Source organism: Mucilaginibacter sp. P4_D1, assembly GCF_056401935.1.
Window position 1 is genome coordinate 1 of sequence record NZ_JBFUIJ010000032.1, and the last position, 57671, is coordinate 57671.

Sequence of the window (57671 nt, forward strand, 5' to 3'; positions counted from 1 at the left end):
AGCACCACATAACACTGCCAAGACCGATAAAATGATTACTTCCAGTAAATTATGCTTCTTATTCCACATAACACTGCCAAGACCGATAAAATGATTACTTCCAGTAAATTATGCTTCTTATTATTGCCCGTGCGTGGATCGGGTATCCATCTGAAATGATCGTGAAGGGATGTGGGCATATTCTTTTTTACAAAGAAAAAAACTTGAAAGCCTTTTTGACAACCGCAACCCTTAAACTTATCACCTCTTTATCAACATTTTGTTGGCAACACCTCCCGTTTTTAACGTTTCTTATGCGTCAGCCCTGATAGTATCAGGGATAGTATCAAGTAGCAAGTATCAAGTATCAAGATTTTGAGCCGCCAGGTGGAGCAATAATTGTATCAAGTAGCAAGTATCAAGTATCAAGATTTTGAACCGCCAGGTGGAGCAATAATTGGATCAAGTCGCTGGTATAAGTGTCAAAATTTTGGTCCGCCAGGGGGGAAAATAATTGTATCAAGTCGCAAGTACTCCACTGCGGCCCGTATAGCTAAATTGGCCTACCAATGGTTTACAACCCGGACTATTAAAGCCAGCTTATTTCGGCCTAACTTGCTCCCGCAGATACAAAATTGAAATACTTATGGAAATCACCTATAAATTTGATATAACCCCTACCGCCGAACAGGTAATTGAACTTTACAAGAACTGTGGCCTCCCCCGCCCTGTCGACGATCTGGATAGGATAAAGCGTATTTACAAGGGGTCAAACCTTATTGTTACTGCCTGGCATAACAATGAACTTGCCGGCGTTGCCCGCTGCATTACCGATGGTGCATGGAGTTGCTACCTTGCCGACCTGGCAGTTACAACCACACTCAAAAAATCGGGCATCGGTAAAAAACTGATCGAATTAACCCAACAACACCTGGGCGACGAGGTGATGATACTCCTGCTATCCGTGCCCGATGCTATGGAATATTACCCTAAGATTGGGTTCAAAACTGTAGATAACGGATTTATGATGGCGAGGAAAAAGTAGCGCATTTCCATCAGGATTGATGGCCACCGCGGATAATAATCTTAGTATAACCGACTTTTTTGCCCAAATTATTTCATCAGTTTAGCACAGTTGCCAACGGCAGGCTAAAGTAAAAAGTAGATCCTTCACCCAATACACTTTCTGACCATACTTTGCCTTTATGCCTTTGAATAATTTCAGCCGATAGGTAAAGGCCCAGTCCAAAACCCGAGATACTTACCGTATTCGGATTTTCGATCCGGTAGTAACGATCAAAAAGCTTTTCCTGTTCCTCGGGGTTAATGCCTATCCCCTCATCTTTAACGCTAACCAGCAGCATATTATCGGCTTGTTGGCAGTACAATTTAATACTGCCACCCTTAGGCGAGTATTTTACCGCATTACTCAAAAAATTATTGATCACCTGGCCTATCTTGTCCCTGTCGGCCCTGATTGAGATAACAGTACCGGGAATTACGCTCACCTGGTGCGTATTGGTTGTTAATAACAGTTCTTCAACAACTTCGTCCAATAAGGTATTCATCTCGAAAGTTTCTTCGTTCAGGTAAATTTTACCTGCTTCAAAACTTGATGCATTTAAAAAACCATTAATCAGCGATGTCATCTTTTTTACCTGGCTATTGGCCTTGGCAAGATAGGTAACTCCAAAATCGTCACTGGCTTTTTTAGCTTTTAAATTTAATAGTTGTACGTATCCCTGTATCGCGGTAAGTGGCGTTTTCAATTCGTGGCTTGCCATGGCAATAAAATCGTTTTTACGGAGCTCATCCAGTTTAAAAACGGTTATATCAAGCAGCAGGCCGGTAAAATAGGTTGGTTTGCCATCATTATCCAATGCCAGGTTGCCAATTCCGCGTACCCAACGCAGCTTTTTGTCGTGAAACCCCAGGAGCGGATATTCCACGTCACATTTAGCACCGGTGCTCATGGCGGTTTCTATTGCATTGGTTACCACATGCCGGTATTTTTCAACAACCTGGGCTATGGCGTCTTCATAACTCATAGCCTCACTTGGGTAAAAGCCAAACATTGTTTTAAGGCGGGCAGACGGGGTAAACCTTCGGGTTTTAATATCTATAGTCCAGGTGCCCATTTCGGTAGAGTCGATGGCCATTCCCAGCATATTGTTACTGATATTTAATTGCTGCTGAATGCCTTTTAATTCGGTGATATCGTTAAAGGTAATAATAGCGCCATTCCGCTTATTATCAGATTGCTGCACGTAAGGCATGGTCATAATCTGGTACCATTTGCCATTGTTGGTTTCAATCTCTTTAGTGATTACGCTGCCATCGTGAAGCACCTTTTTTACATCATCAATAATAGTTTCAAATTTAATATTGGTTGATATATTGCTCAGCGGCCGCCCTATGTCGGTTTCCAACAGGTTAATCTGCTTTACGGTACCCGGCGAAAACTTCATCAGCTCCAGGCTATTATTAATAAACAACTGGCCATTTATGTTACTCCTGAAATAATTGTTCAGGTCGTCGTTGGTTTCCAGCAGCTCTTTATTTTTTAACTGGTAGTCTGAATTGATAGTATGCAGCTCCTCGTTCACCGATTCCATTTCTTCATTGGTACTCTGCATCTCCTCGTTGGCAGATATCAGCTCCTCGTTAAAGGATTGCATATTTTCGTTTGAGGCATCCAGCCTTTCGTAAGCCGAGTTAAGCTTAAACTTCAGCTCCTTTAATTCTTCTTCCAGGTTGGTGGTGTATTTGTCATGATAAATTTTCTCGTCAAATACTTTATCGGTGGTCGTGGCAGTGCTCACCTTAGTATCCTGCATAAAGGTTACCAACAACAAGGGCTGATCACCTTTTTTAGGTATCAGCGGGATAACCGCCAGGTTTACCTTAATTATTTTTTTGCCGTATTTAATTTTAACACCGCTAATACTAACCTTCTCGTTTGTTTTTAGGGCATCAATTTTTAACGCGTTGAATGCAATGGCAAGTGGTTTGGGCAATAACTCGGCAAGGTTTAAATTAAAGTTTTGCTGTAGCAAAAACCTGGAAGTATCCCCATATGATTTTACCACATTATTGGCCTCATTAATACAAACGGCCAGGTAGCCCATATCTTTGGCAAGCAGGGTGTGCATATGCTCAGATAACGCGTTATTGGCATTGCCGGTATCTTCGGGCAAAAATTTTGCAGGTGTGCGTTTGATATCCAGTAACTCGGGCAGCGAAAACGCGTCGAAACTGACGCCCCGTTTGGCCTTCAGGTTTTTGTATATCTTCCATTTTTTATTTACCACTTCCAGGTCCTTAATAATAGGCATTGGGCTCTCGCTCGATCCTAAAAACAGGTACCCATTAATTTTTAGCCCGAACAGCAGCATCGTATATATTTTCTTTTGCAGTACCGGCGTCATGTAAATGAGGAGGTTGCGGCAGGTAATCAGGTGCATATTGCAATACGGCGGGTTTTTCACCAGGTCGTGCTGGGCAAAAATCACCATCTTACGAATAGCCGGTGTAACCCGGTAGCCTGTTTTTTCTTTAATAAAATAGTTTTGCAGCCGCTCTGCCGATACATCTTTCTTTATAGCATGGTTGTAAACTCCCTTAGCAGCGTGGGCCATGGCAACACCGTCGATATCGGTGGCAAACAGTTTTACTGCTACGTTTGCAAAATTGCCGTTGAGGTGTTCGGCAATTAAAATGGCTATCGAATAAACCTCTTCGCCTGTGGCGCAGCCGGCTATCCACATTTTTAATTCTTCGCCTGCGGTAAGCTTTCCCAGCAAATCGGGCAATATGTCGCTCTTGATAAATTCAAACGCCTCTTTATCCCTGAAAAACGAAGTTACACTGATCAGGAAATCCTTACCCAGGGCTTCTACCTCATCGGGCGATGTTTTTAAAAAATCAAGATAGCTGGCAAGCGACGAGTAGTTTTTATTGGATGCGCGCCTTTTGGTACGCCTGAGGATGGTACTCAGTTTATAATCCGAAAAATCAAGCGGCGATTTTTCTTTTATCAACGCTATAATTTCGGCGATGTTTTTTTCGTCCTCCTCTTCATCTGCTAATAGCTCCTGTTCATGTTTTACGTATTCTTCAATTGCGGCCGGCATAAGTTCGGGCTCTAAAATAAAATCGACCATGCCGGTAGCGATAGCGTGCGATGGCATACTACCAAAAGCTGTAGTTTCGGGGTTGCGGGCCATCACCATTCCGCCGCCTTTTTTAATAGCTTTAACGCCCTCTGTCCCATCGCGCCCCAGGCCCGAAAGTATTACCCCTATGGCTTTGGTGCCGCTATTATCGGCCAGCGAGTTAAAAAAAAGATCAATAGTGAGGTGCGGGCCGGGATGCTTTGCTTTTTCTGTTAACACCAGTGTGCCATCATGAATGGTCATAAACTGATCATGTGGTATCAGGTACACCTCATTACTTTTTACGGTAACGCCATTTTGGGCCTCTTTTACCACCAGCTTGCTATGCCTGGCCAATAACTCAACCATCCGGCTTTTAAAATCGGGCGATAGGTGCTGGATAATTACGTACGATACCCCATCTAAAGGGGTATGGTCAAAAAACGAGTTAATTTCATCCATACCGCCGGCAGATGCGCCAATGGCAATAATATGATGGGGATCCGCTGTGAGCATAAAATGAAATTAAAGAGCCTTAGGATTTATAAAAAAATCTTGTGAGGAGGGTGTGAAAGTATGATGAAAGTTACGATTAAATTTAGCATTTGCAAGCCTTTTGAAGTTTAATGCGAAAAGGAGTTACCTAATAAGAAATATGGTGGGCCATTTAGTATCAAGTAGCGAGTATCAAGTATCAAGACCGCTGCAATTGTATCCTTGAATCCGAAAGTCAAAAATCTTGATACGCACTACTTGATACTACTTAATACTACTCATCACTTTTTGGAAGAAAAGGAACTGGTAAGCTACGGCGTTGCTCCAGTAGGGCCATTCGTGTTTGCCGGGGCGTTCGGTGTATTCGTGGGGCGTTCCGTTGGCTAATAACAGTTGGTGCAGTTCGCGGTTGGGTTTAATCATGATGTCGTCAAACCCGCAATCAAAAATCAGCTTCACATCGTTGGCTTTCATTTTATCGGCCAGCCCCACGGCAGAGTATTCGCGGTACGGGTTCGCGGCATCTTTGGGCGGGCCAAGCAAATGTTCAAAGTTTTTATTGCGCAATTGGGCAAATTCGGCCGGCACTGTCCAGGTGGCGGTGTTAATGTTCATTACGCCGCTCATACTGCCGGCAGCACAATATAATTCGGGGTGGCGCGCCGATAAATACATAGCACCGTGGCCACCCATTGATAGGCCGGCTATAACCCTTCCCTTCCTGTCTTTTATGGTGTGGTAAGTGCCATCTATTTTTGCTATTAGTTCTTTGGTTATAAAAGTTTCGTATTGGCTGCCTTTATCCAGGGGGCTATCAAAGTAATAGCTCATCAGCCCGGCATCGGGCGTAACAATGATAAAATTATACTGGTCGGCAAGTTTGTGCAGCAGCAGCCTATCGTCGGTTTTTGATAGCCAGTCGCGGTAGTTGCCCTGCCCACCGTGCAGCAGGTAAATCACGGGGTAGTTTTGTTGCGTGCTTTTGTATGATTGGGGTAGCACTACAGCGGCTTTAATCGTTTTTTGCATTACCTGGCTATTAACATCCAGGGTATCTACTCCGGCGGCAAAACTGTTAAAACAGCAAAACATAACGCAAACAAACATAACGGAAAACAACACATATTTTTTCATAGCTGAACCTGTTAAAGGTTGATTTTTCGGTAATTTGGAACAAGCCTCCTTCCTGCTGTTCCCGGTTATATTGGTTTACCGGCCCCTTTTGCCCGGTGCGTAAATATAACCAAATACCATTTACATTTAGCAACATGCCGCCGCTTAGGCGCTATTGAAAGGCTGGATTATTTTATAAGTATAAGGCGTTAAAATAAATTGCCGGCGAAAGCACAGTTTTAATTAAATTAGTCAGCAGCAAACCATGCTTATTGGTTTCTGTAAACTTTACCAACTTGAAAAGATCGCTACTCCTGTTTGCCGCTTTGTTATGCCTTTGCCTGGGTGCATTTGCCCAGCCAAAAAACACATATGTAAAAATAGAAACGCCACAGGGATGGTGTATTGTAAAACTGTACAACCAAACGCCGGTGCACCGCGATAATTTCATAAAACTGGTTAAAAGCCATTATTTTGATGCCACCACCTTTAACCGGATACTGAAAGGTTTTGTGATACAAGGCGGCGACCCGGATTCGTTATATGACAAAGGGCGCACCTTAAAGCCCGAAATGAAATGGATAGCGCCTGAGTTTGTAGCCGATTTATACCATCGCCGGGGAGTAATGGCCATGGGCCGGGATGCCAACAAAACCGAATCATCATACACCACCCAGTTTTATATTGTAGACGGCCGCACCTGGACCAACGACCAACTGGATGCTATCGAAAAAAAGTACAACACCCACTTTACCGAAACTCAGCGCAATACTTACCGCACTGTTGGCGGAACGCCTTTTCTTGATGGGCACTATACCGTTTTTGGCGAAATTGTAAAAGGCATTGAACTGATAGACCAGGTAACCGTGGTAACCGTTGACAAGAACGGCAACCCCGCCACACCCGTTTGGATGAAACTGACTTTACTTACGCCGCAAGAGGTTGCTAAATCTTTAAAATAGGATTAGCGAAGTTACCAAGCGGCAATTTTTGTTACTATTATTACTATTCATCAGCTTCGTCGTCATCATCCGAAGAGAACCACTTTGCGTTCATTTGTATCAAAAAGTCCCTGTCGGTTACCGGAAACCCCGATGCTGAACCTATCACTGTATCCATTGCGCATAACGGGCACCATGCTGTCTCTCCTGCTGAATTTCCTTGATCAGTCCATTCCAGTATTCCATCGGGATAAAAAATCCCAAGGCAATAAAAACATCCGCAAATATCACTCTGCACTATTTGGGTTTTATGAAAAATAGAAGCCCGGTGTGCTTGCTCCAAATATTCAGGGTCATAGATAACCATCGACATCGGTTTTAATTTTTATGATGTGAACATTAAAAATTGGGTTCGGAGAAAGATGACAGAATATAACTAATTAACTTATTTATAATGAATTAATTTAATCACTCTAGCGTCTTTAGCAGCCATAATTATAACAAATGTGCCGCCGACATATCCCTCGGGCAAGGTTCCTGTCAACACCCAGTAGCCATCAACAGAATTAACTTTGTAGGGCTTTTCGCCCAATATCTCATCCTTGCCATAAACTTTAAATAAAATAGGCTCTGCAACAACAACAGCCGTGGCAGAATCCGGGATAACCATATCAACTACCCGTTGATTTTTTTTATTGGCAAGTGCTTTTTTTATTTCTGTTCTCCAAAACGCAGTCACTTCTTTATCCTTTTGTTGAGCAAAAGAAAATATGGGAACGAATAGAAAGCATATAAGCAGATATTTCATACCCAAATATAAACTAAAAAAGGTGCCATGCCTAAGCATAACACCTCTTATCTTTAACCCTCCGTTCCCTCCTGCAAAACACAAATTTCCGTAAACTTTCCCGGAATATAATGATACCCTTAATTTCACGCTAAACAGTAATTTAACCAATGCATTCATTAGTCTTTTGGTGTAAGTTCGAATATTTTTCTTGCAAATCCTTAATTACTATGTTATTTTTGGATTACAATCCAAATTCACTATGTATTTTATAAATTACAGGCCAAGATGATTAAACGTACACTGCAAGCCATTATTGAACAACGGCTATTCAAAGGAAAAGCTATATTGCTTTTTGGACCGCGCCAATCCGGTAAATCCACACTTATTGAACAAGTTTTAATAAACAAGGATTACATGTACCTTAACGGCGATGATGCAGATGTTCGGGATATATTGACCAACACCACGGCGACAAAATTGAAGGCAGTGGTTGGCAATAAAAAAATCCTGTTTATCGACGAGGCCCAACGCATTCCCAATATCGGACTTACCTTGAAATTGTTTACCGATCAGATTAAAGAGGTACAGGTTATCGCAACAGGTTCATCGGCCTTTGAGCTATCGAGCCAGGTTAACGAGCCATTAACCGGCAGAAAATATGAGTTTATGCTCTATCCGCTAAGTTTTTCGGAATTGGCAGACCAGATAGGATTGATACAGGAAAAACGATTGATAGAACACCGGATGATTTATGGCTATTACCCCGAGATCGTTACTAAGCAAGGAGAAGAAGCCGAATTGTTGAAATTACTGGCTAACAGTTACCTTTACAAAGACTTACTGATGCTGGAACAGGTGAAAAAACCACTTCTTCTGGAAAAATTACTGAAAGCCCTCGCGCTACAGGTTGGAAGTGAAGTTAGCTATCACGAACTGGCTCAAACCACCGGCAGTGATAGCAAAACCATCGATAAATATATCGACTTGCTTGAGAAAACATATGTGGTGTTTCGCTTACCAGCCTTTAGCCGCAATGTTCGCAATGAAATCAAAAAAGGCAAAAAAGTTTATTTTTTTGATTGCGGCATTCGTAATGCCATCATTAATAATTTTAAGCCACTCTCTTCCAGAACCGATACCGGGGCATTGTGGGAAAACTACGTAATTGCCGAGCGTATGAAATTTTTGCGCTACCACAATCTGGATGTAGCACAATATTTCTGGCGCACCAATCAACAACAGGAAATTGACCTGATAGAAGATGATGGAGAGCAGTTGACAGCCTTTGAATTCAAGTGGTCTGCAAAAGGCAATATACGTTTCCCACAAACATTCACTGAAAATTATAAAGGATCAAAAACATTTGGCATTACACCTGATAACCTCGAAGATTTTTTATTGACCGCCCAATAATAAGGAATACTAAAAAAGGTGCCATGCCTAAGCATAACACCTTCAAAAAATCTTACTACTTGATACTAACTACTTGATACTATYCAATCTAAGCCGATATCGCGTTTATAATATCATACTGCGTAATAATCTCAATTTTACCGTCTTCGCTTTCAACCAGTACGGCAATGTTATCCTTATTGATCATACCCGAGATACGGTCGATAGAGGTATTCAGATCAACAAACGGGAATGGTGCAGTGGTAATATTTTTAACCGGCTGCGATTTGATGGATGGGTTCTCTAACAGTGAGTTCAGGATATCACTTTCGGTGATCTTGCCAATCACCATACCTTTTTGGGTAACCGGGATTTGCGAGATATTCAGCGATTTGATAGTATTGATAGCTTCCAGCACCGATTTTTCGCAGTCGATGGTGATAATTTCCTGTACATCTTTTTTGCTGATGATGTCGCGGGCGGTAAGTTTGCCATCTTTCAGGAAACCGCGGTCGCGCAGCCAGTCGTCGTTATACATTTTACCCAGGTAGCGGGTACCATGGTCGGGGAAAATGATCACCACTACATCGCCTCCTTTAAACATATCCTTCATCTGAATCACCCCGGCCACGGCCGATCCGGTGGAGTTACCTGCAAAGATGCCTTCTTTGCGGGCAACCTCGCGGGTCATCAGGGCGGCGTCTTTATCGGTTACTTTTTCAAAGTGGTCTATCAGGCTAAAATCAACGTTTTGCGGTAAAAAATCTTCGCCAATGCCTTCGGTGATGTAAGGGTAAATTTCGTTTTTGTCAAAATCACCGGTCTCCTTGTATTTTTTAAATACCGATCCGTAGGTATCAATGCCCAGCACCTTGATGTTGGGGTTCATTTCTTTAAGGTAACGCGCTGTGCCGGATATGGTACCTCCTGTGCCTACACCAGCCACCAGGTGCGTGATTTTGCCCTCGGTTTGCTCCCAAATTTCGGGGCCGGTTTGTTCGTAGTGCGCCTGCGAGTTGCTCAGGTTATCGTACTGGTTGGGCTTCCAGGAATTAGGCACCTCGCGCTCTAAACGGGACGATACCGAGTAGTACGATCGCGGATCTTCGGGCTCCACATTGGTTGGGCAAACAATCACCTCGGCGCCAAAGGCACGCAGGGCGTCAAATTTTTCTTTTGATTGTTTATCCGTGCTGGTAAAAATGCACTTGTAGCCTTTTATCACCGCCGCAATAGCCAGGCCCATACCTGTATTGCCCGATGTACCTTCAATGATGGTACCGCCGGGTTTAAGCTTGCCACTTTTTTCGGCATCCTCAATCATTTTAAGGGCCATACGGTCCTTAATGGAATTACCGGGATTGGTTGTTTCAATTTTGGCCAAAACCGTTGCAGGAATGTCCTTTGTTACTTTATTTAACCTCACCAGCGGCGTGTTGCCAATGGTATCTAATATATTATTATGCCACATAAATTTAATATCTACTAATCCGGTGTACTAAGCGGGATTACGCCTCAAAAATAGTTTTTATAAACTGAACTTTCTTTATGGAAAAGTAAATAGATGTGCATCTTGTGGGAGTAGTGAGTTTTGAGTTCTGAGTGGCGAGTTAAAAAAGTTAGTTTATTCACTTTAGACTTAGGACTCAATACTTCCGGCTTAAAACTTTAGACTTTAATTTCACCACTATGTTATCGCTTTATAAAAAAACCTTATTGCTTATCCTGATCACAGTTTTTTTTACAGGCCATTTATTTGCGCAAAAGCTGCTTACACCCAGCAGGCAAAGCAGTTTTTATACCTACATCTACAAAATTGCACCGGCCGATGTGCTGATGTTTTATAAATACCCGGATAAAGATCCCGATGAAAAAATATTGCAGCACCCGGTAGATTCGTTTAAAACCGACGACAACTGGAAAAATAACCTTCTGCCGGGTAACTATTTAAAGGTTTATGCCGAAAAAAATCAGCTAAAGTATAAGCTGATTGAAATGCATTCGGCTTATTTGAAGGTAATAAAAAACAACCAGGACCTAAGCTTCTCCCTTACCGATAAGCTTGGTAATGCAATCACTAACGCTGTTGTTAGCACGCATGGCAGTAGCATCAGCCTTGATCAAAAAACCAATCTTTATCATACTAAACTAAAAAATTCCGTTTTGATAAAAGCCGAATATGGCGACGTAACCAATTATTATCAGCTTAAACAAAACCGTAACAGTATTACTTTTTTAAGCAAGCGATGGTTTGATGCTAAGTGGTACAGGTTAAAAAKATGGCTTAAAAAAGATGAAAGCGACCGCGATTACAGGTTTGAGAACCGCTTTTACGAAAACAAAAAATATACCGGCTTTATAGCTTTTAATAAGCCGATGTATAAACCTTTGGATACCGTAAAACTAAAAGCATTTATAATCGACCGGAAATCAAGAGCTGCAATTGATGATAAGCGCCTGCTGGTACGAATACAAAAACATGCTGACGATAATGGTAAAATATTGGGCTATGTTGACTGCTACCGAAAAGGCGCCTTTGAATATAGTTTTGTTTTGAAAGATAGCCTGGACCTTAGCCTTGACCAGGAATATTACATAACCCTCGACGATCCATCAAGCGCCAAATACGACCTGGATAAATATGATGACGATGACGACCGCAAATTATGGGCAATGCGTAATACATTTATTGCGGGCAAGTTTAATTACGAGGAATACGAGCTAAAATCAACCACATTTAACATTCGTACAGATAAAAAAGAGCATGAACCGGGCAGCCCGGTTTCTGTTTACCTAAAGGCGACAGATGAAAACGACCTGCCCCTACCCGACGGGCGTGTGGCATTGACACTGGTAACCAACGGCGTAACACAATTTAAAGCAGGAAAAATATTTGTACCCGATACCCTTTGGACACACCAGGTAACGCTTGATGCCATTGGCGAAACAAAGGTAACCATACCCGATTCTATCTTCCAGAAGGCCGACATTAACTATACGATGCAGGCTGTGCTGTTAAACTCAGACAATGAGCGCCATTATGAAACAGAATATCTTTATTTTAAGTACAAAAACTATAAACTAAAATACGAGTATGTGAATGATTCGTTAAAGATAACGCCATTATTTAAGGGCAAAACAATCAGTTTGCCCGCCCGCATAAAGGCGATAAATTTTAATGGCGATACCATTTCGCGGTTGAATGTTACCTTACCGACAGCTGTTATTGTTAACCCAAACAACCGGAGCTACTTTGTTGAAGCCGATAGTGCCGCCATTGAAATAGGCGTGCAGCAGTTGCAAAGCGATGTTAGTTTCACAGGCTACCAAACCGCCGATTCGTTATTTGTAAAGGTGAGCAACCCGCACCATATTCACTTTTGGTATTGGCTGCTTAACAATAACAAGCAGGTTGATGCCGGCGATGCCTACAACCTTGTTTATAAAAAGAGATATACCAATAAAGACCCGGTAGTTTTTGTTTTAAGCTACATTTGGGGCGGCGAAAACCGGTACACCGGCCTGGCTATTCCTTACAAAGACAAATTGCTGGATATTAAAGTTAAACAGCCCATAACCGTATACCCCGGCCAGCAGGTAAAAACCGAGATTGAAGTTAAGGATGTATTGGGCAAAGCCGTGGCCGGCGTAGATATCACAGCGTGGGCGCTCACCCGCAAATTCCCTAACTATGCTGCGCCCTTTGTGCCTTACCTGGGCAAGGCTTATAAAAGCGCGGTTACCAAACCCTTTGCCAATTTGCAACTGATGGAGAAAGACGGTTTGTTACCCCTTAACTGGCAGCGCTGGAGTAAAGATATGGGGTTAGATAGTATTACCTATTTTCAGTTCACCCACCCCGCAACAACCTATAAAATTCAAGAGCCGGCGCCCGACAGCGTTACCCAAATAGCTCCGTTTGTAGTAAAAAACGGCGCTATAGTTCCTGTACATATCCTGTATATTGACGGCATCCCAGTTTATTTTAGCCAGGCACAACAACTACAGCGTTATAGCTTCGCGGTAATTCCGGGTAACCATACCCTACGGTTCCGGACGTTTGATAATGTGATCAGGCTTAGTGATGTTGTTGTTGGCAAAGGCAAAAAAATGATATTAAGCGTAAATGCCGATACCGTGATTAATAAAAACGCCGAGTTTGAAAAGGCCACGGATACCTTGTCGACCTACGAAGCCATGGTATTAAACAAGCACATGATAAGGGTGGTGAATAACTTTCAGCAAAAAATGGCAACCATTGAACAGGACGGCCAAATCATGCTGCTAAATCCATCCTTTAATAATACCGATGGTAACGAAATATTGGTAGGGCCTTTGGCAAACAATAACGCCAACTTTAAAATCAAGGACGAAATTACCCGCTCATTTATTGCCGAACCAGGTTACTCCTACCTTTTTGAGCCCGGCCTTTTAAAGCAAAAGAGTATCGGCACCAGGTACCCCTTTAATACGCAAACGTTTAAAGGCTTCACTACCGAAGATTACACACAATATGCCCTTACCAGGGCCGAAACCGAAAAACTCTGGTCGCGTTATCTTGATCTGCGGAGCCAAACCACGCGGCTTTTTAATAACGATGCGCCGGTTGGCGAAAAACAGGGTTTATTATTGATAAGCATTGCTCAAAAAAACAAGCTAATACCATTTATAAAAAACGTGATCATTTACAAAGATGGCGAACCCGATTTCATGAACGTTTATGAGGGCAACACAACCAATTTTGGACGATTGGCCTCCGGTAAGTACCGCATGTTTTTCCTCCTTGAAAAAAACACCTACTATATCAAAAGCAACATCGAAGTAAAGCCATACGGCCGTAACTTTTACCAGGTAGATATAGCTGCCCAAAAGCAAGATTCGGTAAGTATCCAGATCAACAATGTAATCAACAGCCGTACGGGAGCTTACAGTCGCAAAGATTATAGCATCGATAATGATGCTTTGAAGTTAAAGGAAGCATTTAACAGCAGGTATGTGGACGATAGCAATTTTAAAAATGTAATGTACGGACGGGTGATAGCCAAAGATGATGGCTTGCCGGTATTGGGTTGTTCTGTCAGAGTAAAAGGCATGCGAACAGGAGTACAAACTGATATTAATGGAAAGTTCATCATCAAAGTACCAAACACAGGTACATTATTGTTTAACTACATTGGCTATCAGCCTTTAGAAATGACCATACACCCGGCAACTGTTGTAGAGGCCGTATTGCTTACCAACAACTCGCAACTCAACGAGGTAGTGGTAATTGGCTATGGCACGCAACGCAGAGAAAGTGTTACAGGTTCGGTGTCTGTTGTATCCTCATCGGCTTTGCGCGAAATCAGTATCAGGGGCATCGCAACCGCAGATAATGGTAAACCATTAATTGTTATTGATGGTGTTATTGTTGATAACATGGATAATGTTGACCCTAACAGTATTGGGAACATGAGCGTATTAAAATCTGCTGCCGCCACAGCTATATATGGCGCGCGCGCAGCAAACGGCGTAATTGTAATAACCACCAAAAAGAAAACCGACAATGCCAACGCGGATGGTACGCAGCAAGCCGCGGAACAAACGCTGCGTAAAAACTTCTCCGACTACGCCTACTGGCAGCCCAAATTAACAACCGACGCGCAGGGCAAAGCGAGTTTTACCGCTACATTCCCGGATGATATTACCAGTTGGCGCACATTTGTTGTTGGTATAAACAACCAGCAGCAATCCGGCTATGCCGATGGTCAGATCAAATCATTCAAACCCATCAGCGCCAATTTCATTGCCCCGCAATTTGCTGTAGCCGGCGACGAGATGAAACTGATATGTAAAGTGATGAATTACAATACCGATGCTGTTAACCTTACCCGCACCTTTACTTATAACGGGCAACAGGTAAAACAGGATGCCATAACGGTTACCAACGCTAAAATAGATACGCTGGGCATAACTGCTTCAGCTACCGATAGCCTGAATTTTGAATACACCATTAAACGCAATAACGGTTATTTTGATGGCGAACGCCGCAAGGTGCCTGTTATAAAACAAGGGGTTGAAGAAACCAAAGGCGTATTTGAGGCACTGAACAGCGATACCACCGTAAACCTAAAATTCGACCCGGCCATGGGGCTGGTTACCTTCAGGGCCGAGGCATCGGTATTACCTACCCTTTCCGAGGAAACCCGCAAGCTGCGCGATTATAAGTATCTGTGCAATGAGCAGCTGGCCTCAAAACTAAAAGGTTTGTTAGCAGAAAAACGGATCAGAAAATTCCTGGGTGAAGATTTTAAATACGAGAAAAACATTAAAGATGTAATTAAAAAACTGCAGGAAAACCGCCGGGCAAATGGCACCTGGGGCTGGTGGAAAGATACCGATGAGGAACTTTGGATAAGCCTGCATGCGGTAGAGGCTTTGCTCGATGCCCAAAAGGAAGGCTATGTAATTCAGCTGGATAAGCAAAAACTAACCGACTACCTGGTTTATCAATTGGAAAGCTATCGCGGTGCGGATAAGCTCACCTGCCTGGAGCTGCTCCACAAGCTGGAAGCAAAAGCAGACTATCAAAAATATGTGGATGTTGTTGAAAAGGAAAACAAAGCTTTCAAGCTAAAAACCGGCTTCCCGCTATCTGCTTATGATAAATTAAGGCTGATGCTGGTGAAACAGGAAACTGGCTTACCTGTTAAACTGGATAGTTTGTATGCCCGCGAGCACCGCACTTTATTTGGCAATATTTACTGGGGCGATGACAGTTACCGTTTCTTCGATAATTCCATCCAGCTGAGTATACTGGCTTACCATATCATTAAAGCCGAGGGCAAACACCCCGAATTGCTGCGCAGGATACAAGGTTATTTTTTAGAACAGCGCAGCAACGGCGAATGGCGCAACACCTACGAATCGGCTTTGATACTGGAAACCATCCTTCCCGATCTTTTAGTTACTGATAAGCAGGTAAAACCTTCGGCCATCACTATAAAAGAAACAAGCACGCAAACAATTACGGCATTCCCCTACTCGGCCACGTTCAATCCGCAGGATATCAGCGTTAGCAAAACCGGCAGTTTACCTGTATACATTACCGGCTCGCAAAAATTCTGGAACAGCAAGCCCGAAAAGGTAAACAAGGAGTTTACTGTAGATACCTGGTTTGAGCGCCAGGAAAAGAAATTGACCAACCTGAGAGGCGGCGAAGTTGTACAATTAAAAGCCGAAGTTACCGCCCAGGGCGATGCCGATTTTGTAATGATAGAAATCCCCATCCCGGCAGGTTGCTCTTACGAAAGCAAGGACCAGCCCTGGAGCAATAATGAAGTTCACAGAGAATACTTTAAGGAGAAGGTGAGCGTATTTTGCCGCAAGCTTAAACAAGGCAAATATACTTTCACCGTAAACCTCATCCCCCGTTATGATGGTAAATACACGCTAAACCCGGCTAAAGCCGAGATGATGTATTTCCCGGTGTTTTATGGAAGGGAGGGGATGAAACAGGTAGTTGTGGGGTCATTGAATCATTAGGTCATTGTTGAACGATGACACAGCGACACCTATTTTCCCGCCATGTCATTGCGAGGTACGAAGCAATCTCGTCGCCAAAGCATAAACTATATGCAAAGCTACGAGGTTGCCGCGCTGCGCTCGCAATGACATGGGTTATTGGCACCAGACTTGGCCGCCGGAAAAGACCAATGAACTAATGAACAAGTGAACTAATGAACCAAATTAAAATTTTAGGTGCTTAACCGTTAACCCATTATTGATTAACTGCTTTAACGATTCGATACCAATTTTCAGATGCGTTTCTACGTATTGTTCGCTTACCACAGAATCGCTTTCGGCTGTTTTTACACCTTCGGGGATCATTGGTTGGTCTGATACCAGCAGCAGTGCTCCAGTAGGGATCTTGTTGGCAAAGCCGGTGGTAAAAATGGTGGCAGTTTCCATATCTACGGCCATGGCGCGTAAATCTTTCAAGTATTTTTTGAATACTTTATCGTGCTCCCAAACGCGTCGGTTGGTGGTGTAGCAGGTACCTGTCCAGTAATCGCGGCTAAAATCACGAATGGTGGTTGATATGGCTTTTTGCAGGGCAAATGATGGCAATGCAGGCACTTCGGCAGGCATATAGTCGTTAGATGTACCCTCGCCCCTGATTGCTGCTATGGGTAGTATAAGCTCGCCTACAGCGATCCTCTTTTTTAAACCTCCACACTTTCCTAAAAATATCACCGCTTTGGGGTGTATGGCTGTTAAAAGATCCATTACTGTTGCCGCTACCGAGCTGCCCATGCCAAAGTTAATAATGGTAATGCCATTGGCAGTAACACTTTGCATGGGTTTCTCAAGGCCCATTATCGGCGCATCATCGTTCCACTGGCTAAATAGTTGGATATATTTTGAGAAATTGGTAAGGATAATGTAATCACCAAAAGCCTCCAGCGGGCGACCGGTGTAACGTGGTAACCAGTTGGCCACAATGGCCTCCTTTGTCTTCAGTCCCGATTTTACGGGCGATTGCACTTCTTTCACTACCGGTGCATCGGTAGGGTTCTTTTTTGCATTTAATTCTTCGTTCATATTAAATAATTTTTTGTTTTAACCAGCAATGGCAGCCTGTTGGGGCTGCCTTATTAGTTTGCAGTTATCTGTTTGCAGTGGGCAGTTGCCTGTTTTCAGTTTTGAGTGTACAGTCCTTTTTTACTGCAAACTGCCGACTCAAAATTGCCAACTACCTGATACAACAAACCCCGGCGTTTCACCAGGGTCTGTGTTATTTAAGTAAAGATAGCTTCGGGGTTTTACCGGGAGGTTAAGCTACTTTTAATTTTTTCAGATCCGATTTTTCAAATTTCTCGTGGGCGTAATCCAGCGTGATATGCAGGCGTTTCACATCTTTTTTTGATGGGAACTCAAACATCGCATCTATCATAATCGCTTCACAAATTGAGCGCAAGCCCCTTGCCCCCAACTTAAATTCCATCGCCTTATCAACAATAAATTCCAGCACTTCATCTTCAAAGTCCAGCTTTACACCTTCGTATTCAAACAGTTTTTTGTACTGTTTTAATAACGAGTTTTTAGGCTCGGTGAGTATATTGCGCAAGGCTCCCCTGTCAAGCGGGTTCAGGTAAGTTAATATAGGCAAACGGCCAATTAATTCGGGTATCAAGCCAAATGATTTCAAATCTTGCGGGGTGATGTACTTGTACAGATTTTTCATATCTATCTCGCCATCATCGCGCTTTAATTTATAACCAACTGTTTGGGTACGCAGACGGTTGGCTATCTTCCGGTCTATACCGTCAAATGCGCCACCACATATAAACAGGATATTGCTTGTATTCACCGTAATCATTTTTTGATCAGGATGTTTACGCCCACCCTGGGGTGGTACGTTAACCATGGTACCTTCCAGTATCTTCAACAAGGCCTGCTGCACACCTTCGCCAGATACATCGCGGGTTATCGAAGCGTTATCGCTCTTACGGGCAATTTTATCAACCTCGTCAATGTATACAATGCCTTTTTCGGCAAGGGTTACATCATAATCGGCAGCCTGTAATAAACGGGTCAGAATGCTTTCCACATCCTCGCCCACGTAACCGGCTTCGGTTAGTACCGTAGCATCGCAAATACAAAACGGAACGTTTAATATTTTTGCCATGGTTTTAGCAAGCAATGTTTTACCTGTACCTGTTTCGCCAACCATAATGATGTTTGATTTTTCAATCTCAACCTCATCCTTATCGATACGCTGGTTAAGGCGTTTGTAATGGTTATATACGGCTACTGATAATATCTTTTTGGCATCATCCTGACCAATTACATATTGATCGAGGTGAGTTTTGATTTCGTACGGTTTAAGCAAGGCAGGCGCCAGCGGCGACGACTTTACTTTACGCACCTTTAACTCCTCAGCTAATATTTCATTAGCCTGGTTAACGCACTTATCACAGATATGAGCGTCGAGCCCCGCAATCAACATCAGGGAATCCTGTTTACCGGCACCACAAAATGAGCACCTGATTTCCTTACTGTTTTTATTCATCTGATTCGTTTACTTAATCAAAATTAGTTATTTAGAGCGAGATTTCAAAGTGATTGAAGTCTTGAGTCTGAAATCTTAAGTCCGAAGTCCTTATTTTAAATTACTTAGAACTCCCGACTTAAGACTTTTGACTTAGAACTTATTTCCCTTTATTTCCTCTTAAAATTTCATCTACCATACCAAATTCTTTGGCTTCTTCGGCAATCATCCAGTAATCACGGTCTGATGCATCCCAAACTTTTTCGAATGAGGCGCCGCTATGATCGGCAATTATCTGGTACAATTCTTTTTTCAGTTTAGTGATCTCATGGTAAGTGATCTCAATATCTGATTGCTGGCCCTGCGCACCACCAGATGGCTGGTGAATCATTACCCTTGCGTGTGGTAACGCTGCCCTTTTACCTTCGGTACCGGCTACTAATAATACAGCGCCCATTGAAGCGGCCATACCTGTACAAATAGTTGCTACATCATTTGAAATGAACTGCATGGTATCATAAATCCCTAGGCCAGCGTAAACCGAACCACCAGGTGAATTGATATAAATCTGGATATCGCGTTTAGCATCGGCCGATTGCAGGAATAGCAATTGAGCCTGAATAATGTTTGCAATATTTTCATAAATCGCATCGCCAAGGAAAATGATACGGTCCATCATCAAACGCGAGAATACGTCCATCTGGGCAACGTTAAGCTGGCGTTCTTCAATAATGTACGGCGTCATGCCGGTTGGTACCGTGGTAGCAATGCCCTGCGGCATGCGGCGGCTATCAAAATTTCCAAGATATTTATCTACAAAGAGGCTGTTAATACGGTGGTGTTTAACAGCGTATTTTCTGAATTCGTTTTTATCGATATTATTACTCATGGTGTTTGTGTATGTTTTATTTTTAGGATGCAGGCATTTTACCTGCGTATAAATATAGTTTTTAGTTGAATACAATTTCAGGAAGATAGTTTGTACAAAGTAAAAATTATTTAGCGGTGAAGGAGTCGGAAAAGTCCGGAAGACCAAAAGTATCGGGTTTTGTAGCACGCTTGCATTTATTCGCCCGCCGGATTTTGCTGATTTCCGGACTTTCCGACTTTACTGACTTCCGGACTTTTTAACTTCCAACCCTACCTATACAACAAAAGCAACCTTGTGAGTTGCTTTTGGTAAAATATATTTCAAAATTGTGTTCCTTATTTTTCAGAAACCAATTTGTTAAAATCAGTAAACAGGATGTCTTGTTTATCTAAAGTGATTACACTTTTAATATAATCAAACACCTTTAATGCTTTTACTTCTTCAAATATTTTGTTAGCATTCTCTTTATTTTGCAGGTATTGTACGGTGTATTGTGCCAACTGATCTTCAGGGATAGCCTGTGGGCTGTACATCCTGAATTGCTGATCTAACCTAACTTTTGCAAGCGCGAAAACCTCATCGTATTTGATTTCGATTTTGTTATCGGTAATTATTTTGTTCTCAATCAAAGTCCATTTAAGGTTTTGAGCAAAATCATTATAACCGCCTTCCAGCTCTTCTGTGGTCAGTTTTTCGTTGGTAGCTTTTAACCAACGTTTCAAGAAATCGTCAGGTAAATTAAAGTCAACTTTAGCAATGCTTGCTTTGTAGATATCGTCCTGCAATTTGCGTTCGCTATCCTGCACCATCATTGTTTCAAGCTCTTCGGTAATTTTAGCTGTAAATTCCGCTTCGGTTGTTACTACACCTTCACCAAATAATTTGTCAAAGAACTCCTGATTTAAATCGCCTTCTTCTAACCGGTTAACGTTTTTAACAGTTAGCTGAAAGTTTGATTGTAAATCGGCCGCTTCGTCTTCTTCTATCTTTAATAAGCCGGCAACCTTGGCTGCGTCGTTATCGTAAGCTTTTTGAATATCAAACGTCAATACATCGCCCTTTTTTAAACCAATTAATGAAGCTTTAATGGCTTCGTCTTTAATTTGGTCTAAACGTACAGATGCTGTATTGCTTATTCCACCCTCAAAAACACTACCATCCGGAGAAAGCTGGACTAATTCGCTGTAAAGAACGTCATCGTCTGCCGATACGTCAGGATTTGTCATTTTGCCATAGCTACGGCGAATATTTTTGATACGTGAAGCTAATGTTTCGTCATCAACTTTAATTACGTATTGGGTAACTTTATCTTTTGATGAAAAGTCAATATTGAATTCCGGAGCTAAACCCAGTTCATAATTAAACTCAAAATTATCGGCAAAATCCCAGTTGTACTCTTTTTCGTTATCAGTTTTTGGCAAAGGCTGGCCTAATACGCGCAGGTCCTGCTCTTCAATATATTTGGTTAAGGTATCCTGTAGCAGGTTATTGATCTCGTCAACCAAAATACTTTTGCCGTACATTTTTTTTATATGTGATGCTGGCACCATGCCCGGGCGAAAACCTGGTAATTTTGCTTTTTTCGCGTTTTCTTTTATCGCTTTATCAACACGTGGCTGATAATCGGCAGGATCGATATTGATCTTAACAACTGCATTCAGGGCATCTACTTTTTCCTGTGTAATATTCATCTTTTTACCGGGTATTTTAATTGATCCATTGAAATGTAGACCGAAAATAACTTGCGGACTATACAAATTTCGAGGCGCAAAAGTATGAATTTATTTTTAATTAAAACTCTTGCATACATAAAGCTTTTGTTCGCCACTAACGATTTTTCGTCTGCCTTATTTTATTTACCCGGACTACAATATACGTATACCACCGCACAAAAACCCGTACGTGGCAAGGCGTTTCAGCCTGAATCCGTTGCGCAACTTTACTTCTCATCTCCTCTTACTTCGCTACAAATTTCACAAACTGGTTTTTAACAGGTTTAATGGTTTTAACATAGGCATAAATAGCTTCCAGGTCGCTTGTTTTTAAGCCGGCGTATTTATACCATGGCATAATAGATTGGTATTCATGCAATTTAACACCCGCCGGCCCTTTGGTGGTGTCGGCATAAACCTTAAAGCGGTTTACAAATTGCGCTTTTGTCCAGCTGCCCAGCCCGGTTTCTTTATCGGATGTAATATTTGACGATTTTACGGCACCATAACCTGGTATTACAAATTCGCGGCCACCGGCATATTCCATACCCGGTATTATTTTACCTTTATCTACCTGGCTGTGGCATTCCATACAGGCAGCCGAGGTAACCAGGTATTCGCCGTACTTCAGCGTATCCTTTTCATCCGGGCGTGTGCCTAAACTTGCCTTTTTCGGCATGGTATGTACCAAAATATTCAACGGAAAATCGAGTGTACTTTTGGGGTAATCTGTTTTTATTGGCTTAAGCGAGCGGATATAGGCTATAATACTGTAAAGATCTTCACGATCCATTTTGGAGTAATATGGCCAGGGCATCAGCGGAAAAATGGCCGAACCATCTTTTTTTACGCCGGTGGTGATTGCCCGAAACAGTTCGCCATCCGTCCACCGGCCTAAATTATACGGGGTGATGTTGGGCACTTCTACATTGCCGGGAAAACCGTCCGCCGCCGTAAACTTTTCGCCGCCCTTACCCTCGGTGCCCTCCAGCATGGGGCCGGCAAATTTTGTCCAGTCGCGGGTAGAGTGACAATCCATACACAGGGTTACATGATTTGCCAGGTATTTACCACGTTCAATACGTTGTGGCGTGGCTTCTACTTTAATATCTTCGGGTTTACCCACATCAGGTAAAGCAAGCGTAATGTATGATACGCCTGCTACAATAATCAAGATAACAGCAATTACAACGTAAGCTGCATATTTTAAAAACTTTTTCATGATAAGATAGTGGTAGGTATTTCAATTTAACGTTGGTATCAATCAACTTTTTTTATGCTTGATGCGCCAGATTTATCGTTATTTACGGTTGCAGGCGAACCTTTATATTCAATTTCGGCTGCGCCGCTGGAGTGCACATTCAACGTTTTTAATACATTGATTTTGCAGTTGCTCACACCCGAAGTATTAATTTCATAATCGCCTACAACAAAATCAAATCCGTTAATCTTGGTGGCACCGCTTGATTCTACGTTATGCGATGCTGCTTGCCCTTTTAGGTTTAATTCGCTCATGCCGCTGCCCTCGGTTTTTACGTTGGCTGCATTCAGGTCAAGGTTAACCTTCGTGGCACCCGATAAGTCGAACTTAAAATCGCCGGCATTTATTTTTCCGTCTGATGATACTTCAACCGCGCCGGATGCGCCTATTTCTTTCAGGTTATGCACGCCAACGGTGATCTCGATATGATCGTCGCAAAAAGATTTTCTCGACTTGATGTGTAACTCGCCGTTTTCAACAGAGGTTGATACGTATTTAAGCAGGTTATCATCGCCGGTGATACTGATTTTTAGCGAACTATCCTGTTTTAAAATTACTTTAAAAGCGCCTGCAATATTCACCTTGGTAAATTCTTCGGCCTGGCGATTCTCGGTGGTCATGTTACCAGAACCACGTACGCAATGAAAGCGACATGAMGAAAATATACTTACAGATACAATAGCAATTAAAGCGGCAATATTCAGGTTAAATTTTTTCATAGTGTTTTGATTTTTTTGACGTTGGTTTCGATTGAGATGTTACATCAAAATTAAAAAAAGCTACCATATTTTAAATGATAGCTTTTCAGAATATATGATGGACTTTTGCAAAAGTTACTGATGCTTATATAATTACAAACCTGCCAGCTCGTTTTCGTTTTTGGCAGATGAGATACCTGTTAATTTATCGGTATAAGTACCGGCGATAAAATTATTATTATTAACGCTTGATTGCAGGTTGTGGTTAAGGGTATAAACCTGTGTTGTGCCTGCAAGTTCAATTTTAGCATTGTTGTTAACATTTACGTTGGTGTTGTAGGTATCCAAATCTAATTTAGCAGTAGCGTTGTTGCTTAGGGTAACATCCAGGTCGATGGCAGATAACTTGCCAAATGATTTTACTTCGGCGTTATCGTAGGCGCTGATGGCGCGCAGGTCATTTGCAGTAACCCAAACCACTAATTTTTCTTTCGTATATGATGCTATGCGCAATACACCTTTTGAGCTTTGTACCAATGCACCTGATGCATAGTATTTGTTGTAAACCTTAACCTGATCGGCAGTACCGGCAGATACATAAAGCTCAACATTTCCGCGAACTTCAATTTTATTGATGTTGCTTACATCGGTTAATACGGTAGCAACATTTTGGGTATTTTTTGTAGACGCAAAAGTTGTGTTTGATAAACCAGCTACTAAAACTAATGAAGCGGCGATGGTTAATAATGTAGTTTTCATGATATTAATATTTTGATTGTCAAGTAATTGTATTGTGTTATTTTTAAATACACCAATAAGACGCCCCCGTTTTTAAAACGTTACAGCAGTTTTGGCTGATTTAGATGTACACCCGGTTTTTATCGGCGAACGCTGTGAAATCATCGGTGAACGGAGGGTGCATGGTATCAAGTAGTAAGTATCAAGTAGTAAGATTTTTTGACTTTTGGATTAACCAGGGTTTGTAGCGGTCTTGATACTTAAGACTATTTTGCAGCGGTCTTATACTTGCTACTTGATACTTGAGACTATTCTACAGCGGTCTTGATACTTGATACTAACTACTTGAGACTATTTTGCAGCAGTCTTGATACTTACTACTAACTACTTGATACTATACTTCAATACACCAACACTACATACCCCGATCGTACCGCGCTGCCGTCTTTCAAATCAATAATATAATAATAGGTACCGGCAGGCAGGCGCTTGTTTTTATAGGTGCCATCCCATGGGCGGGCGTAGCCGGTGGATGTGAAAAGTTTTTGCCCGTAGCGGTTAAATATATTTACCGTACAGGTAGCAAACTGATCAAGGTGCTGAATATTCCACACGTCGTTTACACCATCATGATTGGGGCTGATAGCATTGGGGATCAGCACATCAAGCGGCAACACTTTTATAATAACGCTATCGGTAGCCGTGCAGGTGCTTTGGTTTTGCACAAGCAAGGTGTATTTGGTGGTTTGGGTTGGCGTGGCTATCGGCTTAAGTATGCCGGGGTTATCAAGCCCGGTAGCCGGGCTCCATTGCGTGCTCAATATATCGCCGCTTGCGGTGGCTTTTAACTGGGTGGCATCGCCCTGGTGAATGGTTACGTTGGGGCCTGCATCAACTACGGGTTGCGGTAACAGCGTTGCTGTAAGTGCATTGCTTGTTGCTGTGGGTATGGTAAGGCACAGGTTGTGTGGGGTTACCCGGCAGGTTACTATATCGCCGGTTGTAAGGCTCCTGGTAGTAAAGGTGAAGCTATCTGTACCTACATCGGCACCATTTAACTGCCATTGAAGTGTAGGCCCATTGCCCCCGTTAAGCACGCTTGCGGTAAATGTGACCGGATTACCCTGGCAAACGTTGCCGGTTAACTGGCTGATACTTATTGACGGCACCACCGGCGTAGTAAAGCTTACGTTGATGCTGCCACCGTTGCAACTGGCCACCCCATTAGTGGCCATAACGGTGTAAGTTGTTGGCTGCGATGGTGCAATGGTAATAGATGGCGCGGTTTCGCCTGTAGACCATTTTAGTGCGACAGGCGTTTTCTCCACGGTGGCGCCGATGATGAACAGGCGCTGGCCGTTACCGCCATGGTCATTCACTACAATACTATCTATCCGGGTTGGCGCGGGCATCTTGATACGCACATTATCAAGCCGGTTTTGCCCGTTGGGCGATAGCCAGGCGTTGGTTGTGGTGGTGTTATTAATTTGGTTGGTAAACTGGGCGGCGTTAAAGTCGCGGATGTCCTGGTCGCCTATCAGATCTTTTTTGTACACTTCGGCACCATTGGCCCAAAAGCTTACGCTTACGTACGACGACGGGCCGGGTACGCCGAAATAGGTATTGGCCAGCAGGTTGATAGCCACAGCACCATCCTCATTAACAGGGATAAACAGTTTACGCGGATCGGGGCCGGTAGCGTTGCTTGCATTCCAGCCGGTAAACATATCACTCCAGGGGTACAGGATATACGGAACACCGTTGAAAGTGACATTGCCGGTAGGGCAATTAACAAACTGATGCCCGAAAGTATTGGTTGAGATGTTGAAATTGAATTGGTTCGAAAAATCGACTGGTTTAAATTTGGCATAGGCTGCGCCGGAAACATCGGCCTGGAGCACCATAGTACTGCCCGGGCAAATAGCGGTATCATGCTGCACAATAGTGGGCGGCGACAGGATGGTCATGGTAAGCGCGTTACTATTGGTAGTACTAACGGTACCGTTTGGGCCGGGCGTAGTAACACGACATTGCACCACATCGCCATTAACAAGCGCGCTACTGGTAAATTTATTTTGGTTGGCACCCACGTTAACCCCATTTACCTGCCATTGGTAGGCCGGTGCCGCGCTCAGATTAGCTGCCACCGCGGTAAAGGCAATAGGCTGCCCAACGCAGCCGCTTGTTGGCTGCGAGCCGATGGTAACAAGTTGCGCGCTACTTTTTTGGGCAAACGCCAATTGGAATATACAAAATAAAACCAACCAAAGGCAATGCTTTGCACGTAACCGTTTAGCTAATAATAGGGTTGATAATAAAGGGCTCATTGTTGGCTGGCCGAAAGATACAGCATAGATATGAGATTTGGGATATGAGATTTGAGACGAAAGATTGCTTAGGAATTCCCGGGCTTTAAGAAAAATAAGCAAATAGGTTGCTTGGGCAGCAAGGTTGGGCAAAAAAAAGATCCAGCCAAATGACCGGATCTTTTCAAAATATCTAAAAAGTTGCAAGCTTATTTTGCTACCGTAAACTTATATAGCGACTGGGTTTTATACGTTTGGCCTGGTTTAAGCTCGGTTGACGGAAACTGCGGCTGGTTTGGCGAATCAGGGTAGTGCTGGGTTTCCATAGCAAATGAGGTACGGAATTCATCTTTAATGCCGCGTTTCATAGCGTTTTTAGCTTGCATAAAGTTGCCACTGTAAAACTGCATCGCTGGTTCTTCGGTGTAAACTTCCATTTTAATGCCGCTTTTATCACCAATTACAGTTGCAATCGGGGTGCTTAAATCATGTTTGTTAAGCACAAAGTTATGGTCATAACCTTTACCATTTTTTAGTTGCAGATTATCGTCGTTAATGCGTTTGCCAATGGTTTCTGGTTTGGTAAAATCAAACGGTGTACCTTTTACGGGCTCAATTTTACCTGTAGGGATTAAACCGGCATCAACAGGAGTATAATTATCAGCGTCAATTTGCATTAAATGATTAAGTATGGTGCCGCTGCCTTCGCCGTTCAGGTTAAAAAATGCGTGGTTGGTTAAGTTTACCACGGTTGTTTTATCGGTGTGGGCTTCATAAACGCATTTAAATTCGTTATTGTCGGTAAGGCTGTAAATCACCTTTACCGTAAGGTTGCCTGGGAAACCTTCTTCCATATCTTTTGACAGGTAGGTAAGCTCCAATGTGGTCGAATCAATTTGTTTGGCGTCCCAAACAACGCTTTGGTAACCGTTTTTACCACCATGCAGGGTATTTGGCGGATTGTTGATTGACGATTGGTAATCTTTACCATCAATTTTAAAATGCCCTTTGGCAATACGGTTACCAAAACGGCCGATAGTAGCGCCATAATAAGGCTCGGTTGATTTTTCGAAACCTTCTACACTTTCATAGCCTAAAACCACATCGGTAAGCTTACCATCCTTATTGGGCACCAGCAGGCTTACTATGCGGCCGCCATAATTGGTAAAAGTAGCGGTAATGCCGTTTTTGTTTTTAAGGGTGTAAAGATGAGTTTGTTTACCATTGATGGTTGATTCAAATGCAGCAGCGAATGATTTGGTGCTATCCGTTTTGGTGCTATCTGTCATACTGGTTTTCTGTTGGGTTGATGGTTGATTACAAGCCGCCAAAGATAGGCAGGCCGGTATCATAATTAATGATAGATTTTTAAATAAATGATTCATAAATAGGTTTATATTAGTTGGTTTAAAAGTAGCTTTTTTTACCTACCCTTTCACTTTATAGTGAATTTCGCTTAACCCACGCAGTTTTTCGGCTGCATATTCGGCCGTTATATCGCGTTGAGGGTTGGCCAGCATCTCGTACCCAACCATAAACTTTTTAACCGTTGCCGAGCGCAGCAGCGGCGGGTAAAAGTGCATGTGCCAGTGCCAGTAAGGGTGCTCGCCCATGTTAACGGGCGATTGGTGCATTCCTGCCGAGTACGGGAACGAGGTTTCGAACATATTATCGTATCTCACCGTAAGCCTTTTAATAGCATCGGCAAGGGCATCTTTTTCATCATCGGTAAAATACAAAATGCTGGTAACGTGCCTTTTGCTAATAATCATGGTTTCATAAGGCCAAACCGCCCAAAACGGTACCAATACCGCAAAATGATCGTTCTCGAAAATAACACGCTCACCGCGCTTAAGCTCAAGCGCCAGATAATCGCCAAGCAAACTGCGGCCTTTTTGCTCAAAGTGCGCTTTTTGCTGCTGGGTTTCTTTGGCTACCTCAACGGGAATACTATTTTGCGCCCATATCTGGCCATGTGGATGCGGGTTACTGCACCCCATAATATCGCCTTTATTTTCAAATATCTGTATGTGTTTTATCCACGGATATGATGCAAGGTTTTCAAATTCAGATTGCCAAACATCTACCACTTTACGAATTTCAGCGGTTTCCATTTGTGGCAAAGTAAGGTCATGCCGGGGCGAAAAGCTAATAACACGGCAAATACCCTTTTGGCTGTTGGCTACCAGCAGCTCATCGTCATTGAGGCCGCCGTCGGGCGTATTTAATAGCAACGACGAGTAATCATTGGTAAAAACGAAGCTGCCTTTATAATCGGGGTTCTCGCTGCCATCTGCCCGTTTGTTAGTTGGGCAAAGGTAACATTGCGGGTCGTAAGCCGGGCGGTCGTTTGCCTGAGTGGCTTCCACTTTACCTTGCCACGGCCGTTTGGTTCGGTGTGGCGATACCAGGATCCAATCGCCGGTTAAAATATTTAAACGACTGTGCGGATGCTCTTTAAGATCGAAATTATTAGTCTCCATTGTGTAATTTGAACAGGTTTTATTGGCTTATGGCAATTGGTAATTGCTTTTGTTTTTTCAAAAGTAGAAAAATAAATGTAAACCATACATTTAAAATAAAAAAGATTAACTGCCTATTACCCGGCTAACAAAAGGATAGGCTTTAAACCCGCCATTAAAACGTGTTACACAAAAAAAGCGATGACCTGTAAGGCGCATCGCTTTCAAACTAATATTAAAGAAATTATTTAGCTGCTACGGCTTTCTTCTTTACGGTTGTAGCTGCCTTTGCTGTTTTAGTTGCGGCTGTTTTTTTAGCGCTGGTAACGGCCTCGTTAGCTTTGGCAGTAATGTTTTTCGCTTTTGTTTCAGCCTTGGCTTTTACATCGGCAGCTTCTTTTTTGGCAACAGCGGTTTCAGTTTTTGCTTTGGCAGTAATGTTTTTTGCTTTTTCACTCGCCTGAGCTTTTACTTTGGCTACCACAGTCTTAGCCTTGTCGGCGGCTTCTGTAGCTTTTTTTGTTACAGCAGCTTTTGCTGCGACAGTCTTTTTAGTGGTGGTGACTTTTTTTGTGGCTACCTTTTCTTTAATATCTTCCAGTTTATCCGCTGCGGCTTCTTTTACGTCTTCGGCTGTATCTTTGGTACCTTCCCACAAATGTTCAATTGTTTCTTTAACCTTCTCAAAAAATCCCTTTTCTTCAGGTTCGGTTTTGTTAGTGCTCATGTTGTTTTTACAGTTAGATTGTTGATTAACATTAAAACAAATACTATTCCATCGTTAATCTATCTAAGCAACTGGCCTTATTTTAAGTTTATTGTACTTTTTTAAGGCCATCTTACAACATCATTTGACTATCTGTTTACCACCGTGCACATATAGTTGTTATTTAAAAAACTGATGACAGGCATGTTATCATTATTATAAACCGTATTTTTGCCGGCTATATTTAAAATATGAAGTTTCCGAAATTTGCCGACCTGATACTATTTGAAAACGACGATGTGATTGTGGTTAACAAACCTCCTTTTTTAAGCTCGCTTGATGAGCGCGAAGGCGGCGAGGTAAATTTACTACGACTGGCCAAAGGATATTGGGAAGATGCACAAATTTGCCATCGCCTGGATAAAGAAACTTCGGGGGCGCTTATTATTGCCAAAAACCCGGAAGCTTACCGGATGGTATCTATGCAGTTTGAAAAACGGCAGGTAAAAAAGGTGTACCACGCCATTATTGACGGCACCCATACTTTTGATAACTTACTGATTGACCTGCCGATATTAAATGTAGGCAAAGGGAACGTAACCATTAGCAGGCAGGAAGGCAAACGAGCCGAAACCTGGTTTCAGTCGTTAAAATACTTTAAGCATTATACTTTGGTTGAGTGCCGCCCTGTTACCGGTCGTATGCACCAGATAAGGATTCACCTGGCTACCCAAAGGGCCTCAATAGCCGGTGATGAAATGTACAAAGGCGAGCCAGTGTTTTTATCTAAAATAAAAAGAAAGTATCATTTAGGAAAAGACCAGGAGGAGCTGCCCATCATGAAGCGCTTCGCGTTACACGCTTACGAGGTTACCTTCAAAATAAACCTTGAGACAGAAGTCACTATACATGCCCCCTATCCCAAGGATTTTGAAACGCTGTTAAAACTGTTAGAAAAATTTGATAGTTAATTTCTCTGTTTTATCAGCGAACGACTTAGCCATTATTTCTTTTGAGTAGTAGTATCTTTGGCAGCAACTAACCTTTGTGTAGTTGTGTCTTTTTTACTGCTAATAGCCAATTCTTTTTTGGTTGTGCTTTTAGACGACACAGGAGCCGCGTTTTCTTTTTTACAGGAGAAATAGCCTGTGGCAACAATTACCAAACATAAAAACGTAATTTTTTTCATAATTTCAAAACAAGTGGACAATAATAGTCAAAATAAATATGCCGATCAAATAATTATACAAAACAGTATCACGTATGGCTGATCTTAATTCACCAGATTGCAATATTTCATTATAGTTAACCTAATAATCACCTCCCTCCTGATTTTAAGCGAAATACGTAACAATACTTGTTATTATATATTTCCTCATAAACAAATCATTATACGTTACCCCCCACACAAAGGTTTAAACATTACGATAAATTCATGATTATAACTCTTTTGATTGACTTACAAGTTTAATTTTATTTTTAGCAAGCGTATTTTTATCCTAAATTACCTGCACTTTGAAAACACTCCGCTTTACAATATTAATTTTATTGATGTGCTCATTAAAAGCGAGTTCCGCGCAAACCAGCGTAAAAAAGGATAGCCTGGTTGATTACGTTTTGCTAAAAGATCAGCAAAAGCGTGAAGACAAAGTAATCAGATATATCAAGGGATTTTTTCAGAATGCGCCATTAAGCCAGCTTGTTGCCAAAAAGAAGGCCATCACCGATACTTTTGTAAGGTATAATTTGGAACAGCGGGAGTCCATTTTATATTTCATGGAAAGCATATATCAAAGACGGCTTGAGAATCTCCAGGAGTCACAAAATGCCTTGGTGAAGGCTATTGACGAAGCGCACAAAAGCAGCGACCATTTGCTTCTTTTTGATTATTTCACCCATCTTGCGTTTGTACAAACCGACGAAGGAAACGCCATTGGAGCAGTATCCAGTTACGGATTAGCCAAAAACGAGGTGAAAAATTTAAACGATCCGTATTTAGAGGCGGTGCTAAATGTTAATATATCTGACATATATTATAAAAGCGGCTTATATAGCCAATCGCTATCTTACCTTAACCAGGCCCAGCGGCTAATGGATGATAATAAGATCAACCGTTTAAATATCTTAAGCTTGATTACGTATAATAAAGCCGAAAATTACTTCAGGACCCAAAACTACGATTCATTAAAGGTTTGCCACCAGAAACTCTTCGGCCCAAAAAACCGGACCTACAAGTTACACACTTTCCAAAAACGTACCGGGTATTATCTCACTTTATTAAAACATGACTACAAGGGCGCTATAAAGCAAATTAATGACCTGTTAAAAGATAGCCTTTATGTAAAAGGCGATCTGGAGGGGCAAATGCTTGCCGACGCCTATTTTAGCAACGGCCAAACTGACTCGGCCCGTTACATGCTTCAGAAACAACTTAACCTGCCATCTCAAAAAAACCACCCCGAAATACGATATCATCTATATGAAGTACTTGGAAAAATAGCGGAACGCAACAATGATGAAAAACTTGCTGCCGAAAATTTCAAACTGGCGCTGGGCGAGTTAAAACAAAACATTGATAATCTTTTGCAGGTAGGTGATAAATCATCGCAATTAAAAATAAACGAAGTACAAAGCTTGTACTACGTAAACTTATTAAAGTATGAACGCGAGCGTTTATGGATGATATTTGCCATAGCGCTTGCTGTTTTAGCCGTTATTGTTGTAGCTATTTTTTACCGTAGCAGCAGGCAAAAACGTCATTACGAACAGCTATTGTTTGCAGCCAAAAAGCAAGAACTGGCCACAATAAACTCGCACGAAGTACGCAAGCACTTATCGAACATATTGGGCCTGCTTGACCTGGTTAAGGACATTGAAACCAAAGAAGAACTACTTAAAATACGCAAACATTTACTGTACTCGGCCGAGGAATTGGATAAAAACGTAAAAAACGTTTCAGAAAAGCTAAGCGAAATGGATTGATCGTCCGAATGGGTTGACACAATTAAAGTTTTTTTAKTTATTTCTGTTTACAAACCTACTCTATTTTGCATTTTTATTAAAATACATTGTGGTTACGAGTTTAAAAATGCAAAATTATCAAAAACGCCACTGATTAGGTTAATTATTATGCATTTACAGTTAAAACAAGGTATTTGTTGAAAAAAATTATAAAATTTTCACAAAATCATGGTGTTTTTTGTAAAAATAATTTAAATTCGCCTTGTTAATTGGCGAGATTAATACAAAAACTATAAATAGAACCCCAACTTTACAAATTAATTAAAAAATGGCAACTAAACTCGAGTACATTTGGCTTGATGGGTACAAACCAACACAAAGCCTGCGTAGCAAAACAAAAATCGTTAAAGATTTCAGCGGTAAAGTAGAAGATCTGGATAACTGGAGCTTTGACGGCTCATCAACTGAACAAGCACCAGGTGGTTCATCAGATTGTATCTTAAAACCAGTTTTTGTATGCCCTGATCCGCAAAGAAAAGAAGCATTCCTGGTAATGTGCGAAGTTTTAGATTCAAAAGGTCAGCCTCACGAGTCAAACGGTCGTGCACTTATACAGGATGATGATAATGATTTCTGGTTTGGTTTTGAGCAGGAATACTTTTTATGGGATCCTAAAACCAACAAACCACTTGGCTTCCCGGCTGGCGGTTACCCAGGTCCACAAGGTCCATATTATTGCTCTGTAGGCGCAAACAATGCTTACGGTCGCGAAATTGTTGAAGAGCACTTAGACGTATGTTTAGATGCAGGTTTAAATGTTGAAGGTATCAATGCCGAAGTAGCAGCAGGTCAGTGGGAATTCCAGATCTTCGCCAAAGGCGCTAAAGAAGCTGGTGACCAAATCTGGGTTGCACGTTATTTATTAGAAAGAATTGGCGAGAGCTACGGTGTTGCAATCAACTGGCATTGTAAACCGCTTGGTCAGTTAGACTGGAACGGTTCTGGTATGCACGCTAACTTCTCAAACACTTTATTGCGTACTGCAAACAGCGAAGAGAAATTCAAAGCAGTTTGTGAAGCTTTCCGTCCGGCGGTTGCTGAGTGTATCGCTGTATACGGTGCTGATAACGATCAACGCTTAACCGGTAAACACGAAACGGCTTCAATCACCGATTTTAGCTATGGTGTATCAGATCGTGGTGCTTCCATCCGTATCCCTCTGTACGCTGTTGATCACAACTGGAGTGGTTACTTAGAAGATCGTCGTCCTAACTCGGCTGCTGATCCATACAAAGTAGCTGCGGTAATTATCAAAACTGTAAAAACAGCGAAAGTTTAATCCCCCGCATATTATAGTAAAGTCCCCTGGTTTGAAAAGATCAGGGGATTTTTTTTGCGTGCTTATTGTTTTTGAGGCCGATGTAGTACATATAGTCTCCACCTTGTACTTCTGGCAAATTATCGGTTGACCAGTTATAAATATACACCCAACAAACAACCGGGCCTTGTTCAGCATCAATTTCAATCAATTCGCGGGTATATTCATGTGGTTTTGGTTCGCGGGCACCTATACCCTCGTACTCATCAATTACCGATAGTATCTTTTCGGCATCATCCATCAGGTAAATACTGCCATAAACATACCGGCCCGCTGTGGTATCAATGGTAGCACCCGGATATTTGCCAATATCGTAAAGTTTGCCGCCAAATTTGCCCCCTCCTATTAATGTGCAATGCAGCTGCAGGTATTGCGCGTATGTATTGCCTTGCTCAAGCAATGTACCATAAACAAAAAGGTATTGGTTAATTGTAATCATTATATAAACTACCGTAAACAAAGGTAACAGCAAAAACGTATGAATACTTGTAAACACCAATCGCATTTTTTTATGTTTACATCGTAATGGCTATCTTGCTTAATTTGAAACCAGCCTTATACTTACACCATGAATACCGAACAGATAAAAACCTACATAGAAGAAAATAACATCCAGAAAATAAAATTTGCCTTTGCCGATATTGATGGCGTTTTGCGCGGGAAGGTAATTCACCCAAAAAAATTCATTGAAGGCTTGCAAAGCGGCTACGGTTTTTGCGATGTGGTTTTTGGATGGGATAGTAATGATGTTTGTTATGATAATGTGAAACTTACAGGCTGGCATACCGGTTACCCCGATAAGCTTTGCCGTATTGATTTGAATACCTTGCGTAACGTACCCTGGCAAGATAACATCCCCTTCTTTTTGGCCGATTATAGCGACCCAAATGGTACAGCCCTGCCTGCCTGCCCACGCAGCCTTTTAAAAAAAATAGTTAAAGAATGCCAGGACATGGGCTATCACGCCGAGTTTGCCCAGGAATTTGAATGGTTCAATTTCAGGGAAACACCTCAATCTATTAATGATAAAGGCTTTACCAATATCAATACCCTAACACCGGGAATGTTTGGGTACTCCATACTCCGTACATCGCAAAACAGCGATTTTTATTACGACCTGTTTAACTTACTTACCCAATTTAATATACCCATAGAAGGCCTACATACCGAAACCGGCCCCGGCGTATACGAAGCCGCCATAGCTCATGACGAAGTTTTGGCTGCCGCTGATAAAGCTGTATTATTTAAAACAGCCGTTAAAGAAATTGCTTACAAACACGGTATTATGGCTTCATTTATGGCCAAGTGGAACCAGGACCTGCCCGGTTGCAGCGGCCATATCCACCAAAGCTTATGGAGCAAGGATAAAAGTGATAACCTGTTTTACAGCGGCGATGATGTTAACAAAATGAGCGATTTGCATAAGCATTACCTAGCGGGGCAATTGCACTGCATGCCACACCTGTTACCAATGTATGCCCCCACTATTAACAGCTATAAACGCCTTGTTGAAGGGGCCTGGGCGCCAACTACCATAACCTGGGGCCTTGATAACCGCACCACGGCCCTCCGCGTCATCAATACCACACCGGGCTACACCCGGTTAGAAACCCGCATACCAGGTTCAGACACCAACCCATATTTGGCCATAGCGGCGGCATTGGCTTCGGGTTTATACGGTATTAAACACAAATTGCCATTAACTATAGCACCCACGGCTGGTAACGGTTACGAAGATAAACGCAACGGTATACTGGCCAAAAACTTGTTTGACGCCGCTACCGATATGCAAAACTCGCCACTGGCCAAAGAGCTTTTTGGCGAAGGCTTTGTTGAGCATTTTACCCAAACCCGCCTATGGGAGCATCGTCAGTATGCTAAACATGTTACCGATTGGGAGTTGAATAGGTATTTTGAGGTGATATAGGTGCTTTCTGAACCGGAATTAAACGAATTTATAGAATTAACAGAATGGCAGGGTACTTTTCAGAATTCTGTTAATTCTTCAATTCCACAAATTCCGGTTCAGACAAAGAACCTGTTTATTCCATGACCGATAAAACATTATGCAAATCATATTTCTTATTCCATTTTATTGTCTAATCTTTGTAGCCTAAATTATGTAAATGGACTTTTCTTTAATTGTTAAAAAAGCATGGGAAGGGTACGACGCGTCCAAAACGATTAAACTTATCGAGGACATTAGCGCCATGGTATCTACCAACCATGTGTACCGTATTACTTTTGATGACGACGATATCATTATAGCCAAGCTATCCTATTTCGGTAAGTTTGAGCATTTTAAAGAGGATCACCGCATCATCCAAACCTTAGCCAATAACCTGCTTTACCCTTTTGAAAATTTGCTTGCGCGCTCGCTACTTAAAAATAACAGGGTATATATTTATCATTATAAACATGGCAAAACAGATGCATGGGTAGTATTTTATAACCCAACGCGCATATTAAACCGCCTGCCCCGTCGCCTGGAAGACAGCCATATTAAAAAACTTGGCCAGCAAGTGGGTAAGTTTCATAAAGCATGTTCAAGGGTTAAAAATGTACTCCCAAAATCGTCAAAAACATTGCGTACCGATATTTCGTCGTTGATGCACCAGCTGGAAACTAACGAAAAACAGTTCGGCACCGCTATGCAGGCCGATTTTTTGAAATACCATTGCGAAACCTTTATGAAAAACCGGTCGAAATACAACATGAGCTCTTTCGAGATCATCCCGGTTTTTATCGATTGGAACATCGGCAACTTTTCGGTAACGCCAAGCCTTGAATTATATTCCCGCTGGGATTATGATTGGTTCAGGATGAGTTATCGCGTGCTTGATTTTTACTTTTTCAGCCGCGTAGTATCGGACATTGGCGACCGTACGGTATTTAGCTATGTGATTAACACCATGATGGAGGATAGATTTATCTTATTCCTGAAAGAATATCATAAAGTTAACCCGCTTACCGCCGACGAAATAAGGTTTATGAAAGAAGCATACCGCTTTTTTATCCTGAACTATGTAATTAAGGATGGTAAGTACTTTTTTAGCGAACAATATGCGCAAAAATTGCAAACCGAGGCATTCAATGTTTATTTACCATCGGTAGACAGGGATTTTGATGCCGAAAAAATCATAGAGGCACTTAAATTAAAATAGGCTTTGAGTTAATATTTGAGCATATTGCAGCTTAATTAAAGCAAACGCAGGCATGAACAGGATAGACAACTTTAAATCTATAATAGACAGGTACAAAGTTGTTTTTTTTGACGCTTTTGGGGTTCTGAAAAATTATAAAGGGCTGCTGCCGGGCATCGAAAACACGTTTGCCTACCTGGATCAGCAAAAAAAGGATTACTATATTGTTACCAACGATGCATCGCGCAGCCCGGCACAACTGGCGGAATCATATAATAACAAAGGCCTGCTTGCCATAACACCGGATAAGATCATTTCATCGGGCATGCTTACCAAAGAGTACCTTGACCTGAAAGTGAATGATGGTATTGTGGCTTACCTGGGTACGCCAGATTCTGCGCATTATATCGATAGTTCGGGGCTGCACACCCTGCCGGTAAGCCAGATAGATGCCTCGAATATTGATAAAGTAAATGCCCTGGTGTTTTTGGATGATGAAGGTTTTGATTGGTTTGAGGATTTGAATAAAGCCGTAAATATACTGCGCAAACGCACCATCCCTGCAATTGTTGCCAATACAGATCATGCTTATCCACTTAGCAAACACGATGTATCAATAGCCATTGGCGGGATTGCCCACATGATTGAAAAAATTGTGGGCAAGGAGTTTATCCGCTTTGGCAAGCCCGATTCGCAGATGTTTATGTTTGCTTATGATTTGCTGCGCGATCAGGGGCCAATCAGCAAAAAAGATATTGTAATGGTCGGTGATACCCTGCAAACCGACATTTTGGGCGGCAATAAGTTTGGCCTTGATACTGTACTGGTATTATCCGGCAACACCCAGGCAGTTGATGCCGAAAACCGTATAAACGCAACAGGTATTGTTCCCACCTACGTTTGCGATTCGGCAGTTATCGAGCATGGAGAATTAGCATTTTAAGTTTCACTTCCCTTTGCCAAGCACAGGCAGCAAAAAAAATTCGAGATATTACCAATCAACAAGGTGTCCCTTTGGATATTACAGGATGTGGCCCGATGCTCCTGTAATTAATAAAATGAGCTGTCGCTATCAATAGCCCCCCGGCAGGCACAATAATGCCTTCCATTCGTCCGCTTAAAAAAACATGCCCGAGTATAATGATTGCAAAGCCTGTTACCAATAAAATTACCGGCATTGGCCGCCTGTGAACGCGCAGGTAGGATAAACCTATCGAGTATAAGCCTATCATCAGCGCAAAAACAATCATCCCCCACTCCACCAGTGGTAACGCTAAAAAGCCCAGGCCAATAAGCGGCAGGCTTGTAAATATAAGCGGTACCACCGCGCAATGAACGGCGCATAACGTAGATGCTGTAATACCAATCCTATCTATCCGTGCCGTAGTTTTATGATGACCCATGTTGCAAATATAAAATTAACGCAACAATATTGCATTTAAATTTATATTATATTTGGCAATAACTTTAACATTGGTGTAACATATTATTAATAACCGCGTCAATAATTACCTTTGCAAATCATTTCCCTGATAAAATTTTGACCCAGATTACCCTATATAGAATAAAACTTAACTGGCAAACCGCGTTTAATACAAACTTAAAKCGGGTAAGGCTCATTATTGGCACCATGCTTATTGTGGCGATAATTAATACAATGCCTTCTTTTTTTAAAGCTATTGAACAAAGGCATGGGGTAGTACTGCATGATTGGGTACTGGCAAATTTGCCGGCGGTTGACGTATCAATACCAATTTTTGCAATAATATGGGGAATGGGTATCCTCATGATAATCAGGACACTTTACAAGCCAGATTTGGGCATAACCTACCTTTGGACTATCATTTTTGTATGTATAGCCCGCTTTATAACACTAACGTTGGTAAAACTTGATCCACCGGCCGGGCTTGTACCCTTGATTGACCCGCTTACCGGGTACTTTTACGGGCATGCTTCAATCACTAAAGACCTTTTCTTTTCGGGCCACACATCAACCCTCTTTTTAATTTACTTAAACCTCGAACGTAAAAACGATAAACGCATTGCCCTCGCCGCCACTATCATTTTAATGTTCCTGCTGCTCATTCAGCATATCCACTACACTATGGATGTACTGGCAGCTCCGGTTATTGTTTATTGCTGCCATCGTTTTACAAAAGCATTGGGTTTTAAATAACAGTGTGATCATTTCAATTTCATTTTATCAGAAAACACTATTGCAACTTTAATGCTTTACGTTTAATTTTTTAGATTCCCAGGTTATTAAACAGGTGCATGGTATCCTTTAAATCGAGGTAAAGCTTTTTAAAAACAACGAAGGATTTGTTATACAATTCATGATTTTGCTGGTTATAAGCAATAACGGTTTCACCGTTTACATGGGTTAGCTCCTCATAGCTTGCGGGATGCATTACCTGCATGGCAAGATAAACAGCACCCACAGCAGATGCGTCTTCGGGTTGCAGCACTACCAGTTTTTTGCCGGTAATATCGGCCAGTATCTGCGTCCAGGTGCCGGAACTTACAAAACCACCACTTATATTAACCTGTGTAATAGCAACCGAGGCATCCTCTACCGTTTTTAGCACATTATACAAAGCAAAACAAACCCCTTCAAGCGCAGCCCTTAAAAAATGGGCCTGGGTATGGGTCGGTTTAATATTTAAATAAGCACCGCTGGTTTTTGTATCCCAAAGCGGCGCACGCTCGCCGTATAAATAGGGTAAAAATAAAAGGCCGTCGCTGCCCGCTGGTACGGTTTCAATGGTGTTGAATAAAGCGTCATAATCGGAACCGGTAAGATTCTCCTTTTGTAAAAAATTTTTCAGCAGCCAGTTTATGGCAATCCCGCCGTTATTTACAGCTCCACCGCATACATAAGTATTTTGGTTAAGCAGGTAGTTAAAGGTCATACCCTGGTAATTATAAACCGGTACAGGGCTGGTAATACGTACCGCCCCGCTTGTACCAATAGTAAGCGCGGCAACACCTGGCCCTGTAGTATGGCTGCCCAGGTTTGCACAGCAGCCATCGCTTGCACCTATAATAAATTTGGCATCAGAGGCTATGCCCAGCAGGTTTGCCGTAGCAGCGTGAAGGCTATCCCTATAATAAGTGGTATTTACAGGTTCTGATAATCTATCGGCAGTTATACCGGCAAGCTGGCAGGCATCATTGCTCCATTGCAATTTTAAAATATCAAAAAGCCCTGTGGCCGAGGCGATAGAATAATCAATTTGGAAAATATTAAACAGTTTAAACCACATAAACTCTTTTATCGATATAAACATATCTGCCTGCGCAAACAGGCCGGGCTTATTTGCTTTTAGCCAAATGAGCTTGCATAAAGGCGACATCGCATGGATCGGTGTTCCTGTTATTCGGTATATCTCCTCCCCTTTTGGCGAATTCCTTAAATCCTGGGCGATATTTTCGGCACGGGCATCGGCCCAGGTAATCATGGGCGCTAATGGCGTACCTGTTTTATCAACAGGGATAATACTGTGCATAGCACTGCTAAAGCTAAGTGCCTGCGGCGCATAGCCTATCTTTACAATTATTTCCTGCACGCATTTTACAAAAGCATCCCAAATAATTAACGGGTTCTGTTCGCTATAACCGGGTTGGGGAATATCAATACCGTAATGCTGCTGGGTTACACCCAAAGCCTTGCCGGTTAAACCAACAGCTACAGCCTTTGTGCTGCCGGTACCAATATCAATACCTAATATATATTCCTGCATCATGTATCAGCCAAAATAGGATTTATCTTTGGGATGGCGGAAATAAAATGCAGGCTACCATATTTCTCATAAATTTGCCCTAATTTTCTACCGAAAAATGAATTACAATCCACCACAACTCCGCACCATTAAGGTGATCCGCTATGTTACGCCATTGCGCGAAGGCGGATCGCTGCCGGCTATTGCCGAAGGCGACGACGAGTTTTTATATGTACTTAAGTTCCGCGGGGCCGGCCAGGGCGTAAAGGCGCTGATAGCCGAGCTTATTGGCGGCGAATTAGCCCGCCTGCTGGGCCTTAAAGTGCCCGAACTGGTGTTTGCTAATCTTGATGAAGCCTTCGGCCGTTCTGAGGCCGACGAGGAGATACAGGACCTGCTCAAATTCAGCGTCGGGCTTAATCTTGCATTGCATTATTTGTCGGGTGCAATAACGTACGACCCGGTTGTTAATACTTTGGATGCTAAACTGGCATCCAAAATAGTTTGGCTTGATTGCCTGCTAACCAACGTTGACCGTACCCCCCGCAACACCAACATGCTGATGTGGCACAAAGAGCTGTGGCTCATTGACCATGGCGCAGCCTTGTATTTTCACCACTCGTGGCATAACTGGCAGGAATCGGCAAAACGGCCCTTTGTGCAGGTAAAAGACCATGTCCTGCTTCCGCAGGCATCTGAATTGGATGAGGTGGATGCCGAATTTAAATCCATTTTAACCTCCGAACACATTTATAACATTGTGAATTTAATCCCGGATGATTGGCTTACCGATGAATCAGGAAACGGAACACCGGCAGAGCGCAGGGAAGTTTACGCGCAATTTTTATTAACCCGTATTGCATCATCGGCAATATTTGTAACCGAAGCTAAAAATGCCCGATCAGCTGTTTGAGTACGCCGTAGTACGCGTTGTACCCAGGGTAGAGCGCGAGGAGTTTGTAAATATTGGCGTGATACTTTATTGCCCGAAACAGAAGTTTTTAAAAGCAATTGTATCGATAGATGAAGCCAGGATAGCGGCTTTTGCACCCGGCCTGGATATAGATTGCCTTAAAGACAACGTTAAATCGTTTGAAAAAATAGCCCATGGCGCTCCCGATGCCGGCCCCATAGCCAAACTGGATATAGCTTCGCGCTTTAGATGGCTTACTGCTACACGTAGTACCGTGGTGCAATCATCAAAGGTGCATCCGGGTTTGTGCAAAGATGCAGAATTGACTTTAAGGCGGTTATTTATCCAGTTAGTTGGGTAATAATAATCATAACGCAGAGAGCAAAACATTGCCCTCTGCGCACGTTAAAATTATTTAGCCGCAACCTTATCTTTCACCACAACCCAGGGATAGTTAAAAGTATAATCGCCTGATCCTAATTGTACTGTTGTACCGTTTACATCGCCACTGGCACCCGTTAGCGGTTTACCATCCTGTTTTACATCTTCGGCATGTGCCTGTGGCAGTGTTAGTCCTGCTGTGGTATTGGCCGGGATTTTAACATGTATGCGCATAGTGCCATCTTTAACCTCCCACTCAGAAAGCAGCTGGCCATACATGGTTTCAAAAGTTGCTTTGGCAAAGGTAAACTGGCGGCCGGGCTCGGGTTTCAATACTATATTTTTATAGCCCGGTTTACCAATTTGCAGGCCGGCAACATGTTGGTACATCCAATCGCCCACGGCACCGTACGAGTAGTGGTTAAAGGAGTTCATGCCTTTATCCTGGAAAGTACTGTCGGTTTTAATACCATCCCAACGCTCCCAAATGGTGGTAGCGCCCATTTTTACAGGGTATAGCCATGATGGATACGTTTTTTGCAATAACAGGTCATAAGCCACATTGGTATACCCATTTTGCGATAACACCTGGCACAGGTAAGGCGTACCTAAAAACCCGGTTGAAAGGTGGTTGTTCCGGCTGCGTACATCCTCAACAAGGTAAGCCGCTGCCCTGCTTTTTAAACTATCGGGTACCAGGTTAAATTTCAATGCCAGTACATAGCCTGTTTGCGAGTCTGCGAAAATCCGACCTGTAGGGGTCATATAATTATGAATGAATGCCTTTTTTACCCCCTCAAACACGTCATTGTATTTCTTCTCGTCGGCGGTGTTGCCTATAGCGCCCGCGGCCTGGCTAAGCAGTTTTGCCGAATATGCATAAAAAGCGGTAGCAATCATATCGGGATTGGTATAACCATTCGGCTCCGAAAAGTCATAGATGCCCGGACGGTAAAACAACCAATCGCCAAAAACACTGCCCCCGCGCCAAATGTAGCTATCCCCTGCCTTGTTGATGATTTTATCAACGTAAGCTTTCATGCTGGGATATTGGGTTTGTAAAATGCGCTTATCGGCATAAACCTGGTACATCGTCCACGGAACAATAACAGCTACATCGCCCCAGCCTGCCGATGTGGCGCGGTTGGTTTGTAAAACATCGGGCACCACAAAAGGCACCCCGCCATCCGGAAACTGGTCGGCTGCTACATCCTTCATCCATTTGGCAAAAAACGGACCTACGTTCATGTTAAATGCCGCCGTGCGCGAAAAAACCTGCGCGTCGCCTGTCCAGCCCAATCGTTCATCGCGCTGCGGGCAATCTGTAGGAATATCTAAAAAATTACCTTTTTGCCCCCACTGAATATTGTGTTGTAGCTTGTTAATCATGGTATCTGAACAGGTAAACTGCCCGGTAACCGCCATATCCGAGTGTATTACAACAGCCGTAAAATCCCCAGGCTTAATCTCGCCCGGGAAACCCTCTACAGCAATATACCTGAAACCCATAAAAGTAAAGTGCGGCTCAAATGTTTCCACGCCATCGCCCTTCAGGGTATAATTAATGGTTGCGGTGGCATTGCGCAGGTTGGCTGTGTAAAACTCACCAAATTTATCCAACACTTCGGCATGCCTTATGGTAACGGTTTTTCCGGCCTGCCCACTCACTTTCATTCTTATCCAGCCCGTCATGTCCTGTCCAAAATCAATAATTTGGGTTCCTTTGGGGCTTTTAAAAATCGCTATGGGCTTCAGTTCGGCAATTTGGTGTACCGGCACACTTTGTACCCCAACCAATGTGTTTTTTGTGATGTTGTTGGCTACATCAACCGGCAACCAGGCAACATCATCAAACCCTTTCTTATTCCAGCCGGTTATTTCTTTACGGGCATCATAATTTTCACCATCGTAAATGCCGTTAAGCGTTACCGGACCGTTTTGGGTACCTTTCCATGAGCCATCTGAGTTTACGTTTTCGATAGTGCCATCGGCATAAGTTATTTGTAGCTGGCATAACAGGGCAAGGTTTTTACCCCAGAAACCCCAGTTGTTCATATAAGCCAGTGTGCCTTTAAACCAGCCGTCGCCAATCATGGCGCCAATTACGTTATCGCCGGGTTGTAGCATAGCGGTAACATCATAAACCTGGTATTGCAGGCGTTTTTTATACTCCGTCCAACCGGGTGTAAGCACCTGGTTACCTATTTTGCCGCCGTTGAGGTATAGCTCATACACGCCATGGGCGGTAGCATAAACCCGGGCCGATACCACTTTTTTAGTTGCCGAAAATTGTTTGCGTAACATTACTGCAGGCATTTTGCGCGAGCTGTCCTGTTTGGGTTGTACCCAACTGGCCGTCCAGTCGGCGGTGTTGAACAGCCCCGTTTCAAAATAAGCAGGTTTGCTCCAGGCAGATGCATTGCCATGGTTATCCCATACTTTTACCCGCCAATAGTAGCGTGTTGCCGATTTTAGCGCAACGCCATTATAAGTAACAAACACAGATGAATCGGACGCTACCTTACCTGTATTCCAAACGGTTTTGGACGACGAAAGGGAAGCATCAGTAGCAACAACAATAGTATAGGCTTGCTGTAAAGTATTCCTTTGCGTGGTACTAATTTTCCAGCTCAGGCGGGGATGGCTAATATCAATACCAACCGGGTTGGTTAAGTATTCGGCCGTCAGGCTTTCGGCAACTGGTTTTTGCGCCATGCAAATTGCCGGCAAAACAGCAAATAAAAAAAGTAAAATATGTTTCATGGTTTAAGATTGGATACCAATGTTATTGATTGCTGGCTACAGCGGCAACCCTATCTGTCTTTTGCCTATAAACCATACCACCCAAACACGCCTGTTAATTTATCCGCTTAACAGCATCAAGCGCGTCCTGAAAGGTAAGCACTTCTATTTCGTCGGGGTGTTGCTTTAGGTAAAGCAATAATTGCTTGTGCGCGGCTGCAGGTGTAGTTATATAATCGCCTCCTATGCCATGAAACATAAACACGCCCAACCCGCCGCTTTGCTGTGTCTTTTTTACAAAAGCAATCAATTCATCGCCGGTAACGCCGCCGTGTACGCCCCAGGCCGGAACCTGCATGGGGTCAATCTTTTTAAAATCGGTTATAACCGCATCGGGGCCGCCGCCAATGCGCGCGTACTTGATAATACCGGCTGCGCTCAGCGAATCGGCGTATTTTACACCACCAACAGCTATCTCGGTGCAAGGGTAAGCGTAAGTACGTGTGCCGGTTTTTCCGTCGACGGCATACAGCAGGTTATTCATTTCGGCAACTTCACGCTTGATCATAAATACCGAATAGTTGGCCGAATTATTTGCAGGATTGGCTTTTACCGAACTGGTTAAACAGGGATGATAAAGCGAATGATTAGCTAATTCGTGTCCCTTTAAAGCAACCTGTCGCCAGCGCGGAATAGTTACATGGGTTATATATCCCGTCAGAAAAAACGTACCCTTAAACCCCAAAGAATCCAGTTGCGGCAGCGCCACATCCAACTGCGATGGCAAGGCATCATCATAGGTAAGTACGATAATCGCTTTTTTATGCGACTGGGCGAACGCGGTAAAATTAAGAAGCAATAAGAGTAAGGTTATTTTTTTCATAAACGCAGGTTTAAAGCCTGTACTAATATAGACTAACGCCGGATTTTTTGGCGATGGCAAACGAATAAAATAAATTAAACTTTATTAAATGCTGTTGACATAGGGCTGTCACAAGCGGGTTGTTACTTTGAATTATAAATCAAAAACAAAAACGCTATGAATATTATCCCAATGTTTTTAAAGGAGTTGGAACAGGAAGCCCAAACCACCCGCAAAATGCTCGAGATTGTACCAACCGACAAATTTAAATGGCAGCCGCACCCAAAAAGCATGACCATTGCAGACCTTACCGTGCACATTGTTGATTTGCCAAACTGGCTTGCGCTGGCCGTGTACACCGATGGATTAAATTTTGCCACCGAACCTTATAATCCCCCAACAGCCGAAAGCGCCCAAGGCTTATTAGATTTGCTGGAACAATCAGTTGCCAAGGGCAAAGAAGCCCTGCAACACATCAGCGAAGAAGACCTGCTGAAACCCTGGACACTAAGCAATGGCGATGTTATATTACAGAACTATAACAAGGCCGAAGTAATCAGGGTTGCCTTTTGCCAGCTTGTACATCATCGCGCCCAGTTAGGTGTTTACCTGCGCCTGCTAAACATCCCGATACCCGGCAGCTACGGCCCCAGCGCCGATGAACTGAGCGGAGAATATCAACGCGAAGTAGAATTTAGTATCAAGTAGTTAGTATCAAGACTGCTGTAGTCTGGTATCAAGTAGTTAGTATCAAGTATCAAGACTGCTGCGGTCTGGTATCAAGTAGCGAGTATCAAGTATCAAGACAGCTGCAAAAATTGGTTAGTCTGAAAGTCAAAAAATCTTGATACTTGATACTAACTACTTGATACTAAAAGACGATTGTCCTTTATTTAGAACAATCGTCTTTTACATGTCTTGCTGTGTGGATACTAATTTCTATACTTTGATAATTTCCCTTCGTTTATTTCTTCAAGGAAACCATTCTCGTTAATTGCGTACCGGGCATAGGTTGTATCGGTGTCAATTTTATATTTTGTAACAGAATTTGATTTTTTGCGTGTTTTAGAGCGCAAAATGAACATAACAACTGTGAAACAGATTACAGCAAGCAGTGCAGCGATTTGGAAAAATATAAAAGGCATAACGTTGAAAATAAATTGTTTAATACGCACATCTAAAACTGTGATAAAAACTTAAGCAGTATTTAATTTTAGCTGTAATCGTTACCGGTATATAGCTAAATATGTGCCAATAATTTATGAACGCTTATACCTAAGGGAATGTTACAATATGAGGACAAAAAAAGGCGTTTTACGCCTGTGCACAGGAACTTACAAAGTTTTGGAAACTTCGTAAGTTTATTAAGAAGGGGGCGAAAAATCAACCGGGTAAACGCATCTAACACTTAGCGGCTATGATCTGTCATTTAATAATAACTGGCGGAACAAAGCTTATAGGCATCAAACGATACCTTGTGTTTACTTCACAACCTTGTAAAAAGATCCAGGGCGCTTAGGCACCTGCTTTTGCTAAAAACAGGCGCAAATATTGGGATGCGCTTAAATTGCACAAGCATGTGTTCAGTGTTAACCATGATTATTTACAAAACATTAATAATCAAATATTTATAATATTTTTTCTCAAAATATGTTAAGTTATGTTAACCCAGTTTAGTTGAGTTTTCACTGAAAAAATCAGTCCGGATATTGATATCACCCTTACAAGCTATAAAACGAAATAGCGTTGCCTCCCCAAAATTGTTCCTGCTCGGTGGCAGATAACTTAGCAACATAGTTTTGCGTTACCTGCATGGTACCCTCGTAACCGCCTGCCAGCAGGCAAACCGGCCAATCCGATCCAAACATGACACGGGCCGGCCCAAATGCGTTGAATATTATATCGAGGTATGGGGTAAAATCATCAACCTTCCAGTTGCCCCAATCAGCTTCGGTTAGCATTCCCGAAATTTTACAGGATACATTTTCATGTTTGGCCAGCACCTCAATATCTTTTTGCCAGCCGCTTATTTTTTTATCCCTGATGTGTGGCTTGGCCAAATGATCGACCACAAATTGCTGATTGGGAAAATTGCCAACCAGTTGATTAGCAAAAGGCAGATGCTGAGGAAATATCAGGATATCATAGGTATAGCCATACTTCCCGAGCGTGGCTATACCTTTTTGAAATGCTGGTTGCAGCATGTATTCATCATCAGGCTCTGATTGCAAAACATGCCGGAAACCTTTTAGCTTATCGTGATTTTCATATTGCACCAATTGGTTTTCAAGGTCATCAGCTTGCAGGTTTACCCAGCCTACTACCCCCTTAACAAACGGGTTTGCAGCAGCATGATCCAGCAAAAACATGGTTTCATCATCGGTTTGACTTGCCTGTACAGATACACAACCATCTATGCCGTGTTGTTGTAAAACGGGCAACAAATCAACCGGCGGGAAATCACGTTTTATAGCCAGCATTTGGTCGTTAATCCAACTATCCCTCACAGGGTCGAAGATCCAGAAATGCTGGTGCGAATCTATTTTAAGCATATGCTACTACATTTTGTTTTTGTTCGCCAAGGCCATCAATACCCAATTCAATAACATCGCCGGGTTTAAGGTAAACAGGCGGTTTCATACCCAGGCCAACACCCGCCGGGGTACCTGTTGATATAATATCGCCCGGTAACAAGGTCATGAACTGGCTGGTATAAGATATAACCTGCGGCAGGGTAAATATAAAGTTTGATGTGGTACCGTACTGCATAATTTCGCCATTCACTTTTAACCAAAGGTGCAGGTTGTGCGGATCTTCAATCTCATCGGCAGTTGCCAAAAACGGACCAAGCGGCGCAAAGGTATCACAGCCTTTACCCTTATCCCAGGTGCCGTTACGCTCCAGCTGAAACTCCCGTTCAGATACGTCATTGTGCAAAACATAACCGGCAACATAATCCATCGCGTCGGCCTCATCAACATAGGATGCTTTTTTGCCGATAACTACGGCAAGCTCAACCTCCCAATCGGTTTTTACCGAATTTTTAGGCACCACAACATTATCATTTGGGCCTACAATAGCCGATGTAGCTTTCATAAAAATTACCGGCTCGGGCGGCAGCGGTGCATTGGTTTCATGCGCATGGTCGGCATAATTTAGGCCGATGCAGATGATTTTTGACGGGCGCGCAAAGGGGCTGCCCAAACGTACATCATCGGCAACCTGGGGCAATTCAGCATCTTTTACAAAGGCGGCTAAACGTGCAAGGCCGTCGGTTTCAAAAAACTGCTCGGTATAATCTTCGCCAAAAGCCGAAGTATCGTATTTTTTATTGTTAAGGATAATACCTGTTTTTTCTTTGCCGGGTTCGCCAAATCTAATAAGCTTCATTGTATCTTGTTGTTATGGTTTTGTTTAATTATTAAGGGTGATAAAGCCGCCATCGATAGGGTAATCGGTACCTGTGATAAACCCGGCCTCGTCTGAACATAAATAGAGCGCCAATGCTGCCACTTCTTCTGATTTGCCCATCCGGCCAATCGGCTGGCTTTTGGAGAGCTTTTCAAAAATCTCGGCTTCCTGCCCCGCATAATTTTTGGCGATAAAGCCATCCACAAAGGGTGTATGGATGCGTGCCGGCGAAATGCAGTTACAGCGGATGTTATCGTGAAGATAATCGCGCGCTACAGACAGTGTCATGGCGTGTATAGCACCTTTGCTCATGGAGTAAGCAAACCTATCGGTAATACCAACGCTGGCCGCTATCGAAGCTGTATTGAGGATAACCCCGCCCCCGTTTGCCTTTAGCATAGGTATAACGGCGTACAGGCAATTATAAGCACCTTTTACATTTACGTTAAATACTTTTTCAAAATCGGCAGTGCTGGTGGTATCAGCGCGGCCAATGTGGGCAATGCCTGCGTTATTTATCAAAATATCAATAACACCAATACTTGTAAAAGTATCCACTACTTGTTGCTGGTTACTTACATCGCAGGCATAGCCTTTGGCTTTGCCGCCGGCCGCTTCTATTTCGGCAACGGTATCGGCCGCCGCTTGATCATTTAATTCGATGATGTGCACAGCAGCGCCTTGCTGCGCAAAAAGTATCGACATTGCCCTGCCTATCCCGCTGCCACCGCCGGTTATTACTGCTGATTTATTGGTTAATTTGAACATATTGCCCCCTCTAAATCTCCCCCTGAAGGGGGAGACTTTTTGTTTTATCTTATTTTTAATTATTGTTTACCAAAATTGAAACTATTAGCCTATCCTTCTCTCCTTTAAAGTATTCTTTTTAAAGTCTCCCCCTTCAGGGGGAGATTTAGAGGGGGCTTTGGGCTCTTTACAACGACACTCCCCTTTTCCACGGTATAAAATCGTCCTGGCCAAGCTTTACCGATTTTGGTTCAACTTCGCCATTGGCTACCTGTATCACATAGTTCAGGATTCGCTCGCCGGCCTGCCGGATAGTTTCGTCGCCCTCGATGATAGTGCCGCAGTTAATATCGATAATATCGGGCATACGCTCAAACATTACCGTATTGGTTGATAGTTTAATCACCGGGGTAATGGGGTTACCTGTAGGCGTACCCAAACCCGTAGTAAACAATACAATATTTGCGCCCGATCCAACTTCGGCCGTAGTACTTTCCACATCGCTGCCGGGAGTGCACAGCAGGTTTAAGCCTGGCCTGGTTACCTTTTCGGGATAATCCAACACGGCTGTTACCGGCGATGTGCCGCCTTTTTTGGCTGCGCCGGCCGATTTAATAGCATCAGTGATTAAACCGTCGCGGATATTGCCTGGCGATGGATTGGCGTAAAAGCCCGACCCATCGGCCTCGGCACGGGCGTTGTAGGTGGTCATTAACTGCATAAAGCGGTTGGCAGTTTCCACGTCGGCACAACGATCACTCAATTCCTGTTCTACCCCGCAAAGCTCCGGAAATTCGGCCAGGATTACCGAGCCGCCCATGGTCACCAGCAAATCTGATACATAACCCAAAGCCGGGTTTGCCGAAATGCCCGAGAAACCATCAGAGCCACCACACTCCATACCGATGCACAGCTTTGATAGCGGTGCAGGCTGGCGTTGAGTTTGGTTAGCCTGTACCAGGCCGGCAAAAGTTTGTTTTAGGGCTTGTTTCAGCAATTCGCTTTCGGTGCCCACTTTTTGCTGCTCTAATACCACCATTGGTTTATTAAAAGCCGGATCGCGTTTGACAATCTCGGCCTGCAAAATACTTACCTGTGCATGCTGGCAGCCCAGGCTCAACACCGTGGCACCGGCAACGTTTGGATGGGTAATATAGCCGGCAATCAATCCGCACAAAGCGTCCGAATCATCTTTGGTACCACCGCAGCCCATACTATGGTTAAGGAACTTGATACCATCAATATTTTTAAACAAACGTTTTGAATTGGGTTTATCAGCACTTAACTGAATATCAGCATTCAAAATCTCTTCAACAGATTTACCGGCCTGGTAAAGCTCCATGAGCTGCTCTACATCGCCCTCGTAGCTTTTGGCTTTTTTATAGCCAAGCTTATCAACCAAAGCCTCTTTTAAAACCTGGATATTCCGGTTTTCGCAAAATACCAGTGGTACTACTATCCAGTAATTTGCAGTACCTACCGATCCATCGGCACGGTGATAACCGTTAAATGTTTTGCCTGCAAAATTTGAGGTATCCGGCTGGTGCCAGCTCAGCTTGCGCTCGCCTAAGTGAAAGCCCTCCGATGCGTGGTGCACATTGGCCGTAGTAAGCAAGCCACCTTTTGGTATAGTTACCGTAGCCTTACCTACCAATACGCCATACATATAAATTTCGGCGCCCTGCACCAATTCATTAATCGCAAATTTGTGTTTGGCCGCCACACGGTCAACCAACGGGAAGCTCTCGCCCTCAAAATTAATTAGGGTACCCAACTCCAGGTTTTGCAGCGCAACCAACACATTATCATGCAGGTGTATTCTTAAAAATGTTTCTTTTTGCGACATTATATCGTATTTGTATTTTTATAAGATCAGACGATGGTCTATGGACCATGGACTAACCAATGCTAATTAAGCGATAACTCAATAACTGGTATCTCATACGGCGGTTTAGCCGGCATGGTAACCTCCAGATCATCAGATCCTGATGTTTTATATAACAACTCCGAGTGATCGTTTAAAAACTGTGCGTATTTAATCTTTCCGGCGTAACCAGGCAGTATCAGCTTGCCCTTGGGGTAATCAAACAATTGCACATATAGTTTTTTAGTAGCCTTATTGTAAGTAAGCTTTGATCCCTCGGGTATTTTATAAGTATCGGGAGCATAGGTACAATTGTAAATTGATTTATCGTTAGCATGCATCCAGTGTGCCAAACTATCCAGCGCGTTTGTGGCGCGGTAATCAAATTCGCCACGGGCGGTGGGGCCTACGTTAAGGATAAGGTTACCACCATTACTTACTGATGTTATCAGCAAATCCAGTAACTGGCGGTGGGTTTTCCATGTATTTTCATCGCGATAATATCCCCATGAACCCGAAAATGTTTGGCAGGTTTCCCAGGTTTTACCACGGTATTTGGCCAGTTCGGCTGTGCCTACCTGTTCCGGCGTTTCAAAGTCGGCACCATCTTTATATTCTTCCAGGTTAAGGCGGTTATCTACAATGATACCCGGCTGTAATTTCCTGATTAGTTTTAACAGCTCAACAGATCCCCACTCGTCTTTACCCTTGCCATGTCCATCGCCGCGGGGAAAAGAAAAATCGAGCCAAAGGATATCAATTTTACCATAGTTAGTTAGCAACTCGGTTATCTGGTTGCGCATGTACTGACGGTATTTGGCCATATCGCGGTTTTTATTCAGCCTGGCATAGCTGGCGTCGCTTTTATCTTTTGGCGATTGCGGATGAATTTCATCAATCGTGTAATCAGGGTGGTGCCAGTCTAACAATGAATAGTAAAAACCTACTTTAAGCCCCTGCCCACGGAAAGCGTTTACATACTCGCGTACCAAATCGCGTTTGGCCTGGGTGTTAGGCGCTTTATAATCGGTATATTTTGAATCAAAGAGGCAAAAACCTTCATGGTGTTTAGTGGTGAGTACCGCGTACTTCATACCGGCAGCCTTCGCCTGTTTGGCCCACTTCTGCGGATCAAAATAATCGGGGTTAAACTGTTCGAAATATTTCTGGTAGCCGGCGTTGTCAATTTTCTCGTTATGCTTTACCCACTCGTGCCTTGCCGCACCTGAGTATAATCCCCAGTGAATAAACATACCAAAGCGGCTGTCTTTCCACCATTCCATACGTTTTTCTTTTTGGGCATCGGTTTCGGCGCCAATTGTTTTTTGTTGTGCCGATGCCGATAAAACGGCTACCAGCATCACCAGCATAGATAATTGAAGTTTTTTGAACATGAGGTTTATAATTTAGTTGACAGGTTATTTATAGCTGAAATATTTTATCCATTAAAACCCATTTCTCGCCTTTTTGGGCCCCTTTAACAGCCTGCTGATACTTCCACATCAGGTTTTCCCATTCCTGCACTTTTGGATTGGCGACATCGGCGGCCGACTTTTTTTCAAAACTGAAAGTATCATCGGTTTCTATGATCATAAACAGGCGCACATCAAAACGATAAATTTCCATGTTGGTGATACCATACTCGGTAATACTTTTGTGAATCTCGGGCCAGATAGCCTGGTGGTATTTTTCGTATTCGGCAATCAGCTTGGCATCGTCAACTAAATCAAGCGTTAAACAATATCGGTGGGCCATAAATAGATTTAAAAAGTAGTATATCGGTTATACAAAGAAATAAAGTTTACAGGTAAATAGTTGGCATAAAATGGTTAAAACATTCAGCTTTTTTGGCATAAGAAAGTGGCACCTTTCCATATTTCTCAGGCAGGGAGAAATAAAAAAATAGCTAATGAAAGCATCATCAACCGCAGGAGATTACTCGCGGTTTGACTGTTTTTGGCACTCATGAATCTGCGTTGTTCAGCGGCAGCTTACGAATTCTTAATAAACTCCTTCTGGTACATCAGCGGGCTTTTGCCGGTTACCAGCTTAAAATGTTTGTGAAACGTTGAAAAGTTATTAAACCCGCTATCGTAACATAGCTGTTTAATGTTCAGCTTATCTTCTATCAGTAATTTACAGGCGTGGCCAACTTTTATTTCGATAATAAACTGCGAGAAGGTTTTGCGGGTTTTTGATTTAAAGTACCGGCAAAAGGAGTTGGAGCTTACACCGGCTATGTCGGCAATCTCGTCCAGGTAAATCTTTTTCCTGAAATTTTGCATCGAGTATTCATAAATGCCGTTCAACCTGTCATTTTCCGAATCGTTATGATCATATTTAAAACCAATGGAGGCCATGTAACCTGAGAGGGCGCTGGTGGCAATAGCATTTAACGCCTTCAGCAGCATAATAATGCGCTCGGCACCGTCTGTACTTAACATCGCGGCCATCTGTACGGCCACTTTTTCTTTTGTGCCACCGGTAACCTGCAACCCGCGTTTTGATTTCTCGAGCAGCACTTTTATTAATTTATTTTCGGGCAGTTGTAAAAATTGATCGCCCCAAAAGTTTTCACAAAAGTGTACTACAAAAACCTCCACTCCGTTATTTTCACCGGAATTAAAATACAAATCGTCAAAACGCCAGTAATGCGGCAGGTTGGGGCCAACCAGTACCATATCGCCCGCTTTGAATTGCTTTATACTATCGCCTATAAACTGGGTACCGCTTCCCTTTTTCAGGTAAATGAGTTCCAATTCGGGGTGGCAATGCCAGCGGTTGTTGATATCGGGCAATACATCGTGCCGCACACTAAATGAGTGTGCAGGGCCCGAAGAAACTTTTAGTAACTGCGGTTTCATTCAGCTTATTTTACAATTGATGCGATAAATATAGCCAATAATTGTAAAAATAGCTGATTGTCKCATTTTTTTTACGCCACTAAAAAAACGACACGTCACATTTTCTTTTAAGTGATATATTTTTATATCTTGCTGCCAGATTAAATCCAATTATTCCCTAATGAAACCTTATTACAAACTCCTGCTTCCGGCATTATTATTGCCTTTATTTTCTGTAGCGCAAAGTAATTACAAACCAGGTTATGTTGTTACCCTTAAAGGCGATACTTTACGTGGCTTCATCAACATTAAAGAATGGGCTGTTAACCCCAAAAAGATCAGTTTTAAGACAACAGCGGATAATAAAAACAGCCGCGAACTTGGTGTAAACGACATTACATTTTTCTCTGCAACTAACCTGGAGGCCTATCAGCGTTATGCCGGATTGCTGAACAACGACCCAACAAATATCTCAAATCTGCCTACCGGCCGCGATGCAAGCACCATTACCGATACTGTGTTCCTGAAAATCATTCAAAAGGGCGCTAAAATCACCTTGTTTGAATACGCCGACAGCAAAAAAGATCATTTTTTTGTTACCGAAACCAAAGACAACCAACCTGTAGAACTGGTTTACCGGATTTATAACAACGATGGCAAAACCGTAAACGAAAATGGCTATATGCAGCAGCTATATCTGTTATCCGAGAAATTTAACGGTAGCCAAAACCTCAAAATAAGGATAGAAAAAGCAGATTATAATTATAACGACCTGGTAGAAGTATCAAGAATGATCAATCATAGTACCGCTAAAGATGATGAAGTTGTTACAGGTAAAAAGAAAGGAACCTTCTTTTTTGCATCAGCAGGGGTTAATATCAGTAAAATATCATCTGATAAAGCTTTTGCTGATTTTGATCCATCTGTAAGCACCGCCGGGACGACAGGAAAAAGCGCAAAGCCGACCTCCTTTTTCCCAAGGATTGCTGCCGGGGTAAACGTATTGGCCAATCCGAATACAGGGAAGCTTGTTTTCAGGGCCGAAATAGCTTATACCTCAAATAAATATACGGGGAGCGCCGTAAACAGCGGTTCATCTGAAAACTACTCGCTTAATCAAAATACGTTTTCCTTAATCCCTCAGATTCTGTACAACTTTTATAATACCGACGATCTTAAATTTTACGGCGCTGTAGGTGCATCATTAAATATATCGAGCTATAAAAGCAAAATAGTTTATAACAGTAGCGGTACAATTACGCAAAATGCCAACCCCTACGGATTACTATCCAAGTGGACTTCATTCCCATTTCATGTCGGCGCGATAATCAATAAAAAGTTTGATGTATCTGTGGCTTATATCCCTAATGCAACTTTTACCAACACCGATGCCTACTATATACAAGTAAGTGCTGTTCAAATAGGACTAAATTATACTTTTAACTAAACAATATTTCAACTAATCCTTATCTCATGAAACACCTACACAAACTCATTTTGGCAGCGTTTATGCTTCCTGCCGTAGCCATGGCGCAAAGCAATTATAAGCCAGGCTATGTTGTTACCCTTAAAGGCGACACCTTACGTGGCGAAATAAACCAGAAAGAATGGTTTGGCAATCCCAAAAGCGTAGAATTTAAAAGCGCGGCAGGAGTTAAAACCTATACGGTAGATGATATAAGCTATTTTGAATTAATTAATTCGTCTATTTATCAAAGATACTCCGGGGAGATCAGCATGGATGAAACCAACACTTCAAAATTACAAACAGGAGTTGATTCGACCCAAAAGCAGGATGTGGTATTTTTAAGGGTAGAGCAAAATGGCCCTAATGTAACCTTGTATTCATACATTGATGCCAAAAAGACGAGGTTTTTTATTGGCGATAACAAGACCGGACAGGTTAAGGAACTTGTTTACCGAATTTATTATTTGCCAGAGCATGGCGTACAAACCCGAATAGAAAATATTTATATCCCACAACTGTATGACCTGGCCATTAAATACAACCCAACATCTGAGAAATTAAAAAGCGAAATAGAAAACGCCACCTACAGTTTCCCCGATTTGAAAAGCATTTCGCAAAAGCTTAATAACATTACGGTTGATAAAAAAAACTACGGTAGTAAATCGGCATGGAAATTCTTTGCGGGCGTGGGAGTTAATGCTACACTCTTTACAACCAGCCTGGCTGCCGGCCAGGGCAACAGGTTTTATGATGCAAAAAACACAACATCGGTATACCCGGCGCTATCGGCGGGTGTAAACTTATATCCCAACCCCAGCGTTGGTAAACTTATTGTACGTGGCGAAGTAATGGTAACGGGCGCGGCTTATAAAAACTCTGTTGAGCTTTACTTTAACCAACCCGATATACCAAGATCTGATTTTAATGTGAAGGAATTTTTGGTTATTCTTAATCCGCAGGTCATTTACAACATTTATAACACCAACGCTTTTAAGTTTTTTATTGATGCGGGTATATCATACGCCTTTGTAAAAACCACGGGCAACTACATATACAATAGCCATCTTCAAACAACTATCTCTAATTACCTGTCCCTTTCATCGGGCTTAATAAGCTTTCCTATTAAACTGGGCATAACTGTGGCTAAAAAGGTTGACATATACGTTTCCTACTCTACCCCTGCGGCAATTACCAATAGCAGGGACTATACCATAAATGCAAACAGCATAAAAGCAGGCATCAATTACGAGTTTTAACATAAAAAAGCGTCCCGGTATCTCACCCCCGGGACGCTCTGTTATTGCTTAAACCAATAACATCAACTAAATCCAGATCAACCTCGCGTATGATCATTGCTTGCCATCTTTCTCAGGGATGGCCAGATTTTAAATATCTTTTCAGGCTTTATCCCTCATTAAAACGGGCCACCGCCAGGGCCGCCACCCGGAGGCGGGCCTCCAGGGCCAGGTCCGCCGGGACCACCGGGACCCATTGTTGGTTTTTTACCTGCAAATTTCTGTAACTTAAGGGTAAAGCTTAACAAATAATACCTGCCCAGCCTGTTGCTGCTGGTTTGGGTTACATA

General features: G+C 42.7%; 47 protein-coding genes (1 of these 47 running past the window's edge). 16 read left to right on the top strand and 31 right to left on the bottom strand.

Annotated elements, in window-relative coordinates:
* Positions 1 to 35 precede the first annotated feature (35 nt).
* Positions 36 to 179 (bottom strand): transposase family protein, encoded by a 144-nt coding sequence (locus AC1DV1_RS22155; RefSeq protein WP_477363577.1) that lies wholly within the window; start codon positions 177 to 179, stop codon positions 36 to 38.
* A gap of 446 nt (positions 180 to 625) precedes the next feature.
* Between AC1DV1_RS22155 and AC1DV1_RS22160 the strand changes: the two genes are divergently transcribed.
* Complete coding sequence (locus AC1DV1_RS22160; RefSeq protein ID WP_477363580.1) at positions 626 to 1024, top strand: GNAT family N-acetyltransferase; 399 nt, start codon at positions 626 to 628, stop codon at positions 1022 to 1024.
* A gap of 76 nt (positions 1025 to 1100) precedes the next feature.
* Here AC1DV1_RS22160 and AC1DV1_RS22165 read toward each other — a convergent pair whose 3' ends face one another.
* The gene (locus tag AC1DV1_RS22165; RefSeq protein ID WP_477363583.1) at positions 1101 to 4649 is read right to left on the bottom strand and encodes a chemotaxis protein CheB; all 3549 of its coding nucleotides are present in this window, start codon (positions 4647 to 4649) and stop codon (positions 1101 to 1103) included.
* A gap of 243 nt (positions 4650 to 4892) precedes the next feature.
* Entirely contained in the window at positions 4893 to 5762 is an 870-nt protein-coding gene (locus AC1DV1_RS22170; protein WP_477363586.1) for an alpha/beta hydrolase, read from the bottom strand.
* Between the two features lie 275 nt (positions 5763 to 6037).
* Here AC1DV1_RS22170 and AC1DV1_RS22175 point away from each other — a divergent pair, with 275 nt between their 5' ends.
* Positions 6038 to 6703, top strand: coding sequence for a peptidylprolyl isomerase (locus AC1DV1_RS22175; RefSeq protein ID WP_477363589.1), 666 nt, complete (start codon positions 6038 to 6040; stop codon positions 6701 to 6703).
* Between the two features lie 43 nt (positions 6704 to 6746).
* Here the strand turns inward: AC1DV1_RS22175 and AC1DV1_RS22180 are convergent, their stop codons facing one another.
* The gene (locus tag AC1DV1_RS22180; RefSeq protein WP_477363592.1) at positions 6747 to 7055 is read right to left on the bottom strand and encodes a hypothetical protein; all 309 of its coding nucleotides are present in this window, start codon (positions 7053 to 7055) and stop codon (positions 6747 to 6749) included.
* 72 nt (positions 7056 to 7127) lie between these two features.
* Positions 7128 to 7649 (bottom strand): NTF2 fold immunity protein, encoded by a 522-nt coding sequence (locus AC1DV1_RS22185; protein WP_477363595.1) that lies wholly within the window; start codon positions 7647 to 7649, stop codon positions 7128 to 7130.
* A 108-nt stretch (positions 7650 to 7757) separates the two neighbouring features.
* On the opposite strand from AC1DV1_RS22185, the gene AC1DV1_RS22190 reads away from it, so the two are divergent.
* Positions 7758 to 8885: an ATP-binding protein gene (locus tag AC1DV1_RS22190; RefSeq protein WP_477363598.1), complete on the top strand. Its 1128-nt coding sequence runs from the start codon at positions 7758 to 7760 to the stop codon at positions 8883 to 8885.
* Between the two features lie 88 nt (positions 8886 to 8973).
* Here AC1DV1_RS22190 and AC1DV1_RS22195 read toward each other — a convergent pair whose 3' ends face one another.
* Positions 8974 to 10335, bottom strand: a complete 1362-nt coding sequence (locus AC1DV1_RS22195) for a pyridoxal-phosphate dependent enzyme (protein WP_477363601.1) — start codon at positions 10333 to 10335, stop codon at positions 8974 to 8976.
* A 218-nt stretch (positions 10336 to 10553) separates the two neighbouring features.
* Here AC1DV1_RS22195 and AC1DV1_RS22200 point away from each other — a divergent pair, with 218 nt between their 5' ends.
* Positions 10554 to 16388: an alpha-2-macroglobulin family protein gene (locus AC1DV1_RS22200; protein WP_477363603.1), complete on the top strand. Its 5835-nt coding sequence runs from the start codon at positions 10554 to 10556 to the stop codon at positions 16386 to 16388.
* Between the two features lie 204 nt (positions 16389 to 16592).
* On the opposite strand, the gene AC1DV1_RS22205 is transcribed toward AC1DV1_RS22200, so the two are convergent.
* From AC1DV1_RS22205 to AC1DV1_RS22255, 11 genes are all read right to left on the bottom strand, one after another.
* On the bottom strand, positions 16593 to 17447 hold the full coding sequence (locus AC1DV1_RS22205) for an AMP nucleosidase (RefSeq protein ID WP_147059034.1): 855 nt from the start codon (positions 17445 to 17447) through the stop codon (positions 16593 to 16595).
* A gap of 232 nt (positions 17448 to 17679) precedes the next feature.
* Positions 17680 to 18918, bottom strand: a complete 1239-nt coding sequence (gene clpX / locus AC1DV1_RS22210; protein WP_477363605.1) for an ATP-dependent Clp protease ATP-binding subunit ClpX — start codon at positions 18916 to 18918, stop codon at positions 17680 to 17682.
* Between the two features lie 139 nt (positions 18919 to 19057).
* The gene (locus AC1DV1_RS22215) at positions 19058 to 19786 is read right to left on the bottom strand and encodes an ATP-dependent Clp protease proteolytic subunit (protein WP_090649479.1); all 729 of its coding nucleotides are present in this window, start codon (positions 19784 to 19786) and stop codon (positions 19058 to 19060) included.
* A 317-nt stretch (positions 19787 to 20103) separates the two neighbouring features.
* On the bottom strand, positions 20104 to 21459 hold the full coding sequence (gene tig, locus AC1DV1_RS22220; protein ID WP_477363608.1) for a trigger factor: 1356 nt from the start codon (positions 21457 to 21459) through the stop codon (positions 20104 to 20106).
* Between the two features lie 265 nt (positions 21460 to 21724).
* The gene (locus AC1DV1_RS22225; protein ID WP_477363611.1) at positions 21725 to 22702 is read right to left on the bottom strand and encodes a c-type cytochrome; all 978 of its coding nucleotides are present in this window, start codon (positions 22700 to 22702) and stop codon (positions 21725 to 21727) included.
* Positions 22703 to 22740: 38 nt separating this feature from the next.
* Positions 22741 to 23460, bottom strand: coding sequence for a head GIN domain-containing protein (locus tag AC1DV1_RS22230; RefSeq protein ID WP_477363614.1), 720 nt, complete (start codon positions 23458 to 23460; stop codon positions 22741 to 22743).
* 132 nt (positions 23461 to 23592) lie between these two features.
* The gene (locus AC1DV1_RS22235; RefSeq protein ID WP_477363617.1) at positions 23593 to 24198 is read right to left on the bottom strand and encodes a GIN domain-containing protein; all 606 of its coding nucleotides are present in this window, start codon (positions 24196 to 24198) and stop codon (positions 23593 to 23595) included.
* Positions 24199 to 24578: 380 nt separating this feature from the next.
* Positions 24579 to 26504, bottom strand: a complete 1926-nt coding sequence (locus AC1DV1_RS22240; RefSeq protein WP_477363620.1) for a gliding motility-associated C-terminal domain-containing protein — start codon at positions 26502 to 26504, stop codon at positions 24579 to 24581.
* A 188-nt stretch (positions 26505 to 26692) separates the two neighbouring features.
* On the bottom strand, positions 26693 to 27868 hold the full coding sequence (locus AC1DV1_RS22245) for an aldose epimerase family protein (protein WP_477363623.1): 1176 nt from the start codon (positions 27866 to 27868) through the stop codon (positions 26693 to 26695).
* 42 nt (positions 27869 to 27910) lie between these two features.
* A complete protein-coding gene (locus AC1DV1_RS22250) occupies positions 27911 to 28966 on the bottom strand; it encodes a UDP-glucose--hexose-1-phosphate uridylyltransferase (protein ID WP_477363626.1) in 1056 nt (351 codons plus the stop codon).
* Between the two features lie 223 nt (positions 28967 to 29189).
* Positions 29190 to 29672 (bottom strand): hypothetical protein, encoded by a 483-nt coding sequence (locus tag AC1DV1_RS22255; RefSeq protein ID WP_477363629.1) that lies wholly within the window; start codon positions 29670 to 29672, stop codon positions 29190 to 29192.
* Between the two features lie 230 nt (positions 29673 to 29902).
* Between AC1DV1_RS22255 and AC1DV1_RS22260 the strand changes: the two genes are divergently transcribed.
* On the top strand, positions 29903 to 30622 hold the full coding sequence (locus AC1DV1_RS22260) for an RluA family pseudouridine synthase (protein WP_477363632.1): 720 nt from the start codon (positions 29903 to 29905) through the stop codon (positions 30620 to 30622).
* A gap of 32 nt (positions 30623 to 30654) precedes the next feature.
* On the opposite strand, the gene AC1DV1_RS22265 is transcribed toward AC1DV1_RS22260, so the two are convergent.
* Positions 30655 to 30840, bottom strand: a complete 186-nt coding sequence (locus AC1DV1_RS22265; protein WP_477363635.1) for a hypothetical protein — start codon at positions 30838 to 30840, stop codon at positions 30655 to 30657.
* 326 nt (positions 30841 to 31166) lie between these two features.
* Between AC1DV1_RS22265 and AC1DV1_RS22270 the strand changes: the two genes are divergently transcribed.
* On the top strand, positions 31167 to 32633 hold the full coding sequence (locus tag AC1DV1_RS22270) for a hypothetical protein (protein WP_477363638.1): 1467 nt from the start codon (positions 31167 to 31169) through the stop codon (positions 32631 to 32633).
* A 307-nt stretch (positions 32634 to 32940) separates the two neighbouring features.
* Positions 32941 to 33951 carry a glutamine synthetase beta-grasp domain-containing protein gene (locus AC1DV1_RS22275; protein WP_477363641.1) on the top strand — a complete coding sequence of 337 codons (1011 nt, stop codon included), beginning with the start codon at positions 32941 to 32943 and terminating at the stop codon, positions 33949 to 33951.
* Positions 33952 to 33991: 40 nt separating this feature from the next.
* Here AC1DV1_RS22275 and AC1DV1_RS22280 read toward each other — a convergent pair whose 3' ends face one another.
* On the bottom strand, positions 33992 to 34429 hold the full coding sequence (locus tag AC1DV1_RS22280; protein WP_477363645.1) for a gamma-glutamylcyclotransferase family protein: 438 nt from the start codon (positions 34427 to 34429) through the stop codon (positions 33992 to 33994).
* A 129-nt stretch (positions 34430 to 34558) separates the two neighbouring features.
* Here AC1DV1_RS22280 and AC1DV1_RS22285 point away from each other — a divergent pair, with 129 nt between their 5' ends.
* The 3 genes from AC1DV1_RS22285 (at position 34559) to AC1DV1_RS22295 (ending at position 38076) form a co-directional block, all read left to right on the top strand.
* Positions 34559 to 35917, top strand: a complete 1359-nt coding sequence (locus AC1DV1_RS22285; protein ID WP_477363648.1) for a glutamine synthetase family protein — start codon at positions 34559 to 34561, stop codon at positions 35915 to 35917.
* Between the two features lie 199 nt (positions 35918 to 36116).
* Positions 36117 to 37154, top strand: a complete 1038-nt coding sequence (locus tag AC1DV1_RS22290; protein ID WP_477363651.1) for a hypothetical protein — start codon at positions 36117 to 36119, stop codon at positions 37152 to 37154.
* 52 nt (positions 37155 to 37206) lie between these two features.
* Entirely contained in the window at positions 37207 to 38076 is an 870-nt protein-coding gene (locus tag AC1DV1_RS22295) for an HAD-IIA family hydrolase (RefSeq protein WP_477363654.1), read from the top strand.
* Between the two features lie 55 nt (positions 38077 to 38131).
* Here AC1DV1_RS22295 and AC1DV1_RS22300 read toward each other — a convergent pair whose 3' ends face one another.
* Positions 38132 to 38536 carry a MerC domain-containing protein gene (locus AC1DV1_RS22300; protein ID WP_477363657.1) on the bottom strand — a complete coding sequence of 135 codons (405 nt, stop codon included), beginning with the start codon at positions 38534 to 38536 and terminating at the stop codon, positions 38132 to 38134.
* 254 nt (positions 38537 to 38790) lie between these two features.
* Between AC1DV1_RS22300 and AC1DV1_RS22305 the strand changes: the two genes are divergently transcribed.
* Positions 38791 to 39309, top strand: a complete 519-nt coding sequence (locus tag AC1DV1_RS22305) for a phosphatase PAP2-related protein (RefSeq protein WP_477363660.1) — start codon at positions 38791 to 38793, stop codon at positions 39307 to 39309.
* 70 nt (positions 39310 to 39379) lie between these two features.
* Here the strand turns inward: AC1DV1_RS22305 and AC1DV1_RS22310 are convergent, their stop codons facing one another.
* Positions 39380 to 40879 (bottom strand): gluconokinase, encoded by a 1500-nt coding sequence (locus AC1DV1_RS22310; RefSeq protein ID WP_477363663.1) that lies wholly within the window; start codon positions 40877 to 40879, stop codon positions 39380 to 39382.
* A gap of 94 nt (positions 40880 to 40973) precedes the next feature.
* On the opposite strand from AC1DV1_RS22310, the gene AC1DV1_RS22315 reads away from it, so the two are divergent.
* A complete protein-coding gene (locus AC1DV1_RS22315; protein WP_477363666.1) occupies positions 40974 to 41768 on the top strand; it encodes a HipA family kinase in 795 nt (264 codons plus the stop codon).
* Complete coding sequence (locus tag AC1DV1_RS22320) at positions 41749 to 42129, top strand: DUF3037 domain-containing protein (RefSeq protein ID WP_147058997.1); 381 nt, start codon at positions 41749 to 41751, stop codon at positions 42127 to 42129. The genes AC1DV1_RS22315 and AC1DV1_RS22320 overlap by 20 nt, the downstream gene beginning before the upstream one ends.
* 50 nt (positions 42130 to 42179) lie before the next feature.
* Here AC1DV1_RS22320 and AC1DV1_RS22325 read toward each other — a convergent pair whose 3' ends face one another.
* Positions 42180 to 44912 (bottom strand): glycoside hydrolase family 78 protein, encoded by a 2733-nt coding sequence (locus AC1DV1_RS22325; RefSeq protein WP_477363669.1) that lies wholly within the window; start codon positions 44910 to 44912, stop codon positions 42180 to 42182.
* A 94-nt stretch (positions 44913 to 45006) separates the two neighbouring features.
* On the bottom strand, positions 45007 to 45774 hold the full coding sequence (locus tag AC1DV1_RS22330; RefSeq protein ID WP_477363672.1) for a polysaccharide deacetylase family protein: 768 nt from the start codon (positions 45772 to 45774) through the stop codon (positions 45007 to 45009).
* A gap of 156 nt (positions 45775 to 45930) precedes the next feature.
* Here AC1DV1_RS22330 and AC1DV1_RS22335 point away from each other — a divergent pair, with 156 nt between their 5' ends.
* Entirely contained in the window at positions 45931 to 46461 is a 531-nt protein-coding gene (locus AC1DV1_RS22335; RefSeq protein WP_477363675.1) for a DinB family protein, read from the top strand.
* Between the two features lie 1013 nt (positions 46462 to 47474).
* Here the strand turns inward: AC1DV1_RS22335 and AC1DV1_RS22340 are convergent.
* From AC1DV1_RS22340 to AC1DV1_RS22370, 7 genes are all read right to left on the bottom strand, one after another.
* Entirely contained in the window at positions 47475 to 48305 is an 831-nt protein-coding gene (locus tag AC1DV1_RS22340) for an amidohydrolase family protein (RefSeq protein ID WP_477363679.1), read from the bottom strand.
* On the bottom strand, positions 48298 to 49143 hold the full coding sequence (locus tag AC1DV1_RS22345; RefSeq protein ID WP_477363683.1) for a fumarylacetoacetate hydrolase family protein: 846 nt from the start codon (positions 49141 to 49143) through the stop codon (positions 48298 to 48300). The genes AC1DV1_RS22340 and AC1DV1_RS22345 overlap by 8 nt, the downstream gene beginning before the upstream one ends.
* A 24-nt stretch (positions 49144 to 49167) precedes the next feature.
* Positions 49168 to 49932, bottom strand: a complete 765-nt coding sequence (locus AC1DV1_RS22350; RefSeq protein WP_477363686.1) for an SDR family NAD(P)-dependent oxidoreductase — start codon at positions 49930 to 49932, stop codon at positions 49168 to 49170.
* Between the two features lie 166 nt (positions 49933 to 50098).
* Entirely contained in the window at positions 50099 to 51757 is a 1659-nt protein-coding gene (locus AC1DV1_RS22355) for a UxaA family hydrolase (RefSeq protein ID WP_477363689.1), read from the bottom strand.
* Positions 51758 to 51819: 62 nt separating this feature from the next.
* The gene (locus AC1DV1_RS22360) at positions 51820 to 53169 is read right to left on the bottom strand and encodes an alpha-L-fucosidase (protein ID WP_477363692.1); all 1350 of its coding nucleotides are present in this window, start codon (positions 53167 to 53169) and stop codon (positions 51820 to 51822) included.
* Positions 53170 to 53197: 28 nt separating this feature from the next.
* On the bottom strand, positions 53198 to 53530 hold the full coding sequence (locus tag AC1DV1_RS22365; RefSeq protein WP_477363695.1) for an L-rhamnose mutarotase: 333 nt from the start codon (positions 53528 to 53530) through the stop codon (positions 53198 to 53200).
* Positions 53531 to 53766: 236 nt separating this feature from the next.
* Positions 53767 to 54639: an AraC family transcriptional regulator gene (locus tag AC1DV1_RS22370; protein WP_477363698.1), complete on the bottom strand. Its 873-nt coding sequence runs from the start codon at positions 54637 to 54639 to the stop codon at positions 53767 to 53769.
* A gap of 160 nt (positions 54640 to 54799) precedes the next feature.
* On the opposite strand from AC1DV1_RS22370, the gene AC1DV1_RS22375 reads away from it, so the two are divergent.
* Together AC1DV1_RS22375 and AC1DV1_RS22380 are read left to right on the top strand one after the other, a co-directional pair.
* The gene (locus AC1DV1_RS22375) at positions 54800 to 56065 is read left to right on the top strand and encodes an outer membrane protein (protein WP_477363701.1); all 1266 of its coding nucleotides are present in this window, start codon (positions 54800 to 54802) and stop codon (positions 56063 to 56065) included.
* Between the two features lie 26 nt (positions 56066 to 56091).
* Positions 56092 to 57342 carry a hypothetical protein gene (locus AC1DV1_RS22380; RefSeq protein WP_477363704.1) on the top strand — a complete coding sequence of 417 codons (1251 nt, stop codon included), beginning with the start codon at positions 56092 to 56094 and terminating at the stop codon, positions 57340 to 57342.
* A 158-nt stretch (positions 57343 to 57500) separates the two neighbouring features.
* On the opposite strand, the gene AC1DV1_RS22385 is transcribed toward AC1DV1_RS22380, so the two are convergent.
* Positions 57501 to 57671 carry the 3' portion of an outer membrane beta-barrel protein gene (locus AC1DV1_RS22385; RefSeq protein ID WP_477363707.1) on the bottom strand. The gene runs 2688 nt beyond the window's last position, so only the last 171 of its 2859 coding nucleotides appear in the window; its start codon lies beyond the right edge, outside the window — the gene reads right to left on this strand; the stop codon is at positions 57501 to 57503.

Bases quoted from the DNA above. Each gene is read 5' to 3' on its own strand.
- AC1DV1_RS22215 (WP_090649479.1), bottom strand. From the start codon at position 19,786: ATGAGTAATAATATCGATAAAAACGAATTCAGAAAATACGCTGTTAAA.
- clpX (WP_477363605.1), bottom strand. From the start codon at position 18,918: ATGAATAAAAACAGTAAGGAAATCAGGTGCTCATTTTGTGGTGCCGGT.
- AC1DV1_RS22290 (WP_477363651.1), top strand. From the start codon at position 36,117: ATGGACTTTTCTTTAATTGTTAAAAAAGCATGGGAAGGGTACGACGCG.
- AC1DV1_RS22350 (WP_477363686.1), bottom strand. From the start codon at position 49,932: ATGTTCAAATTAACCAATAAATCAGCAGTAATAACCGGCGGTGGCAGC.
- AC1DV1_RS22190 (WP_477363598.1), top strand. From the start codon at position 7,758: ATGATTAAACGTACACTGCAAGCCATTATTGAACAACGGCTATTCAAA.
- AC1DV1_RS22250 (WP_477363626.1), bottom strand. From the start codon at position 28,966: ATGGAGACTAATAATTTCGATCTTAAAGAGCATCCGCACAGTCGTTTA.
- AC1DV1_RS22340 (WP_477363679.1), bottom strand. From the start codon at position 48,305: ATGCTTAAAATAGATTCGCACCAGCATTTCTGGATCTTCGACCCTGTG.
- AC1DV1_RS22330 (WP_477363672.1), bottom strand. From the start codon at position 45,774: ATGAAAAAAATAACCTTACTCTTATTGCTTCTTAATTTTACCGCGTTC.
- AC1DV1_RS22265 (WP_477363635.1), bottom strand. From the start codon at position 30,840: ATGAAAAAAATTACGTTTTTATGTTTGGTAATTGTTGCCACAGGCTAT.
- AC1DV1_RS22165 (WP_477363583.1), bottom strand. From the start codon at position 4,649: ATGCTCACAGCGGATCCCCATCATATTATTGCCATTGGCGCATCTGCC.
- AC1DV1_RS22260 (WP_477363632.1), top strand. From the start codon at position 29,903: ATGAAGTTTCCGAAATTTGCCGACCTGATACTATTTGAAAACGACGAT.
- AC1DV1_RS22355 (WP_477363689.1), bottom strand. From the start codon at position 51,757: ATGTCGCAAAAAGAAACATTTTTAAGAATACACCTGCATGATAATGTG.
- AC1DV1_RS22365 (WP_477363695.1), bottom strand. From the start codon at position 53,530: ATGGCCCACCGATATTGTTTAACGCTTGATTTAGTTGACGATGCCAAG.
- AC1DV1_RS22170 (WP_477363586.1), bottom strand. From the start codon at position 5,762: ATGAAAAAATATGTGTTGTTTTCCGTTATGTTTGTTTGCGTTATGTTT.
- AC1DV1_RS22185 (WP_477363595.1), bottom strand. From the start codon at position 7,649: ATGAATGCATTGGTTAAATTACTGTTTAGCGTGAAATTAAGGGTATCA.
- AC1DV1_RS22325 (WP_477363669.1), bottom strand. From the start codon at position 44,912: ATGAAACATATTTTACTTTTTTTATTTGCTGTTTTGCCGGCAATTTGC.
- AC1DV1_RS22375 (WP_477363701.1), top strand. From the start codon at position 54,800: ATGAAACCTTATTACAAACTCCTGCTTCCGGCATTATTATTGCCTTTA.
- AC1DV1_RS22285 (WP_477363648.1), top strand. From the start codon at position 34,559: ATGAATACCGAACAGATAAAAACCTACATAGAAGAAAATAACATCCAG.
- AC1DV1_RS22205 (WP_147059034.1), bottom strand. From the start codon at position 17,447: ATGAACGAAGAATTAAATGCAAAAAAGAACCCTACCGATGCACCGGTA.
- AC1DV1_RS22255 (WP_477363629.1), bottom strand. From the start codon at position 29,672: ATGAGCACTAACAAAACCGAACCTGAAGAAAAGGGATTTTTTGAGAAG.
- AC1DV1_RS22315 (WP_477363666.1), top strand. From the start codon at position 40,974: ATGAATTACAATCCACCACAACTCCGCACCATTAAGGTGATCCGCTAT.
- AC1DV1_RS22345 (WP_477363683.1), bottom strand. From the start codon at position 49,143: ATGAAGCTTATTAGATTTGGCGAACCCGGCAAAGAAAAAACAGGTATT.
- tig (WP_477363608.1), bottom strand. From the start codon at position 21,459: ATGAATATTACACAGGAAAAAGTAGATGCCCTGAATGCAGTTGTTAAG.
- AC1DV1_RS22305 (WP_477363660.1), top strand. From the start codon at position 38,791: ATGCCTTCTTTTTTTAAAGCTATTGAACAAAGGCATGGGGTAGTACTG.
- AC1DV1_RS22195 (WP_477363601.1), bottom strand. From the start codon at position 10,335: ATGTGGCATAATAATATATTAGATACCATTGGCAACACGCCGCTGGTG.
- AC1DV1_RS22160 (WP_477363580.1), top strand. From the start codon at position 626: ATGGAAATCACCTATAAATTTGATATAACCCCTACCGCCGAACAGGTA.
- AC1DV1_RS22310 (WP_477363663.1), bottom strand. From the start codon at position 40,879: ATGATGCAGGAATATATATTAGGTATTGATATTGGTACCGGCAGCACA.
- AC1DV1_RS22180 (WP_477363592.1), bottom strand. From the start codon at position 7,055: ATGTCGATGGTTATCTATGACCCTGAATATTTGGAGCAAGCACACCGG.
- AC1DV1_RS22155 (WP_477363577.1), bottom strand. From the start codon at position 179: ATGCCCACATCCCTTCACGATCATTTCAGATGGATACCCGATCCACGC.
- AC1DV1_RS22370 (WP_477363698.1), bottom strand. From the start codon at position 54,639: ATGAAACCGCAGTTACTAAAAGTTTCTTCGGGCCCTGCACACTCATTT.
- AC1DV1_RS22380 (WP_477363704.1), top strand. From the start codon at position 56,092: ATGAAACACCTACACAAACTCATTTTGGCAGCGTTTATGCTTCCTGCC.
- AC1DV1_RS22225 (WP_477363611.1), bottom strand. From the start codon at position 22,702: ATGAAAAAGTTTTTAAAATATGCAGCTTACGTTGTAATTGCTGTTATC.
- AC1DV1_RS22335 (WP_477363675.1), top strand. From the start codon at position 45,931: ATGAATATTATCCCAATGTTTTTAAAGGAGTTGGAACAGGAAGCCCAA.
- AC1DV1_RS22240 (WP_477363620.1), bottom strand. From the start codon at position 26,504: ATGAGCCCTTTATTATCAACCCTATTATTAGCTAAACGGTTACGTGCA.
- AC1DV1_RS22235 (WP_477363617.1), bottom strand. From the start codon at position 24,198: ATGAAAACTACATTATTAACCATCGCCGCTTCATTAGTTTTAGTAGCT.
- AC1DV1_RS22360 (WP_477363692.1), bottom strand. From the start codon at position 53,169: ATGTTCAAAAAACTTCAATTATCTATGCTGGTGATGCTGGTAGCCGTT.
- AC1DV1_RS22280 (WP_477363645.1), bottom strand. From the start codon at position 34,429: ATGATTACAATTAACCAATACCTTTTTGTTTATGGTACATTGCTTGAG.
- AC1DV1_RS22295 (WP_477363654.1), top strand. From the start codon at position 37,207: ATGAACAGGATAGACAACTTTAAATCTATAATAGACAGGTACAAAGTT.
- AC1DV1_RS22275 (WP_477363641.1), top strand. From the start codon at position 32,941: ATGGCAACTAAACTCGAGTACATTTGGCTTGATGGGTACAAACCAACA.
- AC1DV1_RS22245 (WP_477363623.1), bottom strand. From the start codon at position 27,868: ATGAATCATTTATTTAAAAATCTATCATTAATTATGATACCGGCCTGC.
- AC1DV1_RS22300 (WP_477363657.1), bottom strand. From the start codon at position 38,536: ATGGGTCATCATAAAACTACGGCACGGATAGATAGGATTGGTATTACA.
- AC1DV1_RS22320 (WP_147058997.1), top strand. From the start codon at position 41,749: ATGCCCGATCAGCTGTTTGAGTACGCCGTAGTACGCGTTGTACCCAGG.